This window comes from Solirubrobacter ginsenosidimutans, assembly GCF_027587205.1.
In genome coordinates, this window is record NZ_JAPDOD010000021.1 from 55,816 (window position 1) to 111,539 (window position 55,724).

Below are 55,724 nucleotides of genomic sequence, written 5' to 3' on the forward strand. Positions count from 1 at the left end.
GGCTCCCACTCGAGACGATCGACCGCAACTGCCGCAAGGTCGGGCTCGCCGCGGACGCGACCCGCGTCTACGTGACGACCGCCCACCGCATCGCGGCGATCGATCCCGTCACCCGCCACGTCGACATCCGCCGCGCAACCGGCGGGACCGACGCGGACGTCGTGCCCGGCGGTCTCGCGGTCGCGGGCTCGGCGGGTCTCACCGTCGTCGACACCACCACCTGGAAGACCAGCTGGCGCGACCGAACCGCCCGGAACGTCCTGACGCAGGCGAACACGGTCGTCGGCACCGGCACGGGAACGGTCACGGCCCGCGACGCACGCACCGGTCGCCTCCTCTGGCGCGCGCCCGGGGCCGCGCAGGCCGTCGCGGCGGGCCGCGTGTACGCGCAACCGGCCGTGCTCGACCTCGCCACGGGCAAGCAGGTCGGCACCCATCCGCCGGTCTTCAGCGCGATCCGGTTCGTCATAAACCGGAAAACTGACCGTGTGTTGCTCGGCGCCCCCGGGTAGCCGGTGGACATGAGCACTCGAGCCCTATTGGTGATGTTGTGCGGAGCGGCGATCGCGCTGAGCGGCTGTGGCGCCAAGGAGGCCGCGGTCGTCAAGGGGGCGTTCGAGCAGGACATCAAGAGCGCGAACATCGAGCTGACGATGTCCGTCAAGTCCGCTCAAGAAGCCGTGAACGTGTCGCTGGCCGGTCCGTATCAATCCAACGGCAAGGACAAGCTGCCGAGCGCCGATCTCGCGTTGAAGGTCCAGGGCGCAACGCCGAAGACGATCGAGGGCCGGCTGATCTCCACCGGCGACAACGCGTTCGTCGAGTACGAGGGCGAGACCTACGAGGTCGGCAAGGACAAGATCGCGGAGCTCGAGAAGCAGGGCGCCGCCGGCGGCACCAACCAGCTGAGCGCCGCCGACATCCGGCAGCTGATGGGCACGATGCAGGACTGGTTCCCCGAGAGCGACACGCAGGAGAACGCGGATCTCGACGGCGAGCCCGTCACCCGCGTCACCGGCAAGCTCGACCTGTCGGAGGCGCTGACCGATCTCAAGGGCCTCGCGTCCAAGCCCGGCATGTCCGGTGTCGAAGAGCTCAAGCAGCTCTCCGGCGGCGACATCAAGCGCATCGAGCGCATGGTCAGCGACCCGAAGTTCACGATCGACGTCGGCAAGAGCGACGGCAAGCTGCGCCGGATCCAGGCCTCGATCAAGGTCGACGACAAGTCCGACTCCGGCACGCTGGACTTCTCGCTGCGCTTCAAGGACGTCGACAAGCCCGTGACGATCAACGCGCCCAGCTCGGGCAAGCCGATCGAAGCGCTCGGCCAGAAGCTCGGCGAGGAATTCGGCAGCGGCAGCTCGGGCGGCACCACCGACGCCCAGGTCAACTAGCCGAAACGCCCAGGATCCGTCGGCGACGTGCTCACGCTCGGGCGTGTCGTCGACCCCACCTGGTGGATGACGACCTCGGACGGCGTCGCGAGCAGCTCGTCCACGGCGTGCTGGTACTCGGCGTGTTCCTCGGTGGCGTAGTGCGCGCGCAGCGCCTCGCTCGACGTCCACGTCTGCACGATCACGAACGAGGCCGGCGCGTCCAGCAGCTCGGCGACCTCGTAGCCCGCGCAGCCGTCCTCGGCGCGGACGGCGACGGCGCGCTCTGCGAGGAGCGTGCGGAGTTCGGCGACGCGCCCCGCGAGGCCCGCGAGTTTCGCCACCACGACCTGTGAGCTCATGGCGCGAACCCTAACCGGCGGGCGCGCTCGGCGGCCGGCGCCGGGTCGAACGGCGCCGCCATCCACGTGGCGGTGCGCGCGTCGAGATCGAGCAGGAGCCAGAGCGCCTCGGTGTGAGGAACGGCTCCGTTGGGCGCGCCGACCGCGCCTGGGTTGAGGAGCCACTTGCCCTCGCTGATGTCGAGCGGCTCGCCGGGGACGATCCGGACCTTGCGCGAGCGGTCGTGGAACGCCGCCGGCACGTGGGTGTGGCCGACGAGGCCGATCGGCGCGCGCTGGAGCGCCAGGCAGGCGGGCGCGTTCCTCGGCCCGACGAACTCGTGCACTGCGTTGTGCGGACCGCCGTGCCAGAGCTGGACGTCGTCGCCGCGGCGGGAAGCGGGCTTGCGCGAGCGCATCCACGCCTGCGCGTCCTCGTCGAGGCGCTCGCGCGCGTGCTCGATCGAGGCGTTCACTTCCCCGTCGCGCCACAGCAGGTAGTCGTGGTTGCCGAGCAGCGCGATCCGGCACGTCTCGCGGGTGCGGGCGACGACGTGCTCCGGGTCGGGCCCACGCCCGACCATGTCGCCCAGCGACCAGATCTCGTCCACGCCCGCCGCGGCGGCGAGCACGGCCTCGAGCGCATCCGCGTGCGCGTGGGCGTCGGCTAGGACCGCGACTCGCATTCGGACCCCATGACCCGCGCGGCTACGGCGTGCGTACCCGCGCCAGCGCGAGCAGCCGCCCGAGCGAACCGCAGGTCGCGCACGGATACAGCCGGACGGTCCAATCGTCGCTTCCCGAGACGATCGTTCCGCCGTCCCGCGAGTAGGCGACGCTGTTGACGCCGTCGCCGTGATAGGCCTGGGTCGACAGGAGCTCGCCATTGCTGGCGTCCCAGACACGAGTCGTGCGGTCGGCGCTGGCGGTGACGACCGTCGCTCCGTCGGGGCTGAACGCGCCGCTGGTGACCGGAGCGGTGTGGCCGGTGAGCCGGGCCAGCAGTTGCCCGCTTGTGGCGTCCACGATCTGCGCGACCGCGTTCGAGCCGAACATGAGGATCCGGCGCCCGTCCGGGCTCATCGTCGCGCCCGCGAGCGCACCCGGCGCTGGGCCATATGGTCTGACGTTACGGCTCCGGAGGTCCAGGATGACGGCGGAGCCATCATCTCTCGCGGCCAGTATTTCCCGCCCGCCGGGGGTGAACTCGGCACTGGTGTAAGCCCCCGGGGGCCGCCCCAGCGTCACCGGCAGGACACGGAGCGTGCCGACGTCGAGCACGATCACTCGCTGGATGGTCGTGGCGACGATCTGGCTCCCGTCGGGCGAGAACCGCGCGGACAAGAAGGCGTCGTCACGGCTCCGGTAGCTGCCGATCGATCGGCGGGTAGCCGCGTCGGTGATGATCAGCAGCGCCCGCCGGAGCCTGTCTTCGCCGGCGAGGACGACGCGCCGACCGGTGGGATCAAACGCGACCGAGTTGAGTACGCGAGCGCGCGGCCGGGACACACGCACTCGCGTCGCAACCTGTGTCGTGAGATCCCAGAGGCGTGCGGATCCATCGCGTGAGGCCGATGCGACCTGCCGGCCGTTCGGGGCGAAGGCGACGCTGAGGACGCGGTTGTTCTCACGGAGAACACCGCCCTGCTCGACCTGCCAGCGCCGTGCGGTTCCGTCCGTCGACGCGGTCGCGATACCCCGGTCTCCGGGCAAGAAGGCGGCGTCGAGTACATCGTTCTTGTGCCCGAGGAGCGTCACGAGCGGCTTGCCGTTCCGGGCTTCCCAGGTACGTGCGGTGCCATCACGGCTCGTGGTCACGAGTTCCGCTCCCGACGCCGAGAAGGCGACGCTAGAGATGACATCGGAATGCCCGGCGAGACGCGCGAGCGTGATCCCGGTACGTGCACTGAGCACCGTCGCGAGCGTCCCGCCGGCAATCGCGAGACGCTCACCGTCCGGGCTCCATGCGACGGCGCTGACCAGGTCGACCGAGTCAACCATGCTCCGGAGCGGGCGGCCGCGTGGAATGTCCCACAGCCGCACCAGGCCTCTGGCGTCGTAATTGACCGAATGCTGTCCATCCGGACTGACGGAGATTGTGCACCCGGAGACCACATCGCCGCTGAGGACCTCCTCGGTGCTCGTCGCAGACACTCGTTGCGGTGCGTCCCGGCAGTCGCTGGTCACCAAGGCCGAGGGGTCCTGCGGATCGAACACCACCGGGCCGAGCATCTCGGACCTGGCCACGGTCCTTCCGGTCGCCACGTCCACAACGCTGACGACGTCGTCGATCGTCTTGATTGCGACGCGCGTTCCGCCAGCATCGACTGAGACGCTGTCGACGGTGGCGCCGCCGTTGAACAACGTGCGTGGTGCGTCCGGCCCGATCACGTACACCTTGGCACCGGTGGTGACGAGCGCTGTCTGGCCCCGCGTGCCGAGGGTAACGGCGTGCACGGATGGCTGGAACGTCTCGTTCGCGAGCTCGCGTCCGTTGCGGGTCCTCCACAACCTGGCTCGGCGCCCGGCGGCGGTGACGAGCAGACGGCCGTCGGCCGACACACTTGCCTGGTCGACCGGGCCGAGTCGCCACCTGGCGCGCACGCGCGACGTCGAGAGCGCGCTGCGTAGGGCGGCGACAGCCTCGGTCGTCGGGTCCAAGGTCGCCGCCTGGCGCGCGGCGATCAGGCTTCGTTCGGGATCGATGGCCAGCAGGCCGGCGGAATCGGCCGCCAGCGCCCGGGACCTCGCGATGTTCGCCTGGTCGATCGCCGTCCTTCTCTGCTGCACCGCCAGCACCGCCACGAGCATCGCGAGCACGAAGAGGCCGGAGACGACGAAGAACGCGATCCTCGTGCGCCGCACGCCGCGCACCTGCTCGGTCTCCAACATTCTGTTGAGCCTGGCCTCCTTCAGCTCCGCCTCGCGACGCTCCTCGGTGTATCGCCGTGCCTCGCGAACGGCCGCGAGATGCTCGCGCCGCCACTCGACCACCGGCGGCCCGAGCCGGTCGTGGAACAGCTCGTAGCGAACACCGTGCTCGCCGCGCTCGACCTCCCGCAGCATCCGCGCACGCAACAGATGCGCGAGCACGGGCTCGAGCTCCGCCTGGTCGAGCTCGGCCATCTCCGCCAGCTCACCCGCCGTGAGCGCGATCTTGGTCCCGTTCGAGGTGACGAGGTGACGGAAGGCGTTCGCCGCCAGCGTCGTCTGCTCAGGCGAGAGCTTGTCGATCGCCCGCATGAGCAACGAACGGATGATCTCCGGCGCCCCACCGCGCACGAACAGCGTCTCCTGCCGCAGCGTCGGGGAGTCCGAAGCCATCTCGAGCCTCCAGATCTCCTCCATCACGAGCTGCAGGTAGGCACTCTCGTAGCGCGCGGCGCCCTGCCGGCGGATGCCGTCGAGGACGTCGTCCACCAACGCCGGCTCGATCTCGACACGGGTGCCGTTCGAACGGTTGTACTGCTCGAGCGGCTTGGAGATCGCGGCGCGGGCGGCCTCCTCGTCCAGGTACTCGAGATACAGGAAGTTGCCGTAGACGTTCGGAATCCGCGCCTTGAAATGCTCGCCGATGGAGGCGTACGCGTCTTCGCGGATCGACAGGAGGAAGTTCGCGCGCAGGTCGGGATCGAGGACGCAGCGCGCGAGCGCGTCGGCGAACTTCGCGCCCTCCTCGTCAGCACCGTGGTAGAGGAAGAACTCCTCGAACTGGTCGAGGATCAGCAGCAGTGGCGCGTCGACCACCTCGACCGCGTGGGCCAGCGTCGCCTCGAAGGTCTCCTTGCGCACGTCGATCTCGCCCGCGAACGGTTGCGCGGCGGCCACGATGGCGTCCGCGAGCGAGGTCTCCACGTCACCGTGCCAGGCGCTGAACACCACCGGAACGAAGTCCGGCGCGCCGTCCTCCTCGAAGGTCGCTCGTGCGGCGGAGCGCAGCGTCGCCGCGGCTCCGGCGCGCAGCAGCGAGCTCTTACCCACCCCGCTCTGCGCGTAGAGCAGTGTGAGCCGCGTCGCCAGGAGGTTTCCGATCACCCGCCGCGACTCGACCTCACGCCCGAAGAAGTAGTCGGCGTCAGCTTCGAGGAAGTAGTTCAACCCGACGTACGGGCAGTCCTTGGTCACGATTTGAGGTGACGCTCGAACTCCTCGAGGTACGCGTCGAGCGGCATCTTGATCCGGTCCACCCCCAACTGCTTCCAGACGCCCTCGGCGACGGGGTGGTGCTCGCGTTGCACGGACCAGCCGCGCACGTTGGCGCTCCAGATGCGTTGGAGGAACACGCGCAGGCTCCAATCCGCGACGCCGTACCCCAGGAAGAGGAAATTGCTGTTGCGCAACCTCCCCAGCAATTGCGAGGGGATCAGCGTGGCGATCGGCTCCCGGCTGAGGTAGTCGATGTAGTCGTCTTCGGTGACGACGAAGTTGTGTTCGTGCTCCTCGCGCCAGGCGAACGGAGCGCCGCGCAGCATGCCGCCGTGCAACTTGACGATGATCGAGCGCTCGAGCCGGCCCTGCGGTGTCACCGGCAACCCGGAGTAGTCGTTGGCGATGCCCGTCGGCCGCGCGTCCTCGCCTGAGCGGTCCCACCATGGCAGATGCACGAAGCGGCCGCCGTGCTCGCCGGCCGCGATGAAGACCACGACGTCGTACGGCTCTTCCGCCTCGTCGAAGGCGCATTCGAGCGCGGTGTCGTAGCTCGCGGTGAGGATCATCTGGTAGCGCTCTCGCCCGCGGGCGCGCAGCAACCCCGGGAGGCCGGCCAGGAAGCGATGCACCACGGCCGGCACGCAGTCCTCGGACTCGAGGATCTCCTCGAGCGCCTCATGCAGGTCGCCCGGCGTGAGCGTGGAGACGATCTGTTGCGACACCCGCGCGAGGTCGAACGGGCCGGGGCCGAGCGAGTAGCGCTCGGCAAGCTCCCGCGCGAGGTCGCCACCTTGCGGCATCCTCCCGCAGCCACGCTGCCAGGGCGTGTCCGGCTCGCCTTCCACCGGGCCCGAGCCGAGCACCGGGATCAGGCGGCCCTTGCCCTCCAAGGCGTTGATCAACTGGGCGAAATGCGGGCTCAGCTGCGCGCCGATGAGCGTGGGAGCGGGCGGTCGCCGCGGCGGCGGCGGGGGCGGGGGGTGCCGGGCGACGAGCGCGGGCAGCGTGTTGAGCAGGGCGTCGAGGTCGCGTGGCCAGCTCTCGTGGCGCAGCCTCACGCTTTGGCGCTCGGCGACCGGCCGGAAGGCTCGTGGCCAGCGGGCCGAGTGGTCGAGCGTCGCGTTGTCGAGGAGCACGGGAACGATCAGTTTGTGCGCACGCAAGGCATGCTCGACCTCGCGGCGCAGGACGTCCTCCTCATCGGGATCGCGGACCTCGCGTCGCCCGTAGTCGTCGGCGAGCGTCACCCAACGCTCGCCCATCACGACGAGCAGGACGTCAGCGGCGGCGATGTTGGCCGCGATCGCGTCCGCCCAGCGCGAGCCGAGCGCCAACGACTCGACGTCGAAGAACACGTCGCCGAACCGCTCGCGCAAGGCGTCCGCGAGCAGCCGTGCGTGGGCTGCGGCGTCGGAACGCCGGTAGCTGACGAACGCCGTCAGGCGCGCCTCAGGCGGGTCGTGCTCGATCGGCAGCGCCGTCATGTGCAGACCATACCTGCGCGCTGAACGTCGGTTCAATGCACCGAAAATTCGTTGGAGGGCGCCGGGAATAGTGTCGACGACAGCGCCGTTTGGTCCCTGTATGCGGATCATCTTCGCGACCTGTCAGGGCGGCGGCCATTTCCAGCCGCTGGTCCCGTTCGCCCGCGCCGCGCAGCGCGCCGGACATGACGTGGTGGTCGCTGCGCCGGGCGCGGCGCGCGGGATGGTCGAGCGGGCCGGGTTCGAGTGCTACGCGCTCGGGGAGCCGTGGGATCGCGCCGAGCGGTGGGCGGCCGTGTTCGGTCCCGACAGCCCGGGCGCCGTGCACGTCGTCCAGGAGCTGTTCATCGGCCTCGATGCCTACGCGGCGCTGCCGGGAATGCTCGCCCTGGTCCACAACCACGGCGCCGACCTGATCGTGCGCGAGACCACCGAGTTCTCCTCGACGATCGCGGCTGCCCACTTCAACGTGCCGGTCGTCGCCGTCGGCCCGCACCTCGACGCGGCCATCGACACCGACGGCGGCCTGCACGCGATCGCCGCGCCCGCCCTCGAGCGGCTCGGCCCCTACCGCCTCGACGCGCCCGTGCTCACGCTCTCCCCGTTCGGTGACGCGCCCGGCGTGCACCGGTTCCGCCACCCGGCGCGCGAGCGCGTGGACCGCTCGCTCGTCTACGTCTCGTTCGGGAGCGAGATCCGCTCGCCCGAGCTCTTCCGCGCCATCGCGCGGGCGCTGGCGGGCGTGCCGAAGCGGGTGCTGATGACGGTCGGCCGCCATGTGGACGTCGACGCGCTGGGTCCGCTGCCGGCGAACGTCCGCGTCGAGCGCTGGGTCGATCAGGGAGACGTCATGCCGCACGCCGCGGCGATGGTCGGCCACGGCGGGTCGGGCGGGACGCTGGCGGCGCTGGCCGCCGGCGTCCCGCTCGCCTTCATGCCGCAGTTCGTCGACGGTCCCGCCAACGCCGCCCGCGTGACCGAGCTCGGCGCGGGGATCGTGGTCGAGGACGATGTGGCCGGCGCGGTGCATGAGCTGCTGAACGAGCGGTCCTACCGCGAGGCGGCGGAGCGCGTCGCCGACACGATGCGCTCCCTGCCGCCGGTCGAGGCCGCGCTGGAGCTGTTCAGTCGTAGCGCTGGATCAGCCGCACGTTGAGGGCGAGCATCAGTGCGCCGGCCACCGCGACGACCAGGAACCCGGGCCAGATCGAGCTCCAGACGAGGTCCTCGAGAATCAGCGAGCGCAGCGACTCCATCACGTAGGTGACGGGGTTCAAGGTCGCGGCGACCTCCATCGGGTGCGTGAGCATGTCGCGCGGGACGAAGTTCGGCGTCAGGAACAGCAGCGGGAAGAAGATCAGTCCGCCGGAGTTCGTGGCCGCCGCGCTGCGGGTCTTGAGCGCGATCAGCTGCATGAAGCCGACGAACACGACCGCCCACAGCGCGGTCAGCACGATCAGCAGGATGAAGCCGAGGATGCCGCTCGCGATGCTGATCCCGAACACGACGCCGAGCAGGACGATCGCGGCGGAGATGAGCAGGCCCTTGGCCAGCTCGGCGACGAGCCGGCCGAGCACGATCGCGACGCGCGAGATCGGCGCCGCGCGGAGCTTGTCGAAGTACCCGCCCTCGATGTCCTCCACGAGGAACAGCGCCGCGGTGCCGAACGAGGCCGCCAGCAGCAGCGACTGCGGCAGCTGGAACGCGCCGTAGCCCTGGCCCTGCAGGAAGTCGGTCGACGCCGCCGGGAAGATCTTGCCCGCCTGGCCGACGTTGACGACGAGGAAGAAGAGCGGGATGAAGAGCGTGGGGAGGATCGCCTCCGGCGTGCGGTACGCCTCGCGCAGCGCGCGCTGTCCGAGCACCCAGGCATGGGTCATGCCGTCACCTCTTGGACATCACCGGCGCCGCGGCTGCGCGAGCGGCCGGTGGCATCGAGGAAGACGTCGTCGAGCGTGGGCTCGGTGTCGAGCTCGAGCCGCTGCATGAGCTCGTTCTTGAGCTGCTGCGGCGTCCCCTCGCGGACGATCACGCCGCCGTCGATGATCGCGAGCCGATCGCAGAGCTGGTCGGCCTCCTCGAGGTACTGCGTGGTGAGGAAGACGGTCGTGCCGTGGCGGTTGATGCGCTGGACCTCGTCCCACACGGTCAACCGGCTGGCGGGATCGAGGCCGGTCGTCGGCTCGTCCAGGAACAGCACCTCGGGCTCGTGCACGAGCGCGGAGGCGAGGTCGAGCCGCCGCTTCATCCCGCCGCTGTAGCCCTTGATGCGCCGGTCGGCGGCGTCGGTCAGTTCGACCAGCACCAGCAGCTCCTCGGCGCGCTCCTTCGCCTCCTGGCCGTTCATCCCGAACAGCCGCGCCTGCAGGATCAGCAACTCGCGCCCGGTCTGGCGAGGGTCGAGCCCGGCCTCCTGCAACGCGACCCCGATCTTGTGCCGCGCCGCGTCAGGGTCCTTCGCCACGTCGACGCCCGCGACGTGCGCGCTCCCGGCGGTGATCGACAGCAGCGTCGTCAACATCCGCACCGTGGTGCTCTTTCCGGCGCCGTTGGGGCCGAGGAACCCGAACACCTCCCCGCGCGCGACCCGCAGGTCGACACCCCGCACCGCCTCTACGTCGCCGTAGTGCTTGACCAGCCCTTCGGCCCGCACCGCGACCTGCGCTCGTTCGCTCATTGCCTCCTAGGACTTCAAGAGGCGCGAGAACTCATCGGTGCCGTGTGTGGGATGCTCGCGGAGTGTTTGCGGCGGCGGACGCGTATGACCGGCACATCGGGCGCTATAGCGCGGCGCTGGGGCGGGAGCTGATCGCGTTTGCGGGTGTCGAGCCCGGGGTGCGGGCGCTGGATGTCGGGTGCGGGCCGGGCGGGCTCGCCGGCGAGCTCGTGGCGCTGCTCGGCCCGGACAACGTCGCGGCGGCCGACCCGTCGGCGCCGTTCGTGGACGCGGCGAGCGCGCGGCTGCCGGGCGTCGACGTGCGCGTGGCGCCCGCCGAGGCGCTGCCGTTCGCGGATGACGCCTTCGACGTCGCGCTCTCCCAGCTCGTCGTGAACTTCATGGCCGACCCGCTCGCCGGGGTGGGGGAGATGCGGCGCGTCGCCGGGAGGGTTGCCGCCGCGGTCTGGGACTACGTGGGCGAGATGACGCTGCTGCGGCGGTTCTGGGATGCCGCGGTCGCGCTCGACCCTGCGGCCGCGGCTCTCGACGAAGGCCGCGGCACGCTCTGCACACCGGACGGCCTGCGCTCGCTCTGGGCGCGGGCGGGTCTGGACGACGTGACCGTCACGTCGGCGGTCGTCGAGGCGGCCTACGAAGGCTTCGACGACCTGTGGGCGCCGTTCGAGCGCGGCGTCGGGCCCGCCGGCGCGTGGGCGGTCGCACTCGCCTCCGAGCCGCGAGCCGCGCTGAAAGCGGCCTTCCGCGAACGGCTCGTCATCCCCGACGGGCCGTTCACCCTCACCGCAAAGGCGTGGCTCGTCTGCGGTAGGTGAGCATCGCCGCCTCGCCCGCGCGCTCGCAGGCGACGAGCTCGAGCGAGACCGGCCCGCGCTCGAACAGCCGCCGGCCCTCGCCGATCACGAGCGGGAAGACCAGCAGCCGGTACTCGTCGACGAGGTCGTGTTCGATCAGCTGGCCGGCGATGCTCGCACTGCCCACGACGATCACGTCGCCGTCGACCTCGGTCACGCCACCCGACAATTGCGCCGAGTTGCTCCAGCGGCTCACGTCCACGGGCGAGCGGGACGCGACGAGCTTCGGGATGCGGTTCATGACGTCCGCGAAGGCGTCGTCGCGCGCCGGCCAGAGCCGCGCGAACCGCTCCCACGTCGCGCGCCCGAACAGGAGCGACGACGTCTCCAGCGCCTCGCCGAGCCGGAACTTGTCGCCCGCGACCGTCTCCGGTCCGTACCGGAACGCCCAGCCGCCGAAGGCCGTCCCGTCCCTGCCGTCGGGGTCCTCGATCACACCGTCGAGGGAGATGAACTGCACCACGGTCACGTGTCCCATGCCGCCTTGACGAACGGGAGACGCCGGAGGGGACTACAAGAACTCGGCGCGCGACCGGCCGCAGGTCGCGCAGCAGAACCCGGTGACGTTGACGCTGCCGTCGGCCGGGCAGTCCCAGACGAAGTCGAGTGCGCGGACCATCTCGTCGTAGTCGGCTCCGCGGCGCAGCGGGTGCTTGCGGCGAAAACGGCGCTTCAGGTGCGGATCGGTGAGCTCGGAGCGGTTGCGCTCGCGGGTGACATCGTCGAACTCGAGGTCGACGGGACCCTCCACGGTCCACGGACGCGTTGCCACGAACAGAAAATACGCCCATCGGCGGCGGCGCACCCGTCGCCGGTCAGACAATCAACTAGAGCGTCGCGCCAGCGGGTCAGCTGGTGGGCTCGCCGCCGCGGGCGACGAACGCCTTGGCCAGCGCGACGAACTCGTCGTCGCTGAGCGCGTCGTCGGGGACGTCGACGGGCGCGAGCTCCTCGATGTCGGTGACCGTCTTCGTGCCCCAGACCATGAATGCGGCGTCGAAGACGAGCTCGACGACCGCCGGGCCCTTGGCCGTCTCGAGCAGCACGTCGGAGACGTAGTTGGAGGTCGCGCTGTCGCCGTGGCCGTGGTGGGTGTTGTGGGTGTCGATGACGCGGGCGCCCGACACGGCCCCGAAGCGCTTCTCGATGTCGGCCACGTAGCTCTCGGCGCCCTTGGGCGCCAGCCGGGGGTTCTGGTTGACGACCGCGGCCGCGAACTGCGTTGAAGCTTCGCGCGCGCCGCCGCTGTTCTTGCCGTTCACCCAGATGAACGTGGCGCCGATGGCGATGAACAGGGCGAAGATGCCGGCGACGGTCAGGGCGATGCGGTTCGGCGAGATCACGCCGGCAAGCCTGCCGGGCGGCGGGTCACGCGTCGGTGGAGCCAACTTGTGGGCGTCTTGGCGGGTGGCCGCCGTAACGAAGACCTCAGCGGACGGTGTACGGCCCGGTCGACTCGGCGTGGTAGCCCTTCGCGCCGACCTGGAGCGCGAGCTCGCTCCGCCACTCCTCACCGCGCGCGAGCCGCTCCAGCGCGTACGCGAAGTCATAGCGCGGGCGCCAGCCGAGGTCGCGCCGTGCCGCCTCGTTGACGTAGACGCGCTCGATCGTGTCGAACATCCGCCAGCCGAGCTGCTCGTAGAGGTCGGCGTATGCGGGGGCGTGGCGCGCGACCACGGCGGGCGCGTTCTCGTGCAGCTTCGCGAGGTCGTCCCGTGTGAAGGGCGTCGTGGCGCTGATGATGTAGCGGCCGAAGCCGAGCTCGGGCGCCCGGTCGAGCGCGAGCCGGTGGGCGCTGACGATGTCCGCGAGGTCGGCGCGGCGGTAGAGCAGCTCGTTGACCTTGAGGTTGGCGTCGGCGAAGGCCTCGCGGACCTCGTCGCGATCGTCGGCCTCGGGGAAGAACCGCGACGTCCGCAGGATCAGGATCGGGAGGCCGTGGTCGCGGTGGATCAGCTCGCAGACGTTCTCCGCCGCGGTCTTGGTGACGCCGTAGATGTTGCGCGGGACGGGGGCGACGTCCTCGGTGATCCAGTTCGCGGGGGCACCCGCCTCCGGCGTGAGGGCGCGGCCGAAGGCGCTGGTCGTGCTCGTGTAGATGACGCGGCCGACGCCGGCTGCGACCGCTTCCTCGAGCAGCGTGAGCGTGCCGGTGATGTTGGTCTCGACGAACTCCTGGCGGGTGTGGGAGCCGACGTGCGGCTTGTGCAACGTGGCGGCGTGGAGGATCGCGTCGACCCCGTCGAGCGCGCTGCGCACGAGCGGGCGGTCCGCGACGGAGCCGACGACGGTCGTGTGCGGCGAGGGGAGGATGTCGAGGCCGATCGTCTCGACGCCGTCGGCCGCGAGCACGCGGCACAGCGCCTCACCGAGATGGCCTGAGCTGCCGGTGACGAGGATGCGCATGGTCTAGGAGGTTATACGTATGACGGTGCCGGCTTCAAGGGCGACCCAGAGCGCGTCGTCGGGGCCGATCGCGAGCCCGTGCGGCTCGCTGCCGGGTGGCAGGTCGAGCGTCGCGATCTCGCCCTCGTCGCTGACATGGGCGATCTGATTGGCGCCCCACAGGCTCACCCACACGCCGTCGGCCTGCGCGGCGATGATCGCGTGCGGGCGGGACTCGGGGTCCAGCTCGAGCTCCTGGATCGGCGCCTCGTCCGCGATCCGCCCGAGCTTGCCCGCGAGGATCTCCGTGAACCAGAGCGCGTCGTGGGTGGCGGTGATCCCGACGGGTCCGCCGCCGCGGGTGGGGATGTCGCGGATGCGCAGGTCCCCGCGCGTGTCGATCCGCCCGATCGCGTGCGCCTGGTTGAGCGTGAACCACAGCGCGCCGTCGGGGCCGTTGGTGATCATCGACGGCATCGACCCGCCGGGCAGCGCGAACTCGGTGACCTCGCCGCTGAGCGTCATGCGCCCCACCGTGTGCGTCCCCATCGCGGTGAACCACAGTGCGCCGTCGGGTCCGCTGGTCAGCCCGAAGGGTGCGCTGCCTTGGGACAGGGGGAACGACGTCACCTCACCGGCCGTCGAGATCCGCCCGATCGCGTCGTCGCCGCTCAGCGTGAACCACAGCGCGCCGTCCCGCGCCGCCGTGATGATCGACGGCCGCGCACCCACGTCGAACGTCTCGACCGCACCGTCCATGGCCACCCGCGCGACCTGATCGCCGTGGACGAGCGTCACCCAGATCGCGCCATCAGGCCCCGCCGCCAGCGCATACGGGCCGCCACCCACCTCTACCTGCATCGGCGGCGACTCTAGTCAACTGCGCCGGGTTCGAGTGGGCGCGTTCGCGGAGAGTGGTCACTAGACGTTGCCTGACAACGTTGAGTGACCACACCGCGCGCCGGCGGGGTGATCGGCGCGCGTGAGCACGACAACCGGCTCGGGAAACTAGGGGCGCCCGAAGTAGCCGGTGGCGATCACTCGCCACGGGCCGAGGGTGTAGCCACTCGCGCGGTGGTAGCGGGCGGTTCGAATGCGCCACACGGCGCCCCCACGTCGCACGCTGTCGACCAGCGACAGCGTCCCTCCGCACGTGTACGACAGGTAGTGCCCGTCGAACCGGTCGACGGCGCCGCGCAGCGACACGCAACGCCGTCCGCCGGCCAGGCGGATGCCCCACGGCGACCCGCGGGTGTCCCCGCCCTCGTCGGGCGGATCCGGAACGGTGTCCACGTCGAACGCCGAGACCCGCCGTTGCCAGGGCGCGTACTGGCAGATGAAGCGGGGCGGGTCGGCGCGCGGGTCCTTCCAGCAGGGGTCGGCCACGACATGCTCGCCGCTGCAGGTGTAGACGCCACCCACCCGCGACGACCCGGCGTAGCAATCGCCGTCGAAGCGGTCCTTGATGACGAGGCCGCTCCGCAGCGCGCCGTCCGCCGTGAACGGGCTCGTCCGCACGATCCGCGTCGGAGAAGCGGCGAGCGCCGCGACCGGAAACGCGAGCACCACCACGAGCACGGCGACGAGCTTCATCGTCACCGGGCGAAGAAGTGGCTGCCGGCCGTGAACAGTGTCCGCCCAAGCCGCACCCGCAGCGACGCGTAGGTCGGGCCGTCCATCGCGTCGTAGATCGCCACGGCGGCCATTCTGTCCACGCAAACAGGGTTTGTCCAGTACGACTATCGTCCGCGCATGGACAACCCGTTCGCGCGCAAGAAGCGGCGCCGGAGAAAGCGCCGCGGCCCCGACTCCGACGACTGCTGCTGCCTCGTCACCGAGGTCTTCGACGGTCCCTGCTTCATCGCCACCGCCGCCCACGACGGCAACCGCGCGGCCGAGCCCGTTCGCACCCTGCGCCGGTATCGCGACCAGCGCCTGTCGCGCAACCCCGCCGGCCGCGCCTTCACCCGCGTCTACTACCGCTACGGCGCCTACGGCGCACGGTTCCTGCGGCGCTTCCCGGTCTTCAAGCCCGTCGTCCGCACGGCGCTCAAGCCGCTGGTCGCCTACGCCCGCACGCGGATTCGTTAGGTCGACGTCGCCGTCGAACTGCTGTCGAGTTGCGACTGCCAGGCGGTCGCCGGGTCGCTGCGCGGGACGACGTCGACGACGATCGCCGAGACGTTGTCGCGCGCGCCGCTCTCAAGCGCCAGGTGCACGAGGGCGTCGACGCATTCAGGACGCGACTCGTGGGCGGTCAGCACGTCGCGCAGCGCGCTCAATTCGACGACATCGGACAAGCCGTCGGAGCACAGCAGCAGCCGATCGTCGGCGCACGCCGCGAGCGTGGTGATGACCGCGCGGCGGTCCGGCTTGCCGTCGAGCGCCTCCAACACCAATGACCGGGAGGGATGCCGGCGGGCCTGCTCGACCGTCAGATGCCCCTCGTCGATCATGTGCTGGACGAAGCTGTCGTCGCGCGTGAGCTGCTTGAGCTCGCCGTCGCGCAGCAGGTACGTCCGCGAGTCGCCGATGTTGGCGAAGGCGTAGGTGCCGTCGTTGGCGAGCGCGACCGCGGTCAGGGTCGTGCTCATCCCGGACATGTGCGGGCGGTTCTGCCCCACGAAGCCGATCGTCTCGTTGCCCCAGGCGATCGCCTCACGCAGGGCCAGCTCGAGCGGGCCGCCGAGCTTGGACTTGTCGAGGTGCTGGAGCGCCTGGATGATCCACCCGCTGGCGACCTCGCCCGCCGCGGCGCCGCCGACCCCGTCGGCGACGGCCGCCAGCCGTGGGCTGGCATAGACCGCATCCTCATTGTTCTTACGCCGTCCGATGTCGCTCCTGGCTGTGCATTCCAAGGTGAGCTCCGACATCTGCGGCGAATCGTACGCTGCCCGCACCGGGCTGCAAGGCTCTATTCCGGAGTTACGTACGCGCCTGACAGCCCGCCGTCGACCATGAAGGTCGATGCGGTGACGTACGAGGACTCGTCGGAGGCGAGGAAGAGCGCCGCCGAAGCGATCTCCCGCGCGGCCGCGAAACGTCCCATCGGCAGGTGGATCAGGCGCCGTGCCGCCTTCGCGGGATCGGACGCGTAGAGCTCGCGCAGCAACGGCGTGTCGACCGGGCCGGGGCAGAGCGCGTTCACCCGCACGCCGCGGCGGGCGAACTCCACGCCCAACTCGCGCGACAGAGACAGCACGGCGCCCTTGGACGCGGTGTAGGAGATCTGCGAGGTCGCCGCGCCCATCACCGCCACGAACGACGCGGTGTTGATCACCGACCCGCCGCCGGACTCCAGCAGCAGCGGGATCCCGTGCTTGCAGCACAAGAAGACCGAGCGCAGATTGACGTCCTGCACGCGCTGCCACGCCTCAAGCGTGGTGTCCAGGACCGACACATCGTCGTCCGGCGAGATCCCCGCGTTGTTGAACAGCACGTCGAGACGGCCGTACTCGGCGACGGTCCGCTGCAAGAAGCCGATGACCGCGTCCTCGGACGCGACGTCGGCCGCCAGTGCCAGATCGACGCCCTCGAAGTCGTCCTGCAGATCCACACCCACGACGGTCGCGCCCTCGGCACGGAACAGCGCCGCGCTCTCGGCGCCGATGCCTCCCGCGGCGCCGGTGATGACGCACACCTTGCCCTCCAAGCGCCCGCTCATCCGCGTGCCGCCTCGACCAGCGCCGCGATCTCGCGGGCGGCGGGGTCGGCCTCGGGATGCCATTGCACGCCGAGCGCGAACCGGCGCGAGGGATCCTCCAGCGCCTCCGGCAGCTCATCCACAACCGCCCAGCCCGTCACCTGGAAACCCTCTCCGATCTGATCCACGCCTTGATGATGGTGCGACTTGGTCGGCTGCGTCAGCGCACCCGCGGCCCGCGCCGCCAACGAGCCCTCGCGCAACGTCACATCGTGATCGCCGAACGCCCCCGGGACGAGCCGGTGATCCTCGTGCCCGACCACGTCGGGCAGATGGTCGATCAGCGTGCCGCCGCGGGCGAGGTTCATCAACTGCATCCCGCGACAGACCCCCAGCAGCGGCAGATCGGCGTCGAGCGCCGCCAGGCCGAGGGCGATCTCGAACGCGTCACGGTCCGGGACCTCGCCGTAGTCCGCGCCGCCGGCGAGGATCAGCCCGTCCAGGAACGACAGGTACGCCCCCGGGTCGCTGAGGTCCGGGTCCGGCGGCAGCATCACGGCGATCCCGCCGGCGCGCTGGACCGCTTCCGCGTAGCCGCGCGGAAGCAGCACCGCCTCGTCATCCCACACGCTCCAGCGCGCACGCTCGACCGCCGCGCACAGTCCGATCACCGGCCTCGAACTCACTGAAGGCCGGCACCGTCGTCGAACTCGACCGTGCGGACCGGACCCGTGAACGTGTGCTTGGCGCGCACCGCCCACCAGATGCCGACGATCAACAGCACCGCGCCCACCGTGATCGGCGCGTAGTTGACGTACTTCCAGTCGAACTCGTCCCGCCACGGGACCGCCGCGGGGGTGAACGGCAGGCAGAAGATGATCACGCAGATCGCCACCCAGATGATCGCCGCCGGGTTGATCCACTTGTACTTCTGGCCGAGCGTCCAGGGGCCGGGCACGAAGTCGTCGCCCTTGCGCCAGCGCAGGTAGATCGGCAGCACGTAGGCGATGTAGAGCCCGATCACGCAGATCGACACGACGGCGAAGAAGGCGTACGGGGCGCCGTTGGCATCGCCCTCGAGCGCGGGCAGCGTCATGATCAGCGCCGCGACGCAGGAGAAGACGACGGCGTAGGCCGGGACGCGGTGGTGGTTCAGCCGCGTCCACATGCGCCAGCCCGGCACCGCGCGGTCACGCGAGAACGCGTAGGTCATGCGCGAGCACGATGTCACACACGCCATGCCACAGAACAGCTGGCCGATCGTCGCGATCAGCACGACGACCTTCTGCCAGCCCTCCGGCAGCGAGGTGGCGAAGACCGCCAGGGAGGACCCGGCGCCCTTGTTGATGCCGGCCACGTCGGTGGCGGCGAACGTGATCGCCAGCAGCACGATCCAGCCGCCGACGCCCGACCAGAAGACCGCGCGCCAGACGCCCTGGGCGGCGGCCTTGGCCGCGCCGTGGGTCTCCTCGGAGATGTGCGCCGAAGCGTCGTAGCCGGTCTGCGTGTACATCGTCAGCAGGAAGCCGAGCGGCAGCACGTAGAACCAGAACATCCCGCCGCCGAAGCCCGAGTTGTTGATCGTCTGGGTGAAGACGAAGTCGACGCTCTGGTGTGTGTCCGGGACAAAGGCGAGGACCAGCACGATCGCCGTGACGCCCGCGACGTGCCAGAAGACCGAGATGTTGTTGAAGAGCGCGACCAGCGGCGAGGAGTAGATGTTGATCAGCGCGTGGATCGTCAGGATCACCATGAACAGCAGGAACGTCTCGCTGAGGATGTGCGCGCTGTCGCCCCAGTTCGCGAACCCGAGGTTGAGCGCGAACAGCGTGAACGTCGCGTTCATGAACTGCGCGCAGCCGTAGTCGACCGATGCCACCACGCCCACGAGGCCGACGAGGTTGAACCAGCCGGTGAACCAGCCCCACTTCGGCCCGCCCAGCGTCGACGCCCAGTAGTAGATGCCGCCCGCGGTCGGGTACGCCGACACGAGCTCTGACATCGAGAACGCGACCAGCAGGATCAGCCCGCAGATGATCGGCCAGCCCCACGAGATCGCGATCGGCCCGCCGTTGTTCCACGCCTGCCCGTAGGTGGTGAAGCAGCCCGCGAGGACCGAGATGATCGTGAACGAGATCGCGAAGTTCGAGAACGAGCTCCACGATCGCTGCAACGCCTGGGTGTACCCAAGCTCGGCGAGCCTTCGCTCGTCGTCGGACTGCTGCTGCTGCGGTGCGACCGTCTCAGCCATGACCCGCGACCTCCCTCAAAAGGTACGCTCCTCCGTCCTTAGACCGGGAGGGTATAGGCGGCGTCAAGGAAGGAGGCCGGCGAGCACGTGCTCGGTGCCGCGCAGGTGGTCGGCCATGACCTTCATGGCCAGCGCCGGATCACGCTTTATTAGGCAATCGACGAGCCGCGCGTGCTGCGCGTTGGACCACGCCAGCACCTCGGGCGGGTGGGCGATGTAGGAGATGAGGTCGGTCATCGCGCCCTGGGACTCGGTCGTCGCGGCGACCAGCGCGGGGGAGCCCGTCGCCTCGGCCAAGCCGACGTGGAAGCGCACGTCCGCGCGGCGGTACGCGGCGAAGTCGTCGTCGCTGGCGGCCATCTCACCCACCAGATCACCCAGCAGGTCGATCGCCGCCGGTTCCGCCCGCTCCGCCGCCAGGTACGCCACACCCACCTCGACCGCGAGGCGCACGTCGCAGCGCTCGCGCCAGTCGACGAGCTCCGAGCGGGCGGCGATCTGCGCCGGCGCGTCGGCGACGAACGTCCCGCCGCCCCGCCCGCGCACCGCGTGCAGGTGCCCGCTCTGGACCAGCGCGGTCAGCGCCTGGCGCAGCGTCGAGCGGGCGATGCCGAGTTGCTCGCAGAGATCGCGCTCCGGCGGGAGCCGCGTGCCCGGCGGCAGCAGCTCGAGCTTGATCGCGGTGCCGAGCCGCTCGAGCGTCTCCTCGAAGGCGGTCGTCGACTGAACGGGGGCGAAGACGGCGTCCACGATCACAGCCGCTCGAACCCCCGGGTGCGCTCCCAGTCGGTCACGAACGCCTCGAAGGCCTCCAGCTCGATCCTGGCGGCGTTGAGATAGTGGTCGACGACCTCGTCGCCGAACGCGGCCCGCGCCACGCCGCTGGCGGCGAACAACCCGCGCGCCTCGGCGAGCGTCGTCGGCACGTGCGGCTTGTCCGAGGTGTACGCGTTGCCGTCCAGCGGCGGCTCGAGCTCCAGCTCGCCGTCGATCCCGTGCAGCCCGGCGGCGATCATCGCCGCCAGTGCCAGATACGGGTTGACATCGGCGCCGGGCACGCGGAGCTCGACCCGCAGGGCCGGCCCGTGGCCGACGACCCGCACCGCGCACGTGCGGTTGTCGCGCCCCCAGGCCACCGCGGTCGGCGCGAAGGAGCCCTTGGCGAAGCGCTTGTAGGAGTTGACGTTGGGCGCGAGGAACAGGCTCAGCTCGCGCAGGCAGGCGAGCTGGCCGGCGACGAAGCGCTCGAACAGGGCCTCGTCGGCTTCGAAGGCGGGGGAGCCGTCGCGCCGCAGCGAGAGGTGGATGTGACATGACGACCCCTCGCGCTGGTCGTACTTGGCCATGAACGTGATCGCCATGCCCTCGGCGGCGGCGATCTCCTTCGCGCCCGTCTTGTAGATCGTGTGCTCGTCCGCGGTCCGCAGTGCAGGGCCGTAGTGGAAGTTGATCTCGTGCTGGCCGTCGTTGCACTCGCCCTTGGAGCTCTCGACCGCCATCCCCGCGGCGCCCATCTCCCTGCGGATCCGGCGCAACAGTGGCTCCACCCGCGAGCCGCCGAGGACCGAGTAGTCGTTGTTGTACTGATTGGCGGGCTTGAGGCCGCGGTAGCCCTTCTCGAAGGCTTCCTCGTAGGTGTCGCGGAAGATGATGAACTCGAGCTCGGTGCCCGCGAACGCCTCGAAGCCGCGCTCGCCCAGCCGGTCCAGCTGCGCGCGCAGGATCTGGCGCGGCGAGGCCACGACGGGCGAGCCATCGCCCCAGGCGAGATCGGCCAGGCAGAGCGCCGTGCCCTCGTTCCAGGGCACGAACCGCAGGGTGGCCAGGTCGGGCTTCATCTCGAAGTCGCCGTAGCCGCGCTCCCACGAGGACATCGCGTAGCCGTCGACCGTGTTCATCTCGACGTCGACGGCCAGCAGGTAGTTGCAGGCCTCCGAGCCGTGCTCGAGCACGGTGTCCAGGAAGTGCCGTGCCGTGAGCCGTTTTCCCTGCAGGCGGCCCTGCATGTCGGTCAGCGCGAGCAGGACCGTGTCCACCTTCTCGTCGTGTACGGCATGGCGCAGTTGGTCGATCGTGAGCGAAGGCGGAAGGTCCATGCGGCGCGAAACGCTACACACTCCCTCCCATGAAGCAACTTGCCTACATCACCCAGGGTCACTCCGAATACGATCCCGCGTTCCTCGAACTGCTCGACGCCACCGGCATCGACAAGGAGGAGTTCGTCGGGCTGGACTACTTCTCGCTGACGCCGTTCTTCATCCTCGCGGGCGCCACCGTCACCCCTGACGCGCACACCCACGGCGACGACGTCCACGTCACCGGCGTCACCGTCACCATCCCCGAGGAGCTCGTGCCGGGCTTCATGGCGACGCTGCCGGAGTTCCTCGCCGACGCCTACGGCGCGGAGGAGTAGGTCCGCGCGGGCGGCGTCGCGACTCTCGGCTCGGCGCGCAGCGACAGCGCCCAGCCGGGATCGCCGATGACGTCCAGCAGCGCCGTCACGACCGCCGGGTCGAACTGGGTGCCGGAGCAGCGGCGCAGCTCCTGCACCGCGGTCGCGACCGGCATCGCCTTGCGGTAGGAGCGGGTCGTGGTCATGGCGTTGAACGCGTCGCAGACGGACACGATCCGCGCCGCGAGGGGAATCTCCGCGCCTTTGAGGCCGTCCGGGTAGCCGGCGCCGTCGAAGCGCTCGTGCGAAGCGCGGACGACCTCCCCGACGCTGCCGAGGAACCCACCCACGCGGTCGAGCATGCGCTGGCCCTCGAGCGTGTGGGTCTTCATCAGCTTCCACTCCTCCTCGTCGAGCGGCCCGGGCTTGTTGATGATCGCGTCGGGGATGCCGATCTTGCCGATGTCATGGAGCATCGCGCCGAGCTCGGTCTCGCGTTTGACGTCCTCGGGCACGCGGAGGCGGTCGGCGACGCGGGCGGCGAGCTCGACGACGTCGTGCGTGTGGTTGCCCGTGTACTCGTCGTCGTCCTCGAGCAGGTCGCAGAGCAGCAGCGCGGTGCCACGGTAGGAGCGCCCGAGCTCGAGCGTCTGCTCGATGCGGGCGTCGCGCTCGCGGGCGAACATCTGCAGCAGCGCGACGAGCGGCAGGACGAACAGGGCCGCGGCCGGCGCGCCGGCGGCGGCGAGCGCGGTGAGCAGGCCGACCGGGATCAGCAGGAGGTCGAGCCGGCAGGCCTCGGCGATCTCGGCGAGCATCACCCGCACGGGGAGGACCTTGGTCAGATACGCGCGCAGGCTCTCGCGCAGCGCGTCGGCGGCGAACTGCGCCGCGACCGCCGCCGCGTACGCCGGCCACGACGCCCAGTCGGGCAACTGCGCGTCCAGCAGGATCAGGACGGCCGCCGGTGCGAGCGCGAAGGTCGCGTCGGTGATGACGAGGATCATCCGCTGCGGCGCGGACTGGCCCCGCAGCACCGAGCCCAGCTTGGCCAGCACCGTCCCGAGCATCACCAGCAGCGGCACGGCCGGGGTCGGCGTCAATAGGAGCATCGGCACGAAGACGAGCTGGGTCGGCACGACGTAGCCGGCGCCGACGTTGAAGGCGACGCGCGAGATCGCCGCGTACGCCAGGACGAACATGACCGCGAGCGGGAGCGAGAACGGGCGGTCGGCATCGGCCAGGACCGCGAGGGCGATCGCGGCGCCGACCGAGAGCACCGCAGAGGTGATCTCAACCCCTTGCTGGCGGGCACTCAGGCCCTGCAGGCTGAATGTCCGGGCTTCCTCGACGCGCAGCGCGGTGGCGTCGTCGATCTTCGGTGGGTCGATGGCGGGCAAAAGTCAAGATTCCGTCAATCGACGTGTGTCCTATGTGGTCGGCAGCCCGGTATGCCGACTTTAGGAATATGAAGAGGTCACGGATGACCCGCACGGCGCTTACGTTCGCCGGTGCGATTGCCACGACCGCGGCCCTGGCCGCGCCGGCCCACGCCGGCGTGCTCACGAAGTCCGCAACGGGCTGCGACGACCCGGTCCTGAGCCAGCCGTTCAAGGCGTGGCTCGACAACAGCTCCTACAAGCCCGTGCAGAACGGGAACTTCGAGGCGGGTGACGCCGGCTGGACGCTCACAGGCGGCGCCAAGGTCGTCGACGGCAACGCGTCCCAGCACGTCGGCGGCGCGGCCGATTCCCGCTCCCTGCTGCTGCCGGCCGGCTCCAGCGCCACCTCCGCGCCGGTCTGCGTCGGCCTCAATGAGCCGACGCTGCGCTACTTCGCCCGCAAGAACAGCGGGCTGCTCTCGACCCTGCTGGTGCAGGTGCAGGTCCAGCTCGAGCTCGGCGTGTGGGTGACGCTGCCGGTGGGCGTCGATCTCGGCGGGGCGTGGCATCCCAGCCTGCCCTCGCTCGTGGTCGCGAACCTGCTCCCGCTGCTGCCGCCCGACATGACCGCGGTGCGCTTCAAGTTCTCGCCGCTGCTCGGCGGCGCCTGGCAGATCGACGACGTCTACGTCGATCCGCGCGTCTCGCACTAGTCGGCGTATCGTGCGGATCGATGATCGATCCGCTCGAACGCTGGCGCGAATACGGTGAGAAGCCCGACTACGCCGGGCTTCTGACCTTCTCCGGCATGCCCTACACGCAGGACCCCGCCGAGCTGGCGGGCGTCGACATCGCGATCGTGGGCGCGCCGACGGACGACCTCGTCTCCGACCGCCCGGGCACCCGCTTCGGGCCGCGCGGGATCCGCGCGGCCTCGTGCCCGCACGGGCCCCACCTGGAGGCGGGGATCGACGGCATGGAGGTCCTGAAGGTCGTCGACTTCGGCGACGCGCCGGTCCTGCCCGCGGACGCCGTCCGCACCCACGCCGCGATCGAGGCCACCGTCGGCCAGGTCGTCGACGCCGGCGCGCTGCCGATCATCCTCGGCGGCGATCACTCGATCGCCGAGCCGGACATCCGCGCGATCGCCACGCGCCGCGGCGGCCCGGTCGGGCTGATCCACTTCGACACCCACACCGACACCGGCAAGGAGGTCTTCGGCGTCGAGCTCTCACACGGGTCGATCATGTACCGGCTCGTCGAGCAGGGCCACGTGGACCCGAAGCGCTACGTGCAGATCGGCCTGCGCGGCTACTGGCCGGGGGAGACCGAGTTCTCCTGGCAGCACGAGCGGGGCATCACGTCGATGTTCATGCACGACGTGCGCGAGGTCGGCATCCGCTCCGTGGTCGAGCGGGCGGTCGCGATCGTCGGCGGCGGCCCGGTGTTCCTCTCAGTCGACGTCGACGTGCTCGACCCGGTCTATGTCCCCGGCACCGGCACGCCGGAGCCGGGTGGCATGACGTCGATCGACCTGCTGTGGGCGTGCCGCGAGATCTGCTCGCGGGTGGACCTCGTGGGGATGGACGTCGTCGAGGTGATCCCGACCGGGGTCGGCTCGGCCGACATCACGTGCCTGGTCGCGGACCGGATCGTCCGCGAGGTGATCACCGGGGTGGCGCTGAAGCGAACTAGCGGGTCTTGAGCCGCCGCGTCCGCGTGCGCTCTTCCTGCTTCATCACGACGTTCGCGATCAGCTTGATGATCTCGGGAGGCCCGCTGGCCTTCACGTGACCGGACTCGAAGCACTCGCGCCAGTGGCGGATCGTGCCGTCCTTGAGCAGCTCGTTGAACTCGGTGCGCGGGATGCTGAGGCGCACCTTCGCGTCGGAGGCGATGTCACGCGTGATCTTCGGCCCGGGGACCTCGACGCGGAACAGCTGGATGTCACCGCGGCCGCGCAGTTCGAGCTCGAAGACCAGCTTCAGTCGCTCCAGTGCGGGGACCTCGCGCTGGAAGTTCTTGACCGCCGTCTCGATCTGGGCCTTGGTGTCCGCGGTGGACATGGCGCCAGATCTTAGTCGGCGGCGCGCTTGACCTTGACCGAGTACTTGCTGGGGGTGACCGGGACCTTCGGGTTGTCGATCTCGGACAGGCGGCCGATCAGCTTGATCCACTGGTTCGGCTTCAGGATCGCGTTGATCTGCTTCGCGGCTTCCTTGTTCTCGCCGTAGAGCGGGCGCCAGCCGACGTGGATGTGGTCGGCGTGGTCGGCCATGGCGAGCGTGTTGTCGGCGCCGTCGAAGGTCATCAGGGAGATGATCTGGTGCGGCTTCATCGTGCCCTGCAGGGTCAGCAGACGCTGGATCGTGACGTCCGCGATCGAGCCCGGGCCCTGGTGGCCGTAGATGTTGATGCCATTGATGGCGGCGATGTCGACCGCGGTGCCGGTCGTGTGCTCGGAGACGTTGCCCGAGGTGGTCAGGTAGCCGTGGCCGCACTTGAGGCTCGAGACGGTCGGCTTCAGGCCGCTCGTCGCCAGGAACTCGAGCGTGGCGAGCACGCGGCGATCGATCGCGCCGGAGCGGACGTCGCTCTCGCCGCAGCCGTAGATCGTGATGCGGTTGTCGGCGAGCACGCGGCGGGCGAGCGTCTCCTTGCTCATCAGCATGATCTGGCCGATCGAGGGCTGGTCGGAGTCGGTGCCGAAGAGCGCGTTCTTGCCCTTGGCGCGGTAGACCGCGGTGCTCTCCAGCAACTTCCAGCCGTCGAGGATCGGCTTCGGGTCGATCCGCGGGGCGCCGCTGCCGGCCGGGCGGATCTCGAACAGCAGGTGCGGGGCGAGCGCGGTGGTCTTGCCGATCCGGCCGAGCGTGGTGCCGCCGAGGATGCGCGCGCCCTTGACCAGCGGCTTGGCCACGAAGTCCTTGGGGTTGAGGCCGAGCGGGGCGCCGGCGCTGGCGAGCTCCTCGGCCGGGCGGCCGTCGGTGATCTGGGCGTCGCCGCCGTTGGCGAGGGCGTTCTTGCGCTCCGGGTGGGCGAAGAGGCGGACCTTGGCCGTGGGCGCGGCGGTGGCGGCCGGCTCGGGCGTGGGGGTCGGCGCGGCCTTCGCGACCTTCGCCGCCTTGGCGTCGGCCTTGGTCTCGTGCTCGGTCGTGGGGGCGACGGGCACCTTGCGCTTCGGGCCCGTGGTCTTCTTGGTGCGCCGCTTCGGGACCGGGATCGTCTTGGCGACGCTGCCGAGGTGCCCGTACGTGTACGTGTTGCCGTAGACGTCCTGCACGATCACGAAGCGGCCGAGGCGCTTGCTCTTGCCGACCTTGACGACCTTGCCGTCGTTGACGGAGATCACGGGGGAGCCGGCCTTGGCGTAGATCTCGATGTTGCGGCGGGTCTTGTCGGCCTCGACGGTGACGGCGGCGTTGGCGCCCTTGATCTTGCGATCGGACTTCTTCAGCGCGCCGGCGTACGTCGCCTTGGCGCGGACCGGGAAGCGGCCCTGCGTGAGGCCGGTGAGGCTGCCGACGAGGTCGCCGGGGATGCCGCCGACGACCTGGGCGCGCATCAGGACGCTGTCGACGTACCAGTCGGCGTGGTTGTAAGCGAAGATGCCCTTGCGGAGATCCTTGTCCCCGCCCGCGGCCTTGAGGTAGCGCGCGGCGGCGAAGATCGCGTCGACCGGGTTGAACGGGTCCTTGACGCCGTCCTGGTTGGCGTCGACGCCGTACTGCTTCCACGTGGCGGGCATGAACTGCATCCAGCCCAGGGCTCCGGCGGAGGAGACGTTGAGGTTGCGGCCGTAGTCGGTCTCGATTTCGTTGATGCCCGCGAGGACCTCCCAGCGGATGCCGTACTGCATGCCGGCCGCCTGGTAGATCGGGAGCAGGAAGGGAGGAATCCGGAACTTGTCGATGAAGAAGTTCGGGACGCCGATCTTCGCGGGGCCCGGAGTCGAGAGCGCGTAGCTCGGATTCGAGGGCGCCGGGCTGCCGTCGGTGTTCGTCAGCTTGGGAGCCGGGGCAGGAGTCGGGACCGACGCCGGAGCGGTGTTGACCTTGACACACCCTGAAGCTGAGGTCGAGGTCGAAGCCTTACCCGTGTCCTTCTCGGTGCACTCGCGGGCCTGACCGTTCTTCGGCTTCGACGTGTTCGCCGCGCGGGTGGTCTTCTTCTTGCGCGGGGTCTCGGTCGCCGTCGGGGTCGCCGTGGCCGTGGCCGTCGCGTCGGCGGCAGCTGCGGTCTCCGTGGGGGCGGGCGTCTCGATCGTGGTCTCGACCGGGGAGGGGAAGGGCGTCTCGGTCGCGGCCGGCGCTTCGGTGGCGGCCTCGGTGGGGTCCGGGGTCGAAGCCGACTGGCCCGTGTCAACCGGCGCCTGCGTAGGAGCTTCGGTTGCCGCCGGCGTCGCCGTGGCGGCGGGGGGCGCGGTCGTCTCGGTGGCCGTCGCCACGGAGGAGGCCGTCGCCGTAGGCGTGGCGTCGTCCTGGGCGGCTGCAGGGATGCCGAGCGCAGCCGCAACGGCGGCGGCGCTGATGAGGGCTGTGGCGAGAAGTCGGCGGGTCACGTCCCCCTCGGTGTCGGCACTCTGGCTCTGCCGCTTGAATCCTGGGGGTGGGGTTCAGACCCGATCCGCATGTATCTCACCGTCAAGTCGAGGTTGAGATAATGCAAGCTTCGATACGCTCTCCCCACTGATGGACCTTGCTGGGCTCGACATCCGGATCGCGGTGCCGGATGACGCGCTGGCGCTTGCGGGGACCACACGACTCGGCTTCGACTCCTACCGCGCGTGGGCGCCGGAGGGCTGGGAGCCGCCGCCGCACGCGCTCGAGGTGCGCTCGATCCGGGAACGGCTGCGCCAGAACACCACCTGGTGCGCGATGGCGGTGGAGCCGGACGGCATGCAGGCGGGCCACGTCGGCATCACCCACGCCGCCGATCGCGAGCGCCCGCACATCCGCCTGCCCGCGCGGGCCCACCTCTGGATGCTCTTCGTGCGGCCCGACTGGTGGGGCACCGGGCTGGCGGGGCGGCTGCACGGCCTCGGGCTCGAGGAGGCGGCACGCCAGGGCTACGAGTCGATCCGGCTCTACACGCCGTACGGCGCCGCCCGCGCCCGCGCCTTCTACGAGCGCGAGGGCTGGGAGCTCGCCTCGCGCGCGTTCTCCGAGCCGCTGCTGGGGCTGGACCTGGTCGAGTACCGTCGCGAGCTGTGATCCCGGATCGCTTCTTCGAGGACGCCGCGGAACGGTCCCGCGTCTCGATGCACGTTCGCTGGAACCGGGTCCGGATGGGCTGGCGGGTGATGGTTCAGGCGGGTGTGGCGGTCGCGCTGGCGTGGGCGACGGCCAAATGGCTCTGGGGCCACTCGTCGCCGTTCTTCGCCCCGGTCTCGGCCGTGATCGCGCTCGGCACCAGTTACCACCAGCGCGGGCGACGGGCGTTCGAGCTGATCGCGGCGGTCACGCTGGGCATCGCGGCCGCGGATCTGCTGGCCTTCCAGCTCGGTCCCGGCGTGGTCCAACTCGGGGTGGCGGTGTTCGTCGCCATCGGCCTCGGCTTGTTCTTCGGTACGAGCCAGCTGTTCGTCAACCAGGTCGCCGTCTCGGCCGTGCTGGTGTTCACCGTCTCCACCGCGGGGACCCACGTGTCCTTCGCCCGCGCGCTCGACGCGCTCACCGGCGGGACGATCGCCCTCGCCGTCGCCGCGGTCCTGCTCCCGGCGAACCCGCTGCGGCTGCTGCGCGACGCGGCGCGGCCGGTGCTGGAGGAGCTGGCGGCGGTGTTGGGCGACATCGCCGGCGCGCTGCGCACGCGGGAGCCGGATCACGCCGAGGCGGCGCTGGTGCGGGCGCGGGGGATCGACGAGCTGGGCGCGCGGTTCTTCGACGCGACGCTTGAGAGCCGCGAGACGACGCGGATCTCCCCCGCGCGCAGGCGCGCGAGAGACTCCGTCGAGTTCTATGCCGACGCGGCCGCGCGGATCGACCTCGCCGTCCGCAACGTCCGCGTGCTCGCCCGCGGCGCGATGCGGGCGCTCGCGCTCGACGAGAACGTCCCGCCCGAGGTGGCCGAAGCGCTCGACGATCTCGCCGCCGCCGTGCTCGCGCTGGGCGGGGCGCTGGAGCGGGGCGAGGCCTTCGAGGGCGTGCGCGGCCCGGCGCTGCGGGCCGCGTCGGTCGCCACCCACGTCCTCGAGGGCACGACGAACCTCAGCGTGTCGGTGATCGTCGGCCAGATCCGCTCGACCGCCACCGACCTCCTGACCGGCATCGGCTACACGTACGAGGAAGCGACCGAAGCGGTCCGCGAAGCGGCTCCCTAGGTCTGCTCCTTCGGGCACCAGAACGTCGTCCGGCCGCCGATCGTCGCGCGCTCGAGCGTCGTCCCGCAGCGCGGGCAGGCCGCGCCGCGCTTGCGGAACGGGATGAAGTCGCCCGTGTGGACGCCGCCCGCGCGAATCGCGCTGCGGGTCGCCTTGCGCAGTTCGCGGCGCAGGTGGTCGAGCTCCTCGTCGGTCAGCTCGCCGGCCGGGCGCCGGGGTGAGAGCTTCGCCTGCCACAGGGTCTCGTCGGCGAGCAGGTTCCCCACGCCCGCGAGCGACTTCTGATCCAGCAGCCGTGCCTTCAGCGCGATCGAGCCGCGCCCCACCCGCTCGCGGAAGGCGTCGCGGGAGATCTCGAACGCGTCCGGGCCGATGTGGGTGAAGTCGGGCTCGATCACCGCGCGGCCGAGCCGGCGCTTGTCGCGCAGCGCCAGTCGCCCGCCGTCGGCGAAGTCGAGCACGAACCGGTCCCAGTTGTTGTCGCCCGCCGGCTCGTCGACCACGATCCGTCCCGCCATCCCGAGATGCAGGCCCAGTTCCGGGCCGCCGTCGGTCTCCGCCCACAGGAACTTGCCGCGCCGGTGGGCGGCCGTGAGCCGGTGTCCGACCAGCGCGGCGGCGATCTCCCCGGGCGCGTGGGGCCGGCTCACGTAGGTGTCGCGGTCGTCGACGGCGACGATCTCGCGCCCCAGCGCCCGCTCGATCTGTTGGCGGGCGCGCTCGGCCTCTGGCAGTTCGGGCATGTCTCTGAGGCTACGATCCGCCCCTCATGCCGAGATCACGCCGTACGTGTCACGCCGTTCCGGGATCCAGCGAGCGCTTCATCGCCAAGGCCGTGGGGTTGGAGGCCGACGAGATCTTCCTCGACCTCGAGGACGCCGTCGCGCCGAACGAGAAGGAGGGCGCGCGCGGGCGGGTGATCGAGGCGCTGAACACGCTCGACTTCGGCGGCAAGACGGTCGTCGTGCGGGTCAACGGCACCGACACCCCGCACTACTACAAGGACCTGATCGCCGTCGTGGAGCAGGCGGGCCGCAAGCTCGACGCGGTCATGCTGCCCAAGGTCCGCACCCCCGGGGACGTCGAGATGACCGACAAGCTGCTCACCCAGATCGAGCTGGCGCACGGGTTCGAGGTCGGCCGGATCGGCATCGAAGCGCAGATCGAGGACGCCACCGGGCTGCTCGCGTGCGAGGCGATCGCCGCCGCCTCACCCCGCATGGAGACGCTGATCTTCGGCCCCGGGGACTACTCGGCGGCGGTCGGCATCCCGATCACGACGATCGGCGCGGCGCCGAGCGGGTATCCCGGAGACCATCTCAACTACGTCTACTCCAGGCTCGTCGTCGCGGCGCGCGCGGCGGGCATCCAGGCCATCGACGGCCCCTACGGCAACATCAAGGACGAGGACGGGCTGCGCGAGCGGGCCCAATTGGCGCGCGCGCTCGGCGTCGACGGCAAGTGGACGATCCACCCGGGCCAGATCGCGGTCGTCAACGAGGTCTTCAGCCCGGCCCGCGAGCAGTGGGAGCGCGCGGAGGCGATGCTCGCCGCCTATGAGCAGGCGCACCGGGACGGCGCGGGCGCCGCGGTGTTCGAGGGCGAGATGATCGACGAGGCCAACCGCAAGATGGCCGAGCGGATCGCCTTCTCCGGCCGGGCCGCGGGGTACGAGCGATGAGCCGCAACGCCCGCCTGGCCTTCCTCGGCGTCGCCGTCGCGATCCTCGTCGTGGCGTTTCTCGCGCTGCGACCCAGCTCCGACGATCCCGAGACGACGGCCGACGCCCCCACTGCGACGGCCACCGCGACGACATCGAACCCGGACGTCCGCGAGGAGACGCCGACGCCGACCGAGACCCCGACGCCCAAGCCCACGGTCGACCCCGGCCCGCTCCTCACCGGCAGCAAGGTCGTCAAGCTGCGCTTCGACAAGGGCGACACCGTGCGCTTCCGCGTCCTCGCGCCGAAGGATGAGGAGGTCCACATCCACGGCTACGACATCAAGAAGGACGTCAAGGGGGGCGAGACCGAGAACATCAGCTTCAAGGCCACGATCGACGGCATCTTCGAGATCGAGTTCGAGGACTCCGCGACCCAGATCGGCGAACTGCGCGTCGATCCGTAGAGGCGTAAGGTCTGCGGCGTGCCCTGCGTGGCCGCCGCCTTCGCCTTCATCTCGCCACGCCTGGCGATCATCGTCGTCGCGCTGTTCAGCGACATCCTCAGCCGCGCGTACGACAGCTGGTTCCTCCCGCTGCTCGGGTTCTTCCTGCTGCCGTGGACGACGCTCGCCTACGCGGTGATGTGGGACGTCGGCACCCACCGCGTCACCGGCTTCGAGTGGTTCGTCGTCGTGCTCGCGTTCCTCGCCGACCTCGGCTCCTACGCCGGCGGCCAGCGGGCGCGGGCCTAGCTACCTGCCCCGGAAATAGTTGTTGGGTGGTCGTGGTTCCGTCCGGTGTCACTGGGATTATTTGCCTGCATATCGGGCGATTATGGGGGTTGAGTGCTGCGCTTGTCGGGCGGATAGGTGGAGTCGTTGTTTGATCTCGGGCTGCCGGACTGTGTGGCCGAACTGCCCGCGGATCTCGCGGCGCTGGACGGGTTGCTGGCCGAGCCTGGGGTGTTGGCGCCGATCGAGGCGTCGTGGGCCGCGGACGCGCGGTGGTTCGGGCGCCCGACGGTGCCGATGGACCGCTTCGTGCGGTTGATGCTCGTCAAGGCGCGGTCGGGCTGGGGTATGAGACGCTCGTGCGGGGGAGGTCTCAGACTCGCTGCGTCTGCGGCGGTTCTGCCGGATCGGGCTGTGGGACCGGGTGCCGGATGAGTCCACTGTGCGCAAGCTCGTGCGGCGCCTGGGCGCGGAGGTGATCGAGGACATCTGCTCGCAGGTGATCGCCGCGGCGGCCAGCCCGACTGCGGGCGCTCGGCGCTTCGTCGTGCGGGCCGCGCGGATCGATTCGACCGTCGTGGAGTCAGAGATCCGCTACCCAACCGACCTTGGACTCGCCGAGGACGCCGCGCGGGCGCTGGCGCGTGAGGCGGCCAAGGCGCGCGGGCTGGCTGGTGTTGGGGCGCCGCGGGTGAAGGATCGCTCACGCCAGGTCGCTGGCCGGCTGCGCCGCGTGAACCGCTCGATCGCCGCGCGTACCGGCAAAAGCAAGGCGCTCGCTGACCGCTTGACCGGTGAGGCCGGCGAGCTGCTAGTGGTCTCGATCCGCGAAGCGCGCCGGCTCGCGGCCCGGTTGCGTGAGCGCGCCCGCGGTCGCGGCGCCCACGCCAAGCGGGCCGCCGCCGATCGGCTCCAGCGCGTGGCCGAGCTGGCCGAGAAGGTCTGCGCGCAGATCGCGTTGCGGGTCGCGGGCAACCCGATCCGCGATCGGCTGGTCTCGATCAGCGACCCCGACGCGCGCCCGATCCGCAAGGGCAAGCTCAACAAGCCGACCGAGTTCGGCTCCGTCATGCAGCTCGCCGAACTGTGCGAGAACACGCGCCGCGGCGCGCGCGGCCTGATCCTCCCGGTGAGCACCGGCATCGGCTCACTCAACGAGTCCCAGCTGCTGCCGTTCACCGGCCAGCGGCTTGATGACCTCAACCTGCGGCCCCGCGAGATCGCGCTCGACGGCGGCTTCACCCCCGGCCCCGTCCGCGCGTACCTGCCCGAGCCCGAGCGGCTGTTCATCAGCGGCCACCACGCCCCGCACGCCCGCAAGACCAACCGCCGGCTGGCCAAGTTCCGCGTCGGCGCCGAGGGCCGCATCAGCCACCTCAAACGCCGCTACGGCCTCGACCGATCGCGCCTGAAAGGCCACACCGGCGCCCGCACCTGGGCCGCCTGGGCGATCCTCGCCTACAACCTAGACACCCTCGCCCTCAAACCGCATGACCGGACCGGGCACGGCCCGCCCCGCGCGCCCGGCCCGGCCCAGCCAACCCGCCCGGGCAAGCCCACCAAGCCTGTCCGGCCCGCCTGAGACCATCAGCACCAGTCGCGGAGCCGCCCGCCACGCGACTCACCCGATGAACGGCCGCGCCGCCCGCGCGGCCGTTCTCACGTACACCCGTTTATCAGCGGCAAGTAGCTAGAGCGGATCGCAGAACGGCCCTACTCCGGTCGGGAATGTGATCGGATCTCCGAACGCGTGAATCGGGTCAAAACGATTCAGGTCGCCGAAGTCCGTCGTGTAGACGGCGACGAAGCCGTTGGCGAGCCTCGCCGGCCCCCGTCCGTGCAGCAGGAACAGGTCCTCCATGAGCCCGGAGTACACGGTCGGCCTCGCCTTCGTGTTCGAGATCCGGAAGTGATTGCTGTAGAAGAACCGGTAGGTGTTCCCGGCCTGGTCGGTGGCCTTGCCGGGAATGATCGTCGTGTTCGCGATCGTCGTGATTCCGCGATGGGTCGTGGTCCGGGTGACCGAGGTCCCGGTTCCCGTCCCGGTGATCGTGGTGGCCGGCGGCAGGTGCTTGCAGTCCTCCGAAGTCATCACGAAGTTCCCGGGAACCCGCTCGACCGTGGTCTCCTCACCGGTCGCGACGGCGCCCGCCGGCAACAACAGGAGCGCGACGATCGCGGCAGCGGCTGATACCAGTCGCTTCAACTGGAACACCCCCTCAGGTTGGGCTGTGAGACGGGAGCAGCCCGCGCCTGGCGGGCCCGTAGGAACCCCGGGGACCGCAATGCGGTCTCGCTCATGAGGTTCTGGTCGAGCGCCCATCGGGCTATCACCCGCGAGCGAGGCTACCCCCTCCGCGCACGGGTTGCAATGCCGGAAGCGGCGAGCGTATAGTCGGGCTCACGTCCCGCTCGCGACGCGCGCGGAGGCCGCGATGCAGAAGCTCCTGACGCACCGGCCGGCAATGGCGGCGGCACCGCCCGCTAGGGACACCAGTGGGCTCAGCGAGCCGGTCTTCTACTTCATGACCGCTGTGGTCGTCATCCAGGGCGGCCACCTGGTCGAGCACTTCGTGCAGGCCCTGCAGGTCTTCGTTCTCGGCGTACCCGAAGACGACGCGCTCGGGCTGCTCGGCTACGTGCTCCAGTTCAACGGCACCGAGGAGTGGCTGCACCTCGGCTACAACACGCTGTATCTGCTGTCCCTGTACGCGCTGATCCTGCCCCTCTGGCACATCACGCCGGAGGTGATCACGAAACGGGCGTTCTGGATCTTCATCACCGCCAGCGTGTGGATCGAGAGCTGGCACATGGTCGAGCACGGCGTGATCATCTCCAACGTGATCGCCAACGGCGGCTGCCCGTGCCCCGGCATCGGAGATGCCGCGCTCGGGCTCAGCGACACGATCCTGCACCTCGTCTACAACCTCGTCGCCTATATCGGCATCGCCTACGCCTACGTGCTGATCCTCCGACACCGCGGGTACGGGCGCAGCCGCTGACTGGTTGCCCTGATCGATTCGGCGACGCGCCAACCCGAACAGCGCGGGTGCTCGCAGGTGCAAACACCCGCGCGTGACCCGCACTCGACCGCGGCGCCCAGCGGTGCCACGCCGCTGGGTAGCTCGCTGCTTCCCCACGGAACGCTCCGAGGTCCCCGGACGAGCAGCGCCAGCCGCCGGCGGCGGCTTGTTCGCTCCGCAAGTCGTGATCGCTTCCTGGCGCGACGCTGCATTTATCCGGAGGAAGTAGCTAGGGACGGAAGTCAACTGCGCCGGGTGGGGGAGGGGGAGTGGTCCGCCCTCCGTTACTGGCTCGCCGTGAGTCGGCTGCTCGGCTCGGCTCTGTTGGCTCGAATTGCGGTGCCGGGATACCGACAGCTACGGGCCACGGAGGCAGAAAGTGCGTCCCTCGCACGCCTTCTCCCGGTCGCCGTGGTCGACCGTGCGCGTTTGGCGGTCAGGTCGCCGTCTTCGATCAGGGTCGCACTGTTCGAGCTGGCGCGTTGGTGGGGGTGATGTACAAATGAGTCCTCACAGGACCCGTTTGTACATCACCCCCTCGCAACCCGCTCCCGCGGGGTGATCGGCGTGCGTGAGAACGCGCTTTCTGTCTCCGTGGCCCGTACCTTGACGGTCAGTCTCGGAGGGCGCACCGAACCCTCCCCACCTGGAGCAGTTGACGTTCGGCCGTCTACGCGCGCCGGCGCTGCCCTGCGAGCGTGCCGGTGCCGCCCGCCAGGGCGCCCACACCCACGAGCAGAACCACGAGCTGCGGGATCAGGACGCCGACGCCGAGGAGGATCAGGCCCAGGAGCGCCAGGGCGGCGGCCAGGAGGGTGAGTCGGTCACGTGTGTCGATGTGATCGATCCTAGGAAAGTCCTCGGTCGATTTCGTGCGACTTCGGTCGGAAATATGTCCAGCGCGATTCGACGGGAAGTCGGGTTCGCGCCGTCCTTAGGTGCGATGGAGGACGGCTTTAGCGGCCGAATAGCCAAGGGCTTGACCCTTGGGCATCGTGACCCGCGACACCCCGACCTCTGACGCTGCCGTGCGCCGCCAAAGCATCGCCCCAGGATTCGCCGCCACGGCCATCGTGGTCGCGCTGCTGGCGGGGGCGTACTTCGCCATGACCCGCGATCAGTCGCCGTCGGTCCGGCACGCGCAGCCCGCACATCTCACGACCGGACCGGACGTGACGCTGTATGTCCAGGGCTCAGACGGCGCGTACCGCGTCTCCAGTCAGGTGGTCACGATGACGGAAATGACGCCGACCCCCACCCCGACGCCGTCCGCGATCGCGCCGTAGGCTCCGGCGCCATGCCGACCTACGAATACCGGACCGAAGTGCTGACGCACGGCTTCCTCGGGCGCAAGGACGAGGAGTTCGACCGCAAGGAGTTCGAGGAGCGCCTGAACCGGGTCGGCGCCGAGGGCTGGGAGTTCGACAAGCTGATCCCGAACATGGCGCTGCACGGCGAGAAGGACGGTCACCTGATCGTCTTCAAGCGCGAAAACGGCTGACTCTCACGGTCCTAACAGGGCGGTGAACCGCCGGGCGCGCCGCGTAAGCGCCGCGCCCGGCGCGAGACGAACGGAACGTATTGCCGTTCGTCCCATGGAGGATCACCTTGAAGTTCTCTCGTTTCGCCGGCGCCGCCGGCGCCGCGCTCGCGGCCGCCGCGCTGCTCGCCGGGCCGGCCGCCGCGAGCCCGCAGCGGGCCGCGGGCGCCGTCTTCGTCCAGACCGACGACCCGGCCGGCAACACCGTCGTCGCCTACGACCGCACACCTGACGGCAGCCTCAAGCCGGCCGGCAGCTATCGCACCGGCGGCCTCGGCGGCGTGCTCGACGGCTCGGTCGTCGATCACCTCGCCTCGCAGGGCTCGCTGCAACTCGACCGCGAGCACGGCCTGCTCTACGCGGTCAACGCCGGGAGCAACACGATCACGGTCTTCGGCGTCGACGGCGACCGCCTCGTCCGCCGTCAGGTCCTGCCGTCATTCGGCGACTTCCCGGCCAGCATCGCCGTTCACGACAACCTCGTCTACGTGCTCAATGCTCGCAGGGGCGGTTCGGTCCAGGGCTACGTACGGATCGCCGGGTTCCTCGTGCCGATCCCCGCGTGGCACCGGGCGCTCGGCCTCGATCCGGCCGCGACGCCGGAGTTCACCCACACGCCCGGCCAGGTCGCGTTCACGCCCGACGGCAACCGCCTGCTCGTGACCACCAAGGCGAGCACCAACGCCGTCCAGGTCTTCGACGTCGACCGCCTCGGCGGCCTGGCGTTCAAGCCGACCACGACCACGCTGGCCGGAGCGGTGCCGTTCGCGGTCGCCTTCGACCCGCGCGGGAACCTCGCGATCGCCGAGGCCGGCCCGAACGCGGTCGCGACATTCGGCATCGACCGCCGTGGCACGCTGCAGCCGATTGCTCAGGCGGCCACCGGCCAGGCGGCGACCTGCTGGATCGTCGACGTCGGCGGCCGGCTGTACCTGTCCAACGCCGGCAGCGGCACGATCTCGGCCTTTGACGGCGCCCTGCGGCCGGTCGGCGTGACGTCTACCGGCGCCGGCACCGTCGATGCTGCCGGCTCTTCCGACGGGCGCTTCCTCTACGTGCAGACCGGCGCCGCCGGTGGCGTCGACGCCTTCCGTGTCGGCTCTGACGGCTCGCTCACGCCCGCCGGCTCGGTCGCCGTTCCGGGCGCCGCGGGCGGGGAGGGCATCGCCGCCTCCTGATCACGCGGGCGCGGGACGCTCGTCGCCGACGACGTCGCGTTCGTCGGCGGCGGCGTTCTGGCGCCGCGAGAGCGCGATGAACGGGAGCGCGAGCAGCGAGATCCCGGCGCTGATCAGATACGTGGGCGGATAGCCCCAGACGTCGGCGGCGCGGCCCAGGGCCGGCTGCGTCCAGACGCCGCCGCTGGAGCTCATCAGCGAGTCGAACGAGAGGATCGTGGCACGCTGGCGCGAGGGGATCAGGCCGTTCATGTACGCCTGGCGGATCGGCATCGTCGCCGCGAACAGCAGCGCCCACACGACCGCGAAGCCGATCGCGGCCCAGAAGGACTCGAAGGTGCCGAGGCCGATCAGGGCCAGCGAGCTGAGCGCCGCGGTGAGCAGCAGCGCCGACGTGCGCCGCTTGAAGCGGGCGCGGATGTAGGGCGCGCAGAGGCCGCCGAGGATCTGGGCGCCGGCGACGATCGCCGCCGAGAGCCCGGCGATCACGTACGCGTGCGGGTCGCCGTAGAGATCGAGCAGGTAGGGCTGCAGCGCGTAGAAGCCGTAGATCCCGATGCCGCCGGTGACCAGCGCCTCCATCATCAGCCACTTCACCGCGGGCACGCGCCAGCCGTACTCGACCGACGCGGACGCGATCTTGCGCATCTCGCCGAGCGGGCGCCCGCCCTTCTCGGCCTTGAAGCCGATGTCGAACATCAGCCGGAAGGCGACGACGAACATCACCGCGAGGACCGCCGCGCGCAGGACGAACGGCGCGCCGAGGCTCACCTCCTGGGCGATGACGCCTCCGGCGAGCGAGCCGGTGAGCATCGCGCCGCCGCCGACCATCTGCCCGCGCCCGAAGACGTCCTCGAGCTCACCGTCGAAGCCGGTCGCGTGCAGCGCGTCGACGAGCCACGCCTCGACCGCGCCCGAGAAGAAGGTGAACCCGAGGCCCAGCGCCAACGACGCCAGCGCCCACGCCCAGAACGGCGCGGTGATCTCCCACAGCAGCACGTACGCCAGCGTCGCGACGGTCAGCGTCACGGTTCCGAGCAGGTAGGACGCGCGCCGTCCGACGGTGTCGGCGACGATCCCCGTCGGCACCTCGAAGAGCACCATGCCCGCGGTGAAGAACGCGTTGGCCGCGAACGCCTCGAGGTTCGAGAGTCCCGCGTCGAGCAGGAAGATCGTGTTGATCCCCCAGATGAACGACGCCGCCAGCGTGTTCCCGAGCGTCAGAAGCAGGTAGACGCGTTGGACGGAACGCGGGGTGGGCATCACCATGGTTATGGGGACTCGCGGCGGCGGCGTGTCTCATCGGTAGGCGTCCGCGACCGTGCACTCGTAACGGTCGCCGATCACCTCCACCCGCACCGCCGCGCCGAAGCGCGCGGCGAAGTACTCGGCGGCGTCGCCGCGCGGCGTCACGACCCTGACGACCACCACGTCCGCGGCGTCGTCGGCGTAGTGGGAGCTGACGTAGAAGCCGGCATCACCGAACGCATCGAGGAAACCTCGTCCCGCCTCGAGCTCGGCCTCGATCGCGTCGTCGACCGTCCGCAGCTGGGCGATCGGATAGGTGGCCTGCTCGACGGACACCGCCTCCGGATGTTTCGTGAGCTTGCGCAAGGCCGCCAAGTGGGCGTCGAGATCGCGGGTGAAGCGGAAGACGACCCGCGGAGGGTCCGGGTAGACGGCGAGCGGCTGCGAGCCCGCGAAGTCGTCGGCGTGCTTGCGGAGGTAGGCGTCCAGGCGCTCGTCGTCGACCAGGTCTGAGAGCCGTTTCGCCCAGCGCTCCTCGGCCTGGCTGGTGAGCCGGCCACGGTCGAGCTGGCGCTGGACATACGCCGGGTCGGTGGGGAGCCCGCGCATGCGCCGCGCCTCGATCGCCCGCTCCAGGCGCGAGGGCGCGGGCTTCGCCGGGCACGCCGGGTCGCCGGGGCCCGCCCCGCGCTGCCGGAGCCGCAGGCCGTTGGCGGCGTCGATCACCGGCCGGTCCCCGAGCGGTGCCGTGAGCGCGCCCGCGAGGGACAGGATCGTCGCGTCGTCGTTCCGCGGCCCGTTGTAGATCCGCTCGACGGCGCCCACCTCGACGTGGTCGGCGAACTCGGTGACCTCGATCCTGATCGGCTTCGCCCCGCCGCCGCTGTTCCAGCGCACCGTCAGCGCCAGGCCGTCGGGGGCGATCTCATAGCTGGAGGCGGCGGCGCACGAGAGGCTGTATTCGTCTCCGATGTACACGGTCAGCTTGAACGCGCCGGCGCCATAGCGCTTGCGGAAGTAGGTCCGCGCGTCGGTGCGCCGCGTGACCACGTCGAGCTCGACGTAGCCCGCGAAGGCGACCGAGGAGGAAACGAGGTGGAAGCCCGCCTTCGCGAGCGCCTTGCGTTCGCCGTAGACACGATCGTTGAGCCGCTCGAGCTCGCGCAGGCTGTAGCGCGCTCGCGCGCCGCGCACGTGCTGCGGATCGCGCGCGAGCCGCTTGATCGCGGCGACGTTGCGCGTCACGTCCTTCGTGAACCGCACCTCGAGATACGGGTCGCGCGGCCAGGCGTCGCGGACGTTCACGCCGCCGTCGACGTCCCGGTGCTCGCGCAGGTAGCGCTCGGCCTTGGCGCCGAGCTCGAGCTCGTCGCGCAGCTTGAGGTACCGGTTCTCGCGCGGCGTGACCGGGATGTAGCCGACATCGTACTCCCACACACCGCGCGCGACCAGCTCGCGCACGTACGGGATGTCATACCGGAACCCGAACTGCGCCCGCTGGCGTGCGAAGTCCTGCAGCCGCGCCACTTCCTGCTCGGCCTGCGTGGCCGGCGGCGGGGGTGCCAGCTGCCCATGGCACACCCGCTCCTGCGCGCCCGCGGGCGCGGCGAGGATCAGGAAGACGCCAACGGTGAGGACGCTGCGCAGCATGCCCCCACCGTATGCCCACTTTCTGACCGTTTAGGCGTGTCGCGCGGAGAGCTCCCAGCCACGCGGGCCGGTGAGTTGCTGCGCTTCGTCCGGGCCCCAGCTGCCCTGGGCGTAGGGTTTCGGCGCCGGCGGGTGGGCGAGCAGCGGCGCCGCCACTTCCCAGACACGCTCGACGCCGTCGGCGCGCGTGAAGAGCGTCTGGTCGCCGACCAGCGCGTCGTGGAAGAGGCGCTCGTAGGGTGCGAGGAGCTTGTCGCGGTCGGCGGCGCGGACGCCGAAGTCGAGCTCTGACTCCTCGACGGTCAGGTGCGGGCCGGGCTGCTTGCCGAGGAACTCGAGTGCGATGCCGGGCGGGTCGTGCAGTTCGAAGCGCAGCGCGTTGCGGGCGTCGTGGACCTCCGGGGCGTGCTCGAAGAGCTGCATCGGCGGCTCCTTGAAGACGACGGTCACGGTTTCGCGCGACACCGCCATCCCCTTGCCGGTGCGCAGGAAGATCGGCACGCCGGCCCAGCGCCACGAGTCGATCTCCACGCGTGCCGCGACGAACGTCTCGACGCTCGAATCGGGCGCGACGCCCGGCTCGTCGCGGTAGCCGTCGTACTGGCCGTAGACGACGTCGGCGGGGTCGATCGGCTGCAGCGAAGCGAAGACGTCGCCCGTGCGGTCGCGCAGCGGCTCGGGGGCGAGCGAGACCGGCGGCTCCATCGCGACGAACCCGAGCACCTGGAGCAGGTGGGTCGTGACCATGTCCTTCAGGCAGCCGGTCTGCTCGTAGAACCCGGCGCGCCCGACGATCGTCAGTTGCTCCGGCACGTCGATCTGGATCGAGTCGACGTGGTCGCGGTTGAAGACCGGCTCGATGAACGCGTTGGCAAACCGCAGCGCGAGGATGTTCTGCAGCCCTTCCTTGCCGAGGAAGTGGTCGATCCGGAAGATCTGGCCCTCGTCGAGCACCTCGTGCAGCCCGGCGTTGAGCGCGCGGGCGGACTCGAGATCGGTGCCGAACGGCTTCTCCAGGATCACGCGCGTGCGGTCCTTGTCGGCCAGGCCCGCGTCCTGGATCGTCCGCACGACCGAGGCGGCCGCCGACGGCGGGACCGCGAGGTGAAAGAGCCGCCGCGGAGCGCCGCCGAGCGCGTGCTCCGCCTGCTCGAAGGCCGTCTTGTAGTCACTCGCGTCCTGCGCACGGGCGAACGAGATGATCGCCGCGAAGCGCTCCCACGCCTCGTCCTCGACCGCGATCCGCGCGTGCTCGTCGAGCGAGTGGCGCACGACCTCCTTGAAGCCGTCGTCGTCGAGATCGTCGAGCGCCAGCCCGACGATCCGGCACTGCTCGGGCAGCAGGCCGGCGACCATGAGGTGAAAGCAGCCGGGGATCACCATCCGCCGGGCGAGGTCGCCGGTCCCGCCGACCAACCCGATCACGGTCGCTTCAGGCGTTTGCATCCCGTGACTGTCGCACGGCCGGATGAGTCGCGGCATGGCAGACTCGCCCCTCGACACCTGACGGCGACAAGGAGGCGGGATGACCGGCAAGGCCGACTTCACCGAGGAGGAATGGACGCGGCTCAAGCGCGCGCCCTTCATCGCGGGCATGGCGATCTCCCTCTCCGATCCCGGCGGCCCGATCGAGCTCGTCAAGGAGACCGCGGCCGCCTTGCGGGTCGTCACCGAGACGAGCGAGCGCGGCGAGCTGGTCGCTGCGGTCGGGGCGGAGGCCACCGCGGACGCCAAGGCGCACAAGCGCCCGTTCGGTGACTTCAAGCCCAAGGGCGCGCTCGCGGGTCAGGAGATCCTGGAGGAGCTCGGAGCGGTCAACGCCATCGTGACCGCCAAGTCGAGCGAGGAGGACGCCGCCGCCTACCGCACCTGGCTCTGGGATGCGGCTCGCGAGGCGGCGAACGCGGCGAAGGAAGGCGGCTTCTTCGGCTTCCACGCCGTCCGCGTGAGCGAGGGCGAGCAGCGCATGCTCGACAAGCTCGAAGAGGTCCTGGGCTCGACGGGCTAGGTGCTTGAAAGTCAACTGCGCCGGGTGGGGGAGGGGTCTCGTCCCAGCCGCCGTGGTCGACCGTGCGCGTTTGAGGCTTCGCGCGCGGGTGTCGATCAGGTTCGAACTGGTCGAGTTGGCGCGTTGGGGGGTGATGAACAAATGAGTCCTCACAGGACTCATTTGTTCATCACCCCCTCGCGCATGACTTCGTTGCTCGCCGAAACCGATCACCGGAAGCCCCGGCGCGGATCGGGGTGTCAGCACCACGCCCGTAACTGTCGGTATCCCGGCACGGCGATTCGAGCCAACAGAGCCGAGCCGCGAGGCGGACTCACGGCAGTCAGCAACGAAGGGCGCGCCACTTCCCCCTCCCCACCCGGCGCAGTTGACTTTCGTCCCTCGCTAGACCGGGCCTTCGCCGAACGGCTCGAGGCCCGGGTCGTCGGCGACGGCGCCGACGGCCACCCGCAGCCAGGAGTCCACGCGCGGCTGGACACGTTCGAGCGATTCGAGCTCCTGCGCCAGCTGCAGCGCGCGGTCCGCGGACTTGTCGCCGAGCCCGCGGGCGACGTCGTCGTCGACGGCGCGCAGCGCGCGCTCGAGGCTCACCCGCAGCGCGCTGATGCGGGCGTCGATGCGCCGTGCGGTCGCGGCGTAGCCCATGACGCGCTTGCGGTGGCGCGGTTCGATCTTCTCTGGGATCGACGCGAGCAGGCGCTCGATCTGGGAAGCGTTCACGAGCGGCGGGCCTTCCGGAAATCGCGATTGAGCATCGCGATGAAATCTATGCTGATCTCCTTCGGGCAGGCGGCGGAGCATTCGCGATGGTTGGTGCAGGAGCCGAAGTGCTCCTCCATCTGCTCGACCATCGCGAGCGTGCGCTTCGCGCGCTCGGGCTGGCCCTGGGGGAGCGTGTTGAGATGGGCGAGCTTGGCCGCGGTGAAGAGCTGGCCGGCGCCGTTGGGGCACGCGGCGACGCAGGCGCCGCAGCCGATGCAGGTCGCCGCGTCCATCGCGCGGTCGGCGTCCTCCTTCGGGACCGCGATCAGGTTCGCGTCCGGCGCGGAGCCCGTGGGCGCGGTGATGAACCCACCCGCCTCGATGATGCGATCGAACGCGGACCGGTCGACCACCAGGTCCTTGACGATCGGGAAGCCGGCGGAGCGGAACGGCTCGACCACGACCGTGTCCCCGTCGTTGAAGCGCCGCAGGTGCAGCTGGCAGGTCGCCGTGCCCTTCTGCGGCCCGTGCGCCTGGCCGTCGATCATCAGCCCGCACGCGCCGCAGATCCCTTCGCGGCAGTCGGACTCGAAGGCCACCGGCTCGCGCCCGCCGGCGGTCAGCCCCTCATTCAGGAGATCGAGCAGCTCCGGGAAGGACATCTCCTCGGTGGCATCGTCGATCTGGTAGGTCTCGAAGTCACCCGGGGCGTCGGGCCCGGTCTGGCGCCACACGCGCAGCGTCAGCTTCATGCGTAGCTCCGCTGGCTCGGCCGCACGTGCTGGAACGTGAGGTTCTCCTTGTGCAGGATCGGCTCGCCGCCCGTGTACTCCCACGCGGCCACGTAGGCGAAGTGGTCGTCGTCGCGCAGCGCCTCGCCGTCGGGCGTCTGGTGCTCCTCGCGGAAGTGCCCGCCGCAGGACTCCTCGCGGTGCAGCGCGTCGCGGCACATCAGCTGCGCGACCTCGAAGAAGTCGTCGACGCGGCCCGCCTTCTCCAAGGATTGATTCAAAGACTCATCGTCGCCGAGCACCTTCACACCCGCCTTGAAGCGCTCGTGCAGCGCCGCGATCTCCGCCATCGCGTGCTCGAGGCTGGGGCCGTTGCGCGCCATGCCACACGCGTCCCACAACGTCTTGCCGAGCTCGCGATGGAACCAGTCCACCGTGTGCTCGCCCTCGCTGTTCAAATAGTGATGCACCCGCTCGCTGACCTGCGCCTCGGCGGCCGCGAACGCCTCATGGCCGGTATCGAGCGGCTCCTGCCCGAGCATCGGCGCGAGGTAGTCCCCGATGGTCACCGGCAAGACGAAGTAGCCGTCGGCGAGCCCCTGCATCAATGCGCTGGCCCCGAGCCGGTTGGCGCCGTGGTCGGAGAAGTTCGCCTCGCCGATCGCGTACAGGCCGGGGACCGTCGTCATCAGGTCGTAGTCGACCCACAGGCCGCCCATCGTGTAGTGCGGCGCGGGGTAGATGCGCATCGGCACCTGGTACGGGTCCTCGCCCGTGATGCGCTCGTACATCTGGAAGAGGTTCCCGTAGCGGGCGCGGATGACGTCCATGCCGAGCCGGTTGATCGCGTCCGCGAAGTCGAGATAGACGCCGTTGCGGCGCGCGCCGACGCCGCGGTCCTCGTCGATCATGGCCTTGGCCGCGCGCGATGCCACATCGCGCGGGACGAGGTTGCCGAACGCCGGGTAACGCCGCTCGAGGAAGTAGTCGCGCTCGTCCTCGGGGATCTTGTTCGGCGCGCGGTCGTCACCCACGGCGATCGGCACCCAGATGCGCCCGTCGTTGCGCAGCGACTCGCTCATCAGCGTGAGCTTGGACTGCGTGTCATCCGACTGCGGGATGCAGGTCGGGTGGATCTGCGTGAAGCACGGGTTGGCGAACGCGGCGCCGCGCTTGTGGGCGCGCCAGATCGCGGTCGCGTTGGACGCTTTCGCGTTGGTCGACAGGAAGAACGCGTTGGAGTACCCGCCGGTGGCGAGCACGACCGCGTGCGCCGAGTGCGACTGCACGGCACCGGTGAGCAGGTCGCGCGTCACGATCCCGCGCGCGACGCCGTCCTCGACCACGACGTCGAGCATCTCCGTGCGCGTGTGCAGCTTGACCTTGCCGGTGGCGACCTGGCGCATCATCGCCTGGTAGGCGCCGAGCAGCAGCTGCTGGCCCGTCTGCCCGCGCGCGTAGAACGTCCGCGAGACCTGCGCGCCGCCGAACGAGCGGTTGTCGAGCAGCCCGCCGTACTCGCGCGCGAAGGGCACGCCCTGCGCCGTCGCCTGGTCGATGATCTCGTTCGACACCTGCGCGAGCCGGTACACGTTGGCCTCGCGCGAGCGGAAGTCGCCGCCCTTGATCGTGTCGTAGAAGAGCCGGAAGATCGAGTCGCCGTCGTTGCGGTAGTCCTTCGCCGCGTTGATCCCGCCCTGGGCGGCGATCGAATGCGCCCGCCGCGGCGTGTCGTGGAACGTGAAGACCTCGACCTCGTAGCCGAGCTCGGCCAAGGTCGCGGCGGCCGACGCGCCCGCCAGGCCGGTGCCGACGACGATGATCTTGAAGCGCCGCTTGTTGGACGCGTTGACCAGCCGGACGGTGAAGCGATGGTTGTCCCACGCGCGCTGGATCGACCCCGGAGGGATCATCGACTCGAGTGCCACGGGGCTCAATTGACCACTCCGAACAGGACGGCGAGCGGGAAGGACACGTTGCCGAGGACGATCACCCCGGCGAAGACGGTCGCGAACTGGCGCCGCCAGGGCCGCGTCCAGCCCATGCTCTGGAACAGGCTCCACGCGCCGTGGTAGAGGTGCACGCCCAGCGCGAGGTTCGCGACGATGTAGACGATCGCCACCGGCACGCGCTCGAAGCTCGTGATGACGTTGTGGTACGGGTCGCCGCTGACGAAATCGGGGTTCGCCGGCCCCCACGTCAGGTCGAGCAGATGGAAGATGACGAAGAGGATCACGATGATCCCCGTCCAGCGCATCGTCCGGCTCGCGAAGTCCGCGGCGACGTAGTCGCGCTTGGAGCGATACGCCTCCGGCCGCGCCCGCCGGTTGATCATCGTCAGCTGGTAGGCGGTGACGATGTGCGCGGTGACCGCACCGAGCAGCGTGATCCGCACCGCCCACAGCAGCACCTGACGCGGTAGGGCCGGCTCGCCCACCTCGCGCAGCCAGTGGCTGTAGTTGTCCAGCGCGGTCGCCCCGAAGTAGATCTTCAGGTTCCCGACCATGTGGGCGAGGATGAACGCCATCAGCACCATCCCGCTGATGGCCATCACGTACTTCTTACCGACCGCCGTTGAGTAGAGCGACGGCCGCGTTCCGAGCGCGGCGCTCATGTGCCAGCGATCCTAGCCCGCAGGGTGTGGACTAACCGGTTACGCCGTGCCGGGATAATCGGCGGGTGGACCTCGGTGTGCATCTCCCGCTGCTGGCGTTCGCCGGCGAGCCGTTGTCCGCGGAGCGCGTCGGCGACGTCGCGGAGACCGCGCGGGAGTGCGGGTTCGCCGCCCTCGCGGCCAACGACCATCTCGTCTTCCAGCGCCCGTGGCTGGACGGGCCGACGGCGCTCGCGAGCGTGATCGAGCGCTCGGGTTCCATGACCCTGGCGACGACCGCCTCGCTCGCCGTCGTCCGCGGTCCGGTCGCCGTGGCCAAGGCGCTCGCCGCCACCGACCTGCTCTCCGGCGGCCGGTTGATCGCGGCCATCGGGGCGGGCTCGTCGCGGCACGACTACGAAGCGGTGGGAATCCCGTTCGAGGAGCGCTGGGCGCGCTACGACGAGGCGCTGAAGGCGCTGCGCGCCCTCCTGGAGGGCACCGGCATCCCGCTGTGGGTGGCGAGCTGGGGCTCGAAGGCCGGCCTCCGGCGCGTGGCCGCGGCGGGCGACGGCTGGCTGGCGTCGGCGTACAACACGACGCCGGAGCGCTTCGCCGCCGGGTTGACGCAGCTCGGGGACGTCCCCAACGCGCTGGCCACGATGTGGACGTGGGTCACGGACGACCGCGCGAGCGCCGAGCGGATGCTGCGCGACGTCCTGGCGCCGATGCTGGGCCGGGAGCCGGAGGTGCTGCGCGCGACGACCTGCATCGGCTCACCCGAGCACTGCGCCGAGCTGCTCTCGCGCTACGCGCAAGCCGGGTGCCGGCGCGTCTACCTGTGGCCGCTCGGCGATGAACGACGGCAGGTGGAGCGGATCGCCGCCGCCTACCCGCCCAGCCCGGATCCACCGATCATCCACGATTGATCGGTGGATCCGGGCTGAGCGCCTGAGCCGCCCGCGACAGGCTCTCGAGCATCGCGGTCACCGCCGGCCCGCGGTAGCCGTCGCGGGGACGCGCGGCGCAGATCTGCCGCACGGGCGCATTCGTGGCGAGCGCGCGCACCTCGACCCCCGGAAGCGGATGCGTGACCGCGAGCCCGGGGATCACCGCGACGCCGAGCCCGGCGGCGACGAGCGCCTGCACGGCCGCGTAGTCGTCGGACGTGAACGCGACCTCGGGCGTGAAGCCGGCGGCACGGCAGTGATGGCTCGCGATCCGGTACCACGCGCTGTCGGGCGCACCGCCGATCCACGGTTCGGTGGCGAGCTGCGCCAGCTCGAGCGGGCGCGTGCGGCGCGTCAGCCGGTGGCGCGCGGGCAGCACGACGCGGAACTCGTCCTCCAGCAGCACGTCGCAGTCGAAGTCGCCCGCCGTGGTGAGCGTCTCGTGGCGGTAGATCAGCGCGAGGTCGAGCTCCCCGCGCGCGAGCCGCGGGAGCAGCCGCTGCAGGTGGTCGTCGACGACGGTCAGCGTGACGTCCGGGTGGCGTCGCCGGAAGTGTGCGAAGGCGGGCGGGGCGAGCGTGACCAGCGCCGTCGGGAAGCTGCCGAACCGCAGCCGCCCGCGCCGGCGGCCCGCGATCTCGCCCAGCTCCTGCTCAGCGGCGTCGAGCCGCGCGAAGATCCCGGTCGCGTGGCGGGTGAGCGCGTGACCTGCCTCGGTCAGCTCGACCGGGCGCGTCCCGCGCTCGACCAGCGCCTGGCCGACCTCGCGCTCGAGCGCCGCGACGTGCTGGCTCACCGCCGACTGGGTGAGCGACAGCGCCTCCGCCGCCGCCGAGAACGAGCCGCGGGCGGCGACCTCCGACAGCACTCGCATCCGGCGCACGTCGAGCATCAGTGCGACTTATAGACCTGCGCGATTCGCAATTGCAACTAATCGCGAGGAGATCCAGGCTCGGCCCATGACTGCCACCCAGCAACTCGACCCCGCCAAGCTCGAGCAGTTCGTCTTCCGCGCCGTCGACGAAGTCGGCGCGACGCTGAACGCCGCGCTCGTCGTGATGGGCGACCGGCTCGGGCTCTACCGCGCGCTCGCCGCGGCCGGGCCGCTCACGCCGGAGGAGCTCGCCGCGCGCACCGGCACCCACGAGCGCTACGTGCGCGAGTGGCTGAGCGCCCAGGCCGCCGGCGGGTACGTCGACTACGACGGCGGGCGCTTCACGCTCCCGCCCGAGCAGGCCGTCGCGCTCACCGACGAATCCAGCCCCGCGTTCCTTCCGGGGTTCTTCGAGATCGCGATCGGCTCGGTGCTCGACTCGCCGCGGATCACCGAGGCCGTGCGCAGCGGCGCGGGCGTGGGCTGGGGCGAGCACAACCACCACGTCCACGACGGCTGCGAGCGCTTCTTCCGGCCCGGCTACAACGCCAACCTGATCGACGCGTGGCTGCCGGCGCTCGATGGCGTCGTCGAACGGCTCCAGCGCGGGGCGCGCGTCGCCGACGTCGGCTGCGGCCACGGCGCGTCGACGATCCTGATGGGCGCCGCCTACCCGAACTCGGCGTTCGCCGGTTCGGACTATCACGCCGGATCGATCGAGATCGCGAGCCGCCGAGCGCTGGAGGCCGGCCTGCAGGACCGCGTGCGCTTCGAGGTCGCACCGGCCAATGGCTACGCCGGGGAGCAATACGACCTCGTGACGATGTTCGACTGCCTGCACGACATGGGCGACCCGGTCGGAGCGGCCGAGCACGTCCTCGAGACGCTCGCGCCCGGCGGGGTCTGGATGATCGTCGAGCCTGCCGCCGGCGATCGCGTCGAGGACAACCTCAACCCGGTCGGCCGTGCCTACTACGGGTTCTCGACACTGCTGTGCACGCCGGCGTCGCTCTCGCAGGAGGTCGGTCTGGCGCTGGGCGCGCAGGCCGGCCCCGCCAGGATCGAGGAGGTCGTGCGGGCGGCCGGCTTCGAGCACTTCCGCCAAGCGGCCGCGACGCCGTTGAACCTGGTGTTCGAAGCCCGACCGTAGGGAGGTATAGCTTTGTCCGCGCAATGAGCGCCCTCGAACACCTTCCGGCCGAGAGCGCGCCTCGCGGCGTCGAGCTCAACGGCATCAATGTCATCGCCGAGGACGAGCGCCAGGGCACGCCCCGTGACCTGTTCTGGCCGTGGTTCGCCTCCAACATCTCCGTGCTCGGTGTCAGCTACGGCGCGTTCATCCTCGGCTTCGGGCTGTCGTTCTGGCAGGCCGTGGCCGCCGCCGTGGTCGGGATCGTCGTCTCCTTCTCGCTCTGCGGTGTCATCGCGCTGGCGGGCAAGCGCGGCTCCGCGCCGACGATGGTGCTCTCGCGCGCGGCGTTCGGCGTGCGCGGCAACCGGCTTCCGTCGGCGCTCTCGTGGCTGCTGACCGTCGGCTGGGAGACCGTGCTCGTCGTGCTCGCGACGCTGGCGACCGCGACCGTCTTCACCCGCCTCGGCTGGGGCGGGGGAGACGGGACCAAGATCGTCGCGCTGTTGGTCGTCTCAGCGATCACCGTCGCCGCGGGCGTCCTGGGGTTCGAGACCGTGATGCGCGTCCAGGCGGTGATCACCGTCGTCGCGGGCGTGCTGACCGTCGTCTACATGATCCTGGTGGCGGACGACATCCACTGGAGCGCCGTCTCGGCGCATCCGGCGGGGTCGACGCAGCAGCTGGTCGGCGGCCTGGTCTTCGTGATGACCGGCTTCGGCCTCGGGTGGGTGAACGCCGCCGCGGACTACTCGCGCTATCTGCCGAGAACCGTCTCGAGCCGCGGCGTCTTCGGCTGGACGACGTTCGGCGGGGCGATCGGCCCCGTGATCCTCGTCATCTTCGGGCTGCTGCTGGCGGGCTCCTCGACCAAGCTCTCGGACGCCATCGGCCTGGACCCGATCGGCGCCCTGACCACGCTCCTGCCGACCTGGTTCCTGGTCCCGTTCGCGATCACCGCGGTGCTCGGCCTGATCGGCGGCGCGGTCCTGGACATCTATTCCTCCGGTCTCGCGCTGCTCTCGGCCGGCCTGCCGATCCCGCGCTACCTGGCCGCCGGCGTGGACGGCGTGATCATGGTCGCCGGGACGATCTACGTCGTCTTCTTCACGGACAACTTCCTCGCCCAGTTCCAGGGCTTCCTGATCACGCTCGGCGTGCCGATCGCGGCCTGGTGCGGCGTGATGCTCGCGGACGTCGCGTTGCGCCGCGAGGACTACGTGGAGGCGGACCTGTTCGACCCGCGTGGGCGCTACGGCGACGTGCGCTGGCTCCCGCTGGCGCTCGTCGCGGGCGGGACGGCCGTCGGCTGGGGCATGGTCACCAACACGTTCGCGAGCTGGCTGACGTGGCAGGGCTACCTACTCGGCCCGCTCGGCCTCGGCGGCAAGGAGGGCGCGTGGGCGGCGGCAGGGCTCGGCGTCCTGGCCGCGCTGCTGATCGGCCTGGTCGGCCAAGCGCTGCGCTCAGTTAGTAAGCCAGAGGCTTACTAACCCATCACTGCTCGAGTCGCTGGAGGCCGGCGGAGGCGAGCTCGCCCTCCTCGACCTCCAGCTCGTGCTCCTCGGGCGTCTCGGGCGGTGCGCTCAGAGTGCGGCCCGGGACGATGTAGGCGACCGCGCCGGCGACGAGGCAGAGGCCCGCGCCGACCGCGAACGTCTTCGAGTAGGCGTCCGCGGTGGGCACCGCGGCGCCGCCGTCGAAGGCGCGCAGCAGCGTCACCGCGAGGCCGCTGCCGATCGAGAACCCGACGTAGCGGGTCACCTGATAGAAGCTCATCGCGCTGCTCGTCTCGTCCTTGGGGACCGACGCGACGATCAGGCCCGGCATCGCCGCGAAGGTCAGGCCGAGGCCGAGCCCGACGATCCCCATCGTGACGAACGCCTGCCACAGCGCGGTCCCGGTGAGGGCGAAGAAGAGCATCGCCAGCGCGATCGCGGCCGACCCGGCGGGGATGACGCCGCGCGGCCCCATCCGCTGGCGAGCGCGGGGCACGAGGCGGCTCGCGAACGTGGACACGATCGACAGCGGCAACAGCGTCAGGCCCGCCACGAAGACCGTCTCGCCCATGCCTGCCGGGAGCTGCACGACCTGGGTGACGAGTGAGATGCCGAGGTACATCGCGATGCCCAGCACGAGCCCGGTGACGTTCGCGGTCAGGACCGCGCGTTGCTTGAGGAGGCGCAGCTCGACCAGCGGCGCGTCGACGCGGAGCTCGTTGCGGGTCCACAAGGCGAGGAGCACGACGGCGAGCGCGAGCAGCGCGATGGTCTTGCCCGCCGCCCAGCCCCAGTCCGGCGCCTTCTCGAGCGCGAGCAGGAGCGAGAGGATGCCGCCGCCGATCAGCGCCGCGCCGAGCAGGTCGAGCGAGCTGTGCTCGCCGCGTGCGGCCGGAGCCGGCACGAACAGCACCGCCAGCACGAGCGCCGTGGCGCTCGCCAGCGTGCCGAACCAGAACGCCGCCGAGGCGTCGAGGTACTCGGCGATGAAGCCCGTGATCGGGTAGCCGAGACCGACCCCGGCCGCGCCCACGACCGAGAGGATCGCGATCGTCTGCGTCGCCTTCTCGCGCGGCAGGTGGTCGCGGGCGGACGCCATCGTCAGTGGCATCAGCGCGAGCCCGAGGCCCTGCATCGCGCGACCGGCGACGAGCATGCCCAGCGAGTGGGCGAGCGCCGCGAGGGCGCCGCCGGCGGTGACGACCGCGAGCGCGCTGACGAGCACCGTCCGGCGGTGCGGACCGTCGCCGAGGCGGCCGAGCAGCGGGGACGCGACGGCGCCGACGAGCAGCGTCGCGGTCAGTGACCACTGCGTCGCGCTCAGGCTCGCGTGCAGGTTGCGCGCGATCGTCGGGATCAGCGGCGCGCCGAGCGAGCTGATCACCGACACGACGAGCCCGATGCCGATCAGCGCGGGCACGTAGGCGCGGGCAGCTTTGGGTGTCGCCTCGACGGTGGAAGTCATGAAGTGGGGAGGAGGGCCGAGCGGAATGCCCGTTCCGCGGTAGACGTTACCATGGCCCGGAACGTGCATTCCGCGCTCACGACACCTGACTGGTCGACACTTCCCGCCGACGCCAAGCGCGAGCGCCTCCTCGAGGCCGCGGAGCGCGTCTACGCGGAGTTCGGGCTCGACGCGCCGATGCCGGCCGTCGCCCGCGCCGCCGGTGCGGGCGTCGGCAGCCTGTACCGCCAGTTCCCCTCCAAGGACGAGCTCGTCGCCGCGCTCGCCGAGCGGCGCATGCTGCGGATCAGCGCCCGGCTCGACGCCGCGCTGGCGCAGGAGGAGGCGTGGCCGGCGATTCGCGAGGTGCTCGACTACATCCTCGGCGACCGCGCGGCCGACGACATCTCGGCCCACGCGTTCGCGATCGCCGCGGCCGACGCCCCGGTCCGCGAGGCGCGCCGGCGCGTGCGCTCGCAGCTCGACCAGCTCGTCGCGCGCGCCCGCGAGCAGGGCGCGCTGCGCGCCGATGCCACACGCCTGGACCTCACACTGGTCATCACCTCCGCCCGCGCGACCCGCCACCTCGGCGAGGCCGCGTGGCGGCGCATGGTCGAGCTCGCGCTCGACGGCCTGCAGCGCTGAGCGCCCCGTATTAGGGTTGGCTGGTGGACGCAACGCGATGGCAGCGCGTAGGGCTGTTCATCAGCAGCACGTTCGACGACATGCACGCCGAGCGCGACTACCTCGTCAAGCGCGTGCTGCCCGAACTGCAGGAGTGGTGCGAGGAGCGGCGGCTGCGGCTGGTGGACATCGACCTGCGGTGGGGCGTCGTCGAGCCCGACATGACGGGGATCGTGCGCAAGTGCCTGGCGGCGATCGACGCGTCGCAGCCGTTGTTCCTGTGCCTGCTGGGCCAGCGGCGCGGCACGATCGTCGAGCGCGGCGCGACGGTCACCGAGCTCGAGCTCGCCCACGCGCTCGCGGGTCCCTGCCACGTGCTGGCGTACCTGCGCGACCCATCGCCGCGCCTGCCCGCGCTGTACACGACCGCGTTCGACCCGGAGGCGGCACACGAGCGGACGCGAGCGTGGGCGCGCGCCGAGGCCGAGGTTACGCGGCGCTACTCCGCCGTCTGGGACCCTGACGCGACGACGCCCGAGCTCCGCCTTCCGGGCGCCTCGGAGGAGAGCAACGCGGAGCGCTGTCGCGGTCGCCTGACGCAGTTCGCGTGCGACGCGAGGCCGCTTGCCGAACCGCTGCTCGAGGACCTGCGGGCCGCGATCCTCGCCGACCACCCGGACCGGGCCTCCGGATTCTCGCCCGGGCGGCTGGAACGCGAGCTGGGCCAGCAGGAGCAGGTGCTCGCGGCGGCCGCCGAGGCGACGGTCGTGCGCGAGGCGACGTTCGCGGCGCTCGATGCCTACGCGGACGGCGCTGACGACACGCTGTTCGCGCTGACCGGCCCCAGTGGCATCGGCAAGACGACGGCCCTCGCGGGGTGGGTGCGGCGCAGGCGGGCGGCGGGTGAGCTGGTGCGCTGCCGGTCGGTCGGGGCCAGCGACGGCTCCACCGCCGTCGAGACCGTGCTGCAGTCGCTGCTGGAGGAGGTCGGCGCGACGCCGCAGGAGCCGCTGCGCGACACGTGGCTCGACGCGCTCGCGGGGGAGACCGTGGTGCTCGACGGCCTCGATCAGCTCGATGCCGGACTCGACGATCTCGACTGGCTGCCCTGGACGCTGCCGGAAGGCGTCCGGTTGATCGTGAGCTTCGCCGGCCCGGGCGCGCTGGGCGAGCGCATGGTCGCCGGCGGCGACGTGATCGTGCACGAGGTCGCCCCGTTCGAGGACCCCGCCACGCGCCGGCGCCTCGTCGTCGACTACCTCGCGGGCTACCTGAAGGAGCTCGCTCCCGAGCTCGTGGAGGAGCTGATCGCGTTTCCGGCGGCGAGCAATCCGCTCTACCTCAAGGTCGTGCTGTCCGAGTTGCGGGTGTTCGGGCCCCACGCGTCGCTGAAGGAGGAGCTCGACGCGCGCTTCGGCGAGGACGCCGTGTCCGCCTTCGACGCCGTCCTGGCGCGGATCGAGCGCGATGCCGGCGGCGAGGCCGCCCCGGACGTCTTCGGCCTGCTGGCGTGTGCCCGCGCCGGCCTCTCGGCGCCGGAGATCGCCGGAGCGCTCGGCGACCCCGCCCTGGCGGACGAGGTGCACGGGCTGCTGCGACAGGTGCGCGCGTTCACCGCGCGGCGCGCCGGGCGCTACGACTTCCTGCACGCGAGCTTCGCCGACGCCGCTCGGGCGCGCTACGTCACGCCCGAGCGCCAAGCGGCCCTGGCCGCCTACTTCGACGCGCTCCCGCTCTGGTCCGGCGGCGTCCCGAACGCGCGCAAGGTCGCCGAGCTGCCGTTTCATCTGGGTGCGGCGGGGCAAACGGCCCGCGCCGCGGAGGTCCTCTCCGACCTGCGGTTCATCGAGGCGAAGTGCGCCGCGGGCATGACGTCGGCGCTGCTCGCGGACTACGCGGCGGTGGAGGCGGCGCCGTTCGCGGCGTTCGTGCGCCAGGAGAGCCACGCGCTGTCGCGGTACGCGACGACGCGCGGGTTCACGCTCCAGCACGCCTACAACTGGCGCCGCGCAGGTCCGGTCCGGGAGGCGGCGGAGCGCGCCCTGGGCGACGGTGAGCCGCCGCTGTGGCTGCGCCGGCTCGATCCACCCGCGGACGGCGGGCCGGAGCTCGCGACGCTCGAGGGGCACGACGGCGGTGTCACCGACGTCGCGTTCGCCGGCTCGGACCTCCTGAGCGCGGGCCTCGACGGGACCGTGATCGCGTGGAACACGGCGACCTGGCGCAGGCGCGAGCGGGTGGTGCGCGTCGACAGCGGCATCAACTCGTGTGCGGCGTACGGAGATCTGGTGGCGGTCGGATGCGAGGACGGGTCCGTGCGGGTCCACGACCGCGCGCGCAACGCGACCGTGATGTGCGAGGGCGTGTTCGAGCACTCCGCGCGGCGCTGCCGCTTCCTCCCGGACGGCCGGCTGCTGTCCGTCGGCCGGTTCGGCCTGCGGATCCACGACCCGCGCAGCGGCGAGTTGCTGCACACCTTTCATGGCGATGAGACCATCCAGGACTGCGACCCGGAGGTCGGCGGGCTGATCGCCTTGGCGTGCTCGGACGCTGACGTCAACCTCTACGACCCGGTCGCCGGAGAGCTCGTCGCGAGCCTTGGTCTCCCGCGCGGCGAAGGCCAGGCGTGGGGCTGTCGCCGCTCGCCCGACGGGTCGCTGCTGCTGGCCGGCGGCGGCAAGTTCCAGTACTCCGACGACGTCGGGCCGTTCGGCGAGTGCGTCGTGTGGGACACGCGGACGCACGAGGTCGTGCACAAGCATCGCTTCCGCGTGATGGTGTCGGCCGTCGCCTTCTCGCCGGACGGCGCGAGCTACGTGGTGGGCCTGCTGGACGGCTCGCTCGAGCTCTTCGACACCCGGACGGGCGACCGTCTGGCGTCGGT

The 55,724-nt window shown here is 70.7% G+C and carries 56 protein-coding genes (2 of these 56 only partly in view); 24 read left to right on the forward strand and 32 right to left on the reverse strand.

Annotated features, from left to right (window positions below):
* On the forward strand, positions 1-512 hold the 3' end of the coding sequence (locus OM076_RS21410; protein WP_270042103.1) for a hypothetical protein. 547 nt of this gene lie to the left of the window's left edge; 512 of the gene's 1,059 nt are visible here — the last part of the coding sequence; its start codon lies beyond the left edge, outside the window; the stop codon is at positions 510-512.
* Positions 513-521: 9 nt separating this feature from the next.
* Complete coding sequence (locus OM076_RS21415; RefSeq protein ID WP_270042104.1) at positions 522-1,394, forward strand: hypothetical protein; 873 nt, start codon at positions 522-524, stop codon at positions 1,392-1,394.
* Here OM076_RS21415 and OM076_RS21420 read toward each other — a convergent pair.
* The 4 genes from OM076_RS21420 to OM076_RS21435 are packed head-to-tail and all read right to left on the reverse strand — an operon-like array spanning position 1,391 to position 7,458.
* Positions 1,391-1,735, reverse strand: coding sequence for a putative quinol monooxygenase (locus tag OM076_RS21420; RefSeq protein ID WP_270042105.1), 345 nt, complete (start codon positions 1,733-1,735; stop codon positions 1,391-1,393). The genes OM076_RS21415 and OM076_RS21420 overlap by 4 nt on opposite strands.
* Positions 1,732-2,400, reverse strand: coding sequence for a metallophosphoesterase family protein (locus OM076_RS21425; RefSeq protein WP_270042106.1), 669 nt, complete (start codon positions 2,398-2,400; stop codon positions 1,732-1,734). Before OM076_RS21425 ends, OM076_RS21420 begins: the two co-directional genes overlap by 4 nt.
* Positions 2,401-2,422: 22 nt before the next feature.
* Positions 2,423-5,839 (reverse strand): nSTAND1 domain-containing NTPase, encoded by a 3,417-nt coding sequence (locus OM076_RS46230; protein ID WP_270042107.1) that lies wholly within the window; start codon positions 5,837-5,839, stop codon positions 2,423-2,425.
* Positions 5,836-7,458, reverse strand: coding sequence for an SIR2 family protein (locus OM076_RS21435; RefSeq protein ID WP_270042108.1), 1,623 nt, complete (start codon positions 7,456-7,458; stop codon positions 5,836-5,838). Before OM076_RS21435 ends, OM076_RS46230 begins: the two co-directional genes overlap by 4 nt.
* Here OM076_RS21435 and OM076_RS21440 point away from each other — a divergent pair.
* Complete coding sequence (locus tag OM076_RS21440; protein ID WP_270042109.1) at positions 7,448-8,503, forward strand: glycosyltransferase; 1,056 nt, start codon at positions 7,448-7,450, stop codon at positions 8,501-8,503. The two genes, OM076_RS21435 and OM076_RS21440, sit on opposite strands and share 11 nt — an antisense overlap.
* Here OM076_RS21440 and OM076_RS21445 read toward each other — a convergent pair.
* Both OM076_RS21445 and OM076_RS21450 read right to left on the reverse strand, forming a co-directional pair.
* Positions 8,472-9,227 carry an ABC transporter permease gene (locus OM076_RS21445; RefSeq protein ID WP_270042110.1) on the reverse strand — a complete coding sequence of 252 codons (756 nt, stop codon included), beginning with the start codon at positions 9,225-9,227 and terminating at the stop codon, positions 8,472-8,474. The two genes, OM076_RS21440 and OM076_RS21445, sit on opposite strands and share 32 nt — an antisense overlap.
* Positions 9,224-10,024, reverse strand: coding sequence for an ABC transporter ATP-binding protein (locus OM076_RS21450; protein WP_270042111.1), 801 nt, complete (start codon positions 10,022-10,024; stop codon positions 9,224-9,226). Before OM076_RS21450 ends, OM076_RS21445 begins: the two co-directional genes overlap by 4 nt.
* A gap of 62 nt (positions 10,025-10,086) precedes the next feature.
* On the opposite strand from OM076_RS21450, the gene OM076_RS21455 reads away from it, so the two are divergent.
* Positions 10,087-10,839: a class I SAM-dependent methyltransferase gene (locus OM076_RS21455; protein ID WP_270042112.1), complete on the forward strand. Its 753-nt coding sequence runs from the start codon at positions 10,087-10,089 to the stop codon at positions 10,837-10,839.
* Here the strand turns inward: OM076_RS21455 and OM076_RS21460 are convergent.
* The 6 genes from OM076_RS21460 to OM076_RS21485 form a co-directional block, all read right to left on the reverse strand.
* Positions 10,805-11,356, reverse strand: a complete 552-nt coding sequence (locus tag OM076_RS21460) for a dihydrofolate reductase family protein (RefSeq protein ID WP_270042113.1) — start codon at positions 11,354-11,356, stop codon at positions 10,805-10,807. The two genes, OM076_RS21455 and OM076_RS21460, sit on opposite strands and share 35 nt — an antisense overlap.
* A 33-nt stretch (positions 11,357-11,389) precedes the next feature.
* Positions 11,390-11,650, reverse strand: coding sequence for a hypothetical protein (locus OM076_RS21465; RefSeq protein WP_270042114.1), 261 nt, complete (start codon positions 11,648-11,650; stop codon positions 11,390-11,392).
* A 76-nt stretch (positions 11,651-11,726) separates the two neighbouring features.
* The gene (locus OM076_RS21470; RefSeq protein ID WP_270042115.1) at positions 11,727-12,221 is read right to left on the reverse strand and encodes a hypothetical protein; all 495 of its coding nucleotides are present in this window, start codon (positions 12,219-12,221) and stop codon (positions 11,727-11,729) included.
* An 85-nt stretch (positions 12,222-12,306) separates the two neighbouring features.
* Positions 12,307-13,284, reverse strand: coding sequence for an NAD-dependent epimerase/dehydratase family protein (locus OM076_RS21475; RefSeq protein WP_270042116.1), 978 nt, complete (start codon positions 13,282-13,284; stop codon positions 12,307-12,309).
* A gap of 3 nt (positions 13,285-13,287) precedes the next feature.
* Positions 13,288-14,124 carry a Vgb family protein gene (locus OM076_RS21480; RefSeq protein WP_270042117.1) on the reverse strand — a complete coding sequence of 279 codons (837 nt, stop codon included), beginning with the start codon at positions 14,122-14,124 and terminating at the stop codon, positions 13,288-13,290.
* 147 nt (positions 14,125-14,271) lie between these two features.
* A complete protein-coding gene (locus tag OM076_RS21485) occupies positions 14,272-14,856 on the reverse strand; it encodes a hypothetical protein (RefSeq protein ID WP_270042118.1) in 585 nt (194 codons plus the stop codon).
* A 159-nt stretch (positions 14,857-15,015) separates the two neighbouring features.
* Between OM076_RS21485 and OM076_RS21490 the strand changes: the two genes are divergently transcribed.
* Complete coding sequence (locus tag OM076_RS21490; protein ID WP_270042119.1) at positions 15,016-15,354, forward strand: CFI-box-CTERM domain-containing protein; 339 nt, start codon at positions 15,016-15,018, stop codon at positions 15,352-15,354.
* Here OM076_RS21490 and OM076_RS21495 read toward each other — a convergent pair.
* The 6 genes from OM076_RS21495 to OM076_RS21520 form a co-directional block, all read right to left on the reverse strand.
* A complete protein-coding gene (locus tag OM076_RS21495) occupies positions 15,351-16,136 on the reverse strand; it encodes a PP2C family protein-serine/threonine phosphatase (RefSeq protein WP_270042120.1) in 786 nt (261 codons plus the stop codon). The genes OM076_RS21490 and OM076_RS21495 overlap by 4 nt on opposite strands.
* A 41-nt stretch (positions 16,137-16,177) precedes the next feature.
* Positions 16,178-16,927 carry an SDR family oxidoreductase gene (locus OM076_RS21500; RefSeq protein WP_270042121.1) on the reverse strand — a complete coding sequence of 250 codons (750 nt, stop codon included), beginning with the start codon at positions 16,925-16,927 and terminating at the stop codon, positions 16,178-16,180.
* On the reverse strand, positions 16,924-17,592 hold the full coding sequence (locus tag OM076_RS21505; protein WP_270042122.1) for a gamma-glutamyl-gamma-aminobutyrate hydrolase family protein: 669 nt from the start codon (positions 17,590-17,592) through the stop codon (positions 16,924-16,926). The genes OM076_RS21500 and OM076_RS21505 overlap by 4 nt, the downstream gene beginning before the upstream one ends.
* On the reverse strand, positions 17,589-19,157 hold the full coding sequence (locus tag OM076_RS21510) for an amino acid permease (protein ID WP_270042123.1): 1,569 nt from the start codon (positions 19,155-19,157) through the stop codon (positions 17,589-17,591). The genes OM076_RS21505 and OM076_RS21510 overlap by 4 nt, the downstream gene beginning before the upstream one ends.
* A 63-nt stretch (positions 19,158-19,220) precedes the next feature.
* Positions 19,221-19,907 (reverse strand): FadR/GntR family transcriptional regulator, encoded by a 687-nt coding sequence (locus tag OM076_RS21515; RefSeq protein ID WP_270042124.1) that lies wholly within the window; start codon positions 19,905-19,907, stop codon positions 19,221-19,223.
* Between the two features lie 2 nt (positions 19,908-19,909).
* Complete coding sequence (locus OM076_RS21520) at positions 19,910-21,253, reverse strand: glutamine synthetase family protein (RefSeq protein WP_270042125.1); 1,344 nt, start codon at positions 21,251-21,253, stop codon at positions 19,910-19,912.
* Between the two features lie 29 nt (positions 21,254-21,282).
* On the opposite strand from OM076_RS21520, the gene OM076_RS21525 reads away from it, so the two are divergent.
* Entirely contained in the window at positions 21,283-21,570 is a 288-nt protein-coding gene (locus OM076_RS21525; protein WP_270042126.1) for a hypothetical protein, read from the forward strand.
* Here OM076_RS21525 and OM076_RS21530 read toward each other — a convergent pair.
* Positions 21,552-22,949 carry an HD-GYP domain-containing protein gene (locus OM076_RS21530; protein WP_270042127.1) on the reverse strand — a complete coding sequence of 466 codons (1,398 nt, stop codon included), beginning with the start codon at positions 22,947-22,949 and terminating at the stop codon, positions 21,552-21,554. The two genes, OM076_RS21525 and OM076_RS21530, sit on opposite strands and share 19 nt — an antisense overlap.
* Before the next feature lie 83 nt (positions 22,950-23,032).
* Here OM076_RS21530 and OM076_RS21535 point away from each other — a divergent pair, with 83 nt between their 5' ends.
* A complete protein-coding gene (locus OM076_RS21535; RefSeq protein WP_270042128.1) occupies positions 23,033-23,644 on the forward strand; it encodes a hypothetical protein in 612 nt (203 codons plus the stop codon).
* Positions 23,645-23,664: 20 nt separating this feature from the next.
* Positions 23,665-24,636: an arginase family protein gene (locus OM076_RS21540; protein WP_270042129.1), complete on the forward strand. Its 972-nt coding sequence runs from the start codon at positions 23,665-23,667 to the stop codon at positions 24,634-24,636.
* On the opposite strand, the gene OM076_RS21545 is transcribed toward OM076_RS21540, so the two are convergent.
* A complete protein-coding gene (locus OM076_RS21545; RefSeq protein WP_270042130.1) occupies positions 24,623-24,997 on the reverse strand; it encodes a hypothetical protein in 375 nt (124 codons plus the stop codon). The two genes, OM076_RS21540 and OM076_RS21545, sit on opposite strands and share 14 nt — an antisense overlap.
* 11 nt (positions 24,998-25,008) lie before the next feature.
* Positions 25,009-27,492 carry a lytic murein transglycosylase gene (locus tag OM076_RS21550; protein ID WP_270042131.1) on the reverse strand — a complete coding sequence of 828 codons (2,484 nt, stop codon included), beginning with the start codon at positions 27,490-27,492 and terminating at the stop codon, positions 25,009-25,011.
* 130 nt (positions 27,493-27,622) lie between these two features.
* On the opposite strand from OM076_RS21550, the gene OM076_RS21555 reads away from it, so the two are divergent.
* Positions 27,623-28,144, forward strand: coding sequence for a GNAT family N-acetyltransferase (locus tag OM076_RS21555; protein WP_270042132.1), 522 nt, complete (start codon positions 27,623-27,625; stop codon positions 28,142-28,144).
* On the forward strand, positions 28,141-29,253 hold the full coding sequence (locus OM076_RS21560) for an FUSC family protein (RefSeq protein ID WP_270042133.1): 1,113 nt from the start codon (positions 28,141-28,143) through the stop codon (positions 29,251-29,253). The genes OM076_RS21555 and OM076_RS21560 overlap by 4 nt, the downstream gene beginning before the upstream one ends.
* On the opposite strand, the gene OM076_RS21565 is transcribed toward OM076_RS21560, so the two are convergent.
* Entirely contained in the window at positions 29,250-29,996 is a 747-nt protein-coding gene (locus OM076_RS21565; RefSeq protein ID WP_270042134.1) for an Fpg/Nei family DNA glycosylase, read from the reverse strand. The genes OM076_RS21560 and OM076_RS21565 overlap by 4 nt on opposite strands.
* A gap of 26 nt (positions 29,997-30,022) precedes the next feature.
* Between OM076_RS21565 and OM076_RS21570 the strand changes: the two genes are divergently transcribed.
* From OM076_RS21570 to OM076_RS21585, 4 genes are all read left to right on the forward strand, one after another.
* Positions 30,023-30,934 carry an HpcH/HpaI aldolase/citrate lyase family protein gene (locus tag OM076_RS21570; protein ID WP_270042135.1) on the forward strand — a complete coding sequence of 304 codons (912 nt, stop codon included), beginning with the start codon at positions 30,023-30,025 and terminating at the stop codon, positions 30,932-30,934.
* Positions 30,931-31,380, forward strand: coding sequence for a cupredoxin domain-containing protein (locus OM076_RS21575; RefSeq protein ID WP_270042136.1), 450 nt, complete (start codon positions 30,931-30,933; stop codon positions 31,378-31,380). Before OM076_RS21570 ends, OM076_RS21575 begins: the two co-directional genes overlap by 4 nt.
* Positions 31,381-31,398: 18 nt before the next feature.
* A complete protein-coding gene (locus OM076_RS21580; RefSeq protein WP_270042137.1) occupies positions 31,399-31,668 on the forward strand; it encodes a hypothetical protein in 270 nt (89 codons plus the stop codon).
* A gap of 421 nt (positions 31,669-32,089) precedes the next feature.
* Positions 32,090-33,229: a hypothetical protein gene (locus OM076_RS21585; protein WP_505017722.1), complete on the forward strand. Its 1,140-nt coding sequence runs from the start codon at positions 32,090-32,092 to the stop codon at positions 33,227-33,229.
* Positions 33,230-33,337: 108 nt separating this feature from the next.
* Here OM076_RS21585 and OM076_RS21590 read toward each other — a convergent pair whose 3' ends face one another.
* Positions 33,338-33,853: a hypothetical protein gene (locus tag OM076_RS21590; protein ID WP_270042138.1), complete on the reverse strand. Its 516-nt coding sequence runs from the start codon at positions 33,851-33,853 to the stop codon at positions 33,338-33,340.
* Between the two features lie 229 nt (positions 33,854-34,082).
* Between OM076_RS21590 and OM076_RS21595 the strand changes: the two genes are divergently transcribed.
* The 4 genes from OM076_RS21595 (at position 34,083) to OM076_RS21610 (ending at position 37,388) form a co-directional block, all read left to right on the forward strand.
* Positions 34,083-34,649, forward strand: coding sequence for a hypothetical protein (locus OM076_RS21595; protein WP_270042139.1), 567 nt, complete (start codon positions 34,083-34,085; stop codon positions 34,647-34,649).
* Between the two features lie 1,016 nt (positions 34,650-35,665).
* Positions 35,666-35,956: a hypothetical protein gene (locus OM076_RS21600; RefSeq protein WP_270042140.1), complete on the forward strand. Its 291-nt coding sequence runs from the start codon at positions 35,666-35,668 to the stop codon at positions 35,954-35,956.
* A gap of 11 nt (positions 35,957-35,967) precedes the next feature.
* Positions 35,968-36,171, forward strand: coding sequence for a DUF4177 domain-containing protein (locus OM076_RS21605; protein WP_270042141.1), 204 nt, complete (start codon positions 35,968-35,970; stop codon positions 36,169-36,171).
* 107 nt (positions 36,172-36,278) lie between these two features.
* Positions 36,279-37,388 (forward strand): lactonase family protein, encoded by a 1,110-nt coding sequence (locus tag OM076_RS21610; protein WP_270042142.1) that lies wholly within the window; start codon positions 36,279-36,281, stop codon positions 37,386-37,388.
* Here the strand turns inward: OM076_RS21610 and OM076_RS21615 are convergent, their stop codons facing one another.
* Genes OM076_RS21615 through zwf form a run of 3 tightly spaced genes read right to left on the reverse strand, consistent with a single transcriptional unit; the run spans position 37,389 to position 41,732 of the window.
* Positions 37,389-38,654, reverse strand: a complete 1,266-nt coding sequence (locus OM076_RS21615) for an MFS transporter (protein ID WP_372518068.1) — start codon at positions 38,652-38,654, stop codon at positions 37,389-37,391.
* Positions 38,655-38,687: 33 nt separating this feature from the next.
* Entirely contained in the window at positions 38,688-40,286 is a 1,599-nt protein-coding gene (locus OM076_RS21620) for a hypothetical protein (RefSeq protein WP_270042144.1), read from the reverse strand.
* Between the two features lie 30 nt (positions 40,287-40,316).
* Positions 40,317-41,732, reverse strand: a complete 1,416-nt coding sequence (zwf, locus tag OM076_RS21625) for a glucose-6-phosphate dehydrogenase (protein ID WP_270042145.1) — start codon at positions 41,730-41,732, stop codon at positions 40,317-40,319.
* A 79-nt stretch (positions 41,733-41,811) separates the two neighbouring features.
* On the opposite strand from zwf, the gene OM076_RS21630 reads away from it, so the two are divergent.
* On the forward strand, positions 41,812-42,294 hold the full coding sequence (locus tag OM076_RS21630) for a hypothetical protein (protein ID WP_270042146.1): 483 nt from the start codon (positions 41,812-41,814) through the stop codon (positions 42,292-42,294).
* 384 nt (positions 42,295-42,678) lie between these two features.
* On the opposite strand, the gene OM076_RS21635 is transcribed toward OM076_RS21630, so the two are convergent.
* From OM076_RS21635 to OM076_RS21650, 4 genes are read right to left on the reverse strand one after another with little or no spacing between them, the layout of a single operon-like run.
* On the reverse strand, positions 42,679-43,014 hold the full coding sequence (locus OM076_RS21635; RefSeq protein WP_270042147.1) for a hypothetical protein: 336 nt from the start codon (positions 43,012-43,014) through the stop codon (positions 42,679-42,681).
* Positions 43,011-43,748, reverse strand: a complete 738-nt coding sequence (locus OM076_RS21640) for a succinate dehydrogenase/fumarate reductase iron-sulfur subunit (RefSeq protein ID WP_270042148.1) — start codon at positions 43,746-43,748, stop codon at positions 43,011-43,013. The genes OM076_RS21635 and OM076_RS21640 overlap by 4 nt, the downstream gene beginning before the upstream one ends.
* A complete protein-coding gene (locus OM076_RS21645; RefSeq protein WP_372518069.1) occupies positions 43,745-45,640 on the reverse strand; it encodes a fumarate reductase/succinate dehydrogenase flavoprotein subunit in 1,896 nt (631 codons plus the stop codon). Before OM076_RS21645 ends, OM076_RS21640 begins: the two co-directional genes overlap by 4 nt.
* Positions 45,641-45,660: 20 nt before the next feature.
* Entirely contained in the window at positions 45,661-46,341 is a 681-nt protein-coding gene (locus OM076_RS21650) for a succinate dehydrogenase cytochrome b subunit (RefSeq protein WP_270042149.1), read from the reverse strand.
* Positions 46,342-46,406: 65 nt separating this feature from the next.
* Here OM076_RS21650 and OM076_RS21655 point away from each other — a divergent pair, with 65 nt between their 5' ends.
* On the forward strand, positions 46,407-47,249 hold the full coding sequence (locus tag OM076_RS21655) for an LLM class flavin-dependent oxidoreductase (RefSeq protein WP_270042150.1): 843 nt from the start codon (positions 46,407-46,409) through the stop codon (positions 47,247-47,249).
* On the opposite strand, the gene OM076_RS21660 is transcribed toward OM076_RS21655, so the two are convergent.
* Positions 47,236-48,162, reverse strand: coding sequence for a LysR family transcriptional regulator (locus OM076_RS21660; protein ID WP_270042151.1), 927 nt, complete (start codon positions 48,160-48,162; stop codon positions 47,236-47,238). The genes OM076_RS21655 and OM076_RS21660 overlap by 14 nt on opposite strands.
* A gap of 67 nt (positions 48,163-48,229) precedes the next feature.
* Here OM076_RS21660 and OM076_RS21665 point away from each other — a divergent pair, with 67 nt between their 5' ends.
* Together OM076_RS21665 and OM076_RS21670 are read left to right on the forward strand one after the other, a co-directional pair.
* A complete protein-coding gene (locus tag OM076_RS21665) occupies positions 48,230-49,294 on the forward strand; it encodes a class I SAM-dependent methyltransferase (RefSeq protein WP_270042152.1) in 1,065 nt (354 codons plus the stop codon).
* A 23-nt stretch (positions 49,295-49,317) separates the two neighbouring features.
* A complete protein-coding gene (locus tag OM076_RS21670) occupies positions 49,318-50,766 on the forward strand; it encodes a purine-cytosine permease family protein (RefSeq protein ID WP_270042153.1) in 1,449 nt (482 codons plus the stop codon).
* 4 nt (positions 50,767-50,770) lie between these two features.
* Here the strand turns inward: OM076_RS21670 and OM076_RS21675 are convergent, their stop codons facing one another.
* A complete protein-coding gene (locus tag OM076_RS21675) occupies positions 50,771-52,237 on the reverse strand; it encodes an MFS transporter (protein WP_270042154.1) in 1,467 nt (488 codons plus the stop codon).
* 63 nt (positions 52,238-52,300) lie between these two features.
* On the opposite strand from OM076_RS21675, the gene OM076_RS21680 reads away from it, so the two are divergent.
* Positions 52,301-52,861 carry a TetR/AcrR family transcriptional regulator gene (locus OM076_RS21680; protein ID WP_270042155.1) on the forward strand — a complete coding sequence of 187 codons (561 nt, stop codon included), beginning with the start codon at positions 52,301-52,303 and terminating at the stop codon, positions 52,859-52,861.
* A 23-nt stretch (positions 52,862-52,884) separates the two neighbouring features.
* On the forward strand, positions 52,885-55,724 hold the 5' portion of the coding sequence (locus OM076_RS21685; protein ID WP_270042156.1) for a DUF4062 domain-containing protein. It continues 991 nt past the right edge of the window; only the first 2,840 of its 3,831 coding nucleotides appear in the window; its start codon is at positions 52,885-52,887; the stop codon falls past the right edge of the window.

Excerpts from the sequence above, each read along its gene's own strand:
- OM076_RS21415 (WP_270042104.1), top strand. The coding sequence starts at position 522 with ATGAGCACTCGAGCCCTATTGGTGATGTTGTGCGGAGCGGCGATCGCG.
- OM076_RS21420 (WP_270042105.1), bottom strand. The coding sequence starts at position 1,735 with ATGAGCTCACAGGTCGTGGTGGCGAAACTCGCGGGCCTCGCGGGGCGC.
- OM076_RS21425 (WP_270042106.1), bottom strand. The coding sequence starts at position 2,400 with ATGCGAGTCGCGGTCCTAGCCGACGCCCACGCGCACGCGGATGCGCTC.
- OM076_RS21440 (WP_270042109.1), top strand. The coding sequence starts at position 7,448 with ATGCGGATCATCTTCGCGACCTGTCAGGGCGGCGGCCATTTCCAGCCG.
- OM076_RS21435 (WP_270042108.1), bottom strand. The coding sequence starts at position 7,458 with ATGATCCGCATACAGGGACCAAACGGCGCTGTCGTCGACACTATTCCC.
- OM076_RS21445 (WP_270042110.1), bottom strand. The coding sequence starts at position 9,227 with ATGACCCATGCCTGGGTGCTCGGACAGCGCGCGCTGCGCGAGGCGTAC.
- OM076_RS21450 (WP_270042111.1), bottom strand. The coding sequence starts at position 10,024 with ATGAGCGAACGAGCGCAGGTCGCGGTGCGGGCCGAAGGGCTGGTCAAG.
- OM076_RS21460 (WP_270042113.1), bottom strand. The coding sequence starts at position 11,356 with ATGGGACACGTGACCGTGGTGCAGTTCATCTCCCTCGACGGTGTGATC.
- OM076_RS21475 (WP_270042116.1), bottom strand. The coding sequence starts at position 13,284 with ATGCGCATCCTCGTCACCGGCAGCTCAGGCCATCTCGGTGAGGCGCTG.
- OM076_RS21480 (WP_270042117.1), bottom strand. The coding sequence starts at position 14,124 with ATGCAGGTAGAGGTGGGTGGCGGCCCGTATGCGCTGGCGGCGGGGCCT.
- OM076_RS21485 (WP_270042118.1), bottom strand. The coding sequence starts at position 14,856 with ATGAAGCTCGTCGCCGTGCTCGTGGTGGTGCTCGCGTTTCCGGTCGCG.
- OM076_RS21490 (WP_270042119.1), top strand. The coding sequence starts at position 15,016 with ATGGACAACCCGTTCGCGCGCAAGAAGCGGCGCCGGAGAAAGCGCCGC.
- OM076_RS21495 (WP_270042120.1), bottom strand. The coding sequence starts at position 16,136 with ATGTCGGAGCTCACCTTGGAATGCACAGCCAGGAGCGACATCGGACGG.
- OM076_RS21500 (WP_270042121.1), bottom strand. The coding sequence starts at position 16,927 with ATGAGCGGGCGCTTGGAGGGCAAGGTGTGCGTCATCACCGGCGCCGCG.
- OM076_RS21510 (WP_270042123.1), bottom strand. The coding sequence starts at position 19,157 with ATGGCTGAGACGGTCGCACCGCAGCAGCAGCAGTCCGACGACGAGCGA.
- OM076_RS21520 (WP_270042125.1), bottom strand. The coding sequence starts at position 21,253 with ATGGACCTTCCGCCTTCGCTCACGATCGACCAACTGCGCCATGCCGTA.
- OM076_RS21525 (WP_270042126.1), top strand. The coding sequence starts at position 21,283 with ATGAAGCAACTTGCCTACATCACCCAGGGTCACTCCGAATACGATCCC.
- OM076_RS21535 (WP_270042128.1), top strand. The coding sequence starts at position 23,033 with ATGACCCGCACGGCGCTTACGTTCGCCGGTGCGATTGCCACGACCGCG.
- OM076_RS21540 (WP_270042129.1), top strand. The coding sequence starts at position 23,665 with ATGATCGATCCGCTCGAACGCTGGCGCGAATACGGTGAGAAGCCCGAC.
- OM076_RS21545 (WP_270042130.1), bottom strand. The coding sequence starts at position 24,997 with ATGTCCACCGCGGACACCAAGGCCCAGATCGAGACGGCGGTCAAGAAC.
- OM076_RS21555 (WP_270042132.1), top strand. The coding sequence starts at position 27,623 with ATGGACCTTGCTGGGCTCGACATCCGGATCGCGGTGCCGGATGACGCG.
- OM076_RS21565 (WP_270042134.1), bottom strand. The coding sequence starts at position 29,996 with ATGCCCGAACTGCCAGAGGCCGAGCGCGCCCGCCAACAGATCGAGCGG.
- OM076_RS21570 (WP_270042135.1), top strand. The coding sequence starts at position 30,023 with ATGCCGAGATCACGCCGTACGTGTCACGCCGTTCCGGGATCCAGCGAG.
- OM076_RS21575 (WP_270042136.1), top strand. The coding sequence starts at position 30,931 with ATGAGCCGCAACGCCCGCCTGGCCTTCCTCGGCGTCGCCGTCGCGATC.
- OM076_RS21595 (WP_270042139.1), top strand. The coding sequence starts at position 34,083 with ATGCAGAAGCTCCTGACGCACCGGCCGGCAATGGCGGCGGCACCGCCC.
- OM076_RS21605 (WP_270042141.1), top strand. The coding sequence starts at position 35,968 with ATGCCGACCTACGAATACCGGACCGAAGTGCTGACGCACGGCTTCCTC.
- OM076_RS21620 (WP_270042144.1), bottom strand. The coding sequence starts at position 40,286 with ATGCTGCGCAGCGTCCTCACCGTTGGCGTCTTCCTGATCCTCGCCGCG.
- zwf (WP_270042145.1), bottom strand. The coding sequence starts at position 41,732 with ATGCAAACGCCTGAAGCGACCGTGATCGGGTTGGTCGGCGGGACCGGC.
- OM076_RS21630 (WP_270042146.1), top strand. The coding sequence starts at position 41,812 with ATGACCGGCAAGGCCGACTTCACCGAGGAGGAATGGACGCGGCTCAAG.
- OM076_RS21640 (WP_270042148.1), bottom strand. The coding sequence starts at position 43,748 with ATGAAGCTGACGCTGCGCGTGTGGCGCCAGACCGGGCCCGACGCCCCG.
- OM076_RS21645 (WP_372518069.1), bottom strand. The coding sequence starts at position 45,640 with ATGATCCCTCCGGGGTCGATCCAGCGCGCGTGGGACAACCATCGCTTC.
- OM076_RS21650 (WP_270042149.1), bottom strand. The coding sequence starts at position 46,341 with ATGAGCGCCGCGCTCGGAACGCGGCCGTCGCTCTACTCAACGGCGGTC.
- OM076_RS21660 (WP_270042151.1), bottom strand. The coding sequence starts at position 48,162 with ATGCTCGACGTGCGCCGGATGCGAGTGCTGTCGGAGGTCGCCGCCCGC.
- OM076_RS21665 (WP_270042152.1), top strand. The coding sequence starts at position 48,230 with ATGACTGCCACCCAGCAACTCGACCCCGCCAAGCTCGAGCAGTTCGTC.
- OM076_RS21670 (WP_270042153.1), top strand. The coding sequence starts at position 49,318 with ATGAGCGCCCTCGAACACCTTCCGGCCGAGAGCGCGCCTCGCGGCGTC.
- OM076_RS21675 (WP_270042154.1), bottom strand. The coding sequence starts at position 52,237 with ATGACTTCCACCGTCGAGGCGACACCCAAAGCTGCCCGCGCCTACGTG.